Origin of the sequence: Hallerella sp. (genome assembly GCF_022776125.1) — a bacterium.
In the GTDB taxonomy this organism is placed as follows: domain Bacteria; phylum Fibrobacterota; class Fibrobacteria; order Fibrobacterales; family Fibrobacteraceae; genus Hallerella; species Hallerella succinigenes.
The window spans coordinates 1-57,328 of the sequence record NZ_JALFIA010000001.1 but is presented as its reverse complement, the minus strand read 5'-3'; the positions used below and the strand labels follow the sequence as shown (position 1 = coordinate 57,328).

The 57,328-nt window shown below is 49.9% G+C and carries 49 protein-coding genes, 2 tRNA genes and 2 other RNA genes; 18 read left to right on the top strand and 35 right to left on the bottom strand.

Translation table 11 applies throughout. The features are described from left to right. Positions 1-410 (top strand): hypothetical protein (locus tag MR847_RS00265; protein ID WP_287722521.1); only part of this gene is annotated, 410 nt, incomplete at its 5' end. Between the two features lie 184 nt (positions 411-594). On the opposite strand, the gene MR847_RS00260 is transcribed toward MR847_RS00265, so the two are convergent. The 8 genes from MR847_RS00260 to groES form a co-directional block, all read right to left on the bottom strand. Then, complete coding sequence (locus tag MR847_RS00260; protein WP_287722520.1) at positions 595-1,827, bottom strand: glutamate-cysteine ligase family protein; 1,233 nt, start codon at positions 1,825-1,827, stop codon at positions 595-597. Continuing rightward, complete coding sequence (locus tag MR847_RS00255; protein ID WP_100426472.1) at positions 1,824-3,332, bottom strand: RimK family ATP-grasp domain-containing protein; 1,509 nt, start codon at positions 3,330-3,332, stop codon at positions 1,824-1,826. The genes MR847_RS00260 and MR847_RS00255 overlap by 4 nt, the downstream gene beginning before the upstream one ends. Further along, positions 3,329-4,030: a C39 family peptidase gene (locus tag MR847_RS00250; protein WP_100426473.1), complete on the bottom strand. Its 702-nt coding sequence runs from the start codon at positions 4,028-4,030 to the stop codon at positions 3,329-3,331. Before MR847_RS00250 ends, MR847_RS00255 begins: the two co-directional genes overlap by 4 nt. Before the next feature lie 26 nt (positions 4,031-4,056). Next, complete coding sequence (gene dnaJ, locus MR847_RS00245; protein ID WP_100426474.1) at positions 4,057-5,196, bottom strand: molecular chaperone DnaJ; 1,140 nt, start codon at positions 5,194-5,196, stop codon at positions 4,057-4,059. Positions 5,197-5,315: 119 nt separating this feature from the next. Continuing rightward, positions 5,316-7,226 (bottom strand): molecular chaperone DnaK, encoded by a 1,911-nt coding sequence (dnaK, locus tag MR847_RS00240; protein ID WP_287722518.1) that lies wholly within the window; start codon positions 7,224-7,226, stop codon positions 5,316-5,318. Positions 7,227-7,339: 113 nt separating this feature from the next. Beyond that, positions 7,340-7,993 carry a nucleotide exchange factor GrpE gene (locus MR847_RS00235; RefSeq protein WP_100426476.1) on the bottom strand — a complete coding sequence of 218 codons (654 nt, stop codon included), beginning with the start codon at positions 7,991-7,993 and terminating at the stop codon, positions 7,340-7,342. Positions 7,994-8,174: 181 nt separating this feature from the next. After that, complete coding sequence (groL, locus tag MR847_RS00230; protein WP_100426477.1) at positions 8,175-9,803, bottom strand: chaperonin GroEL; 1,629 nt, start codon at positions 9,801-9,803, stop codon at positions 8,175-8,177. Positions 9,804-9,850: 47 nt separating this feature from the next. Beyond that, complete coding sequence (gene groES / locus MR847_RS00225; RefSeq protein ID WP_100426478.1) at positions 9,851-10,132, bottom strand: co-chaperone GroES; 282 nt, start codon at positions 10,130-10,132, stop codon at positions 9,851-9,853. A 230-nt stretch (positions 10,133-10,362) separates the two neighbouring features. Here groES and MR847_RS00220 point away from each other — a divergent pair, with 230 nt between their 5' ends. Continuing rightward, a complete protein-coding gene (locus MR847_RS00220; protein ID WP_277003689.1) occupies positions 10,363-11,097 on the top strand; it encodes an IMP cyclohydrolase in 735 nt (244 codons plus the stop codon). Between the two features lie 78 nt (positions 11,098-11,175). Next, entirely contained in the window at positions 11,176-11,619 is a 444-nt protein-coding gene (locus tag MR847_RS00215; protein ID WP_287722513.1) for an acetolactate decarboxylase, read from the top strand. Here the strand turns inward: MR847_RS00215 and MR847_RS00210 are convergent. Together MR847_RS00210 and MR847_RS00205 are read right to left on the bottom strand one after the other, a co-directional pair. After that, positions 11,589-12,335: an amino acid ABC transporter ATP-binding protein gene (locus tag MR847_RS00210; protein ID WP_100426481.1), complete on the bottom strand. Its 747-nt coding sequence runs from the start codon at positions 12,333-12,335 to the stop codon at positions 11,589-11,591. The genes MR847_RS00215 and MR847_RS00210 overlap by 31 nt on opposite strands. Then, entirely contained in the window at positions 12,325-13,818 is a 1,494-nt protein-coding gene (locus MR847_RS00205) for an ABC transporter substrate-binding protein/permease (protein ID WP_100426482.1), read from the bottom strand. Before MR847_RS00205 ends, MR847_RS00210 begins: the two co-directional genes overlap by 11 nt. A 131-nt stretch (positions 13,819-13,949) precedes the next feature. Between MR847_RS00205 and MR847_RS00200 the strand changes: the two genes are divergently transcribed. The 3 genes from MR847_RS00200 (at position 13,950) to ssrA (ending at position 17,113) form a co-directional block, all read left to right on the top strand. Then, positions 13,950-14,240 (top strand): hypothetical protein, encoded by a 291-nt coding sequence (locus MR847_RS00200; protein WP_287722509.1) that lies wholly within the window; start codon positions 13,950-13,952, stop codon positions 14,238-14,240. Positions 14,241-14,392: 152 nt separating this feature from the next. After that, positions 14,393-16,666: a DUF6055 domain-containing protein gene (locus MR847_RS00195; RefSeq protein WP_287722507.1), complete on the top strand. Its 2,274-nt coding sequence runs from the start codon at positions 14,393-14,395 to the stop codon at positions 16,664-16,666. A gap of 90 nt (positions 16,667-16,756) precedes the next feature. After that, positions 16,757-17,113, top strand: a transfer-messenger RNA (tmRNA) gene (ssrA, locus tag MR847_RS00190). A gap of 59 nt (positions 17,114-17,172) precedes the next feature. Here ssrA and trpF read toward each other — a convergent pair. The 5 genes from trpF to ligA all read right to left on the bottom strand — a co-directional run bounded on the left by trpF (position 17,173) and on the right by ligA (position 22,936). Continuing rightward, on the bottom strand, positions 17,173-18,648 hold the full coding sequence (gene trpF, locus MR847_RS00185; protein ID WP_287722505.1) for a bifunctional indole-3-glycerol phosphate synthase/phosphoribosylanthranilate isomerase: 1,476 nt from the start codon (positions 18,646-18,648) through the stop codon (positions 17,173-17,175). Positions 18,649-18,715: 67 nt separating this feature from the next. Then, positions 18,716-19,039 (bottom strand): hypothetical protein, encoded by a 324-nt coding sequence (locus MR847_RS00180; RefSeq protein WP_287722503.1) that lies wholly within the window; start codon positions 19,037-19,039, stop codon positions 18,716-18,718. Positions 19,040-19,062: 23 nt separating this feature from the next. Continuing rightward, positions 19,063-19,147: transfer RNA gene (locus tag MR847_RS00175), tRNA-Ser, on the bottom strand. A 97-nt stretch (positions 19,148-19,244) separates the two neighbouring features. After that, a complete protein-coding gene (locus tag MR847_RS00170; RefSeq protein WP_287722502.1) occupies positions 19,245-20,942 on the bottom strand; it encodes a M3 family oligoendopeptidase in 1,698 nt (565 codons plus the stop codon). Then, the gene (gene ligA, locus MR847_RS00165) at positions 20,939-22,936 is read right to left on the bottom strand and encodes an NAD-dependent DNA ligase LigA (protein ID WP_287722500.1); all 1,998 of its coding nucleotides are present in this window, start codon (positions 22,934-22,936) and stop codon (positions 20,939-20,941) included. The genes MR847_RS00170 and ligA overlap by 4 nt, the downstream gene beginning before the upstream one ends. Before the next feature lie 46 nt (positions 22,937-22,982). On the opposite strand from ligA, the gene MR847_RS00160 reads away from it, so the two are divergent. From MR847_RS00160 to MR847_RS00150, 3 genes are read left to right on the top strand one after another with little or no spacing between them, the layout of a single operon-like run. Beyond that, positions 22,983-23,840 (top strand): hypothetical protein, encoded by an 858-nt coding sequence (locus MR847_RS00160; protein ID WP_287722499.1) that lies wholly within the window; start codon positions 22,983-22,985, stop codon positions 23,838-23,840. A gap of 2 nt (positions 23,841-23,842) precedes the next feature. Then, on the top strand, positions 23,843-25,198 hold the full coding sequence (locus MR847_RS00155) for an aldehyde dehydrogenase family protein (protein WP_287722498.1): 1,356 nt from the start codon (positions 23,843-23,845) through the stop codon (positions 25,196-25,198). A 4-nt stretch (positions 25,199-25,202) separates the two neighbouring features. Next, the gene (locus MR847_RS00150) at positions 25,203-26,462 is read left to right on the top strand and encodes a DUF763 domain-containing protein (RefSeq protein WP_106519462.1); all 1,260 of its coding nucleotides are present in this window, start codon (positions 25,203-25,205) and stop codon (positions 26,460-26,462) included. On the opposite strand, the gene rdgB is transcribed toward MR847_RS00150, so the two are convergent. Both rdgB and rnpB read right to left on the bottom strand, forming a co-directional pair. Continuing rightward, the gene (gene rdgB, locus MR847_RS00145) at positions 26,459-27,082 is read right to left on the bottom strand and encodes an RdgB/HAM1 family non-canonical purine NTP pyrophosphatase (protein WP_287722496.1); all 624 of its coding nucleotides are present in this window, start codon (positions 27,080-27,082) and stop codon (positions 26,459-26,461) included. The two genes, MR847_RS00150 and rdgB, sit on opposite strands and share 4 nt — an antisense overlap. Before the next feature lie 85 nt (positions 27,083-27,167). Beyond that, positions 27,168-27,537: RNase P RNA component class A (rnpB, locus tag MR847_RS00140), an RNA gene on the bottom strand. Positions 27,538-27,571: 34 nt separating this feature from the next. Here rnpB and MR847_RS00135 point away from each other — a divergent pair. From MR847_RS00135 to MR847_RS00125, 3 genes are read left to right on the top strand one after another with little or no spacing between them, the layout of a single operon-like run. After that, positions 27,572-29,839, top strand: coding sequence for a DUF748 domain-containing protein (locus tag MR847_RS00135; RefSeq protein ID WP_287722494.1), 2,268 nt, complete (start codon positions 27,572-27,574; stop codon positions 29,837-29,839). Continuing rightward, a complete protein-coding gene (locus MR847_RS00130) occupies positions 29,836-31,590 on the top strand; it encodes a BamA/TamA family outer membrane protein (protein ID WP_287722492.1) in 1,755 nt (584 codons plus the stop codon). Before MR847_RS00135 ends, MR847_RS00130 begins: the two co-directional genes overlap by 4 nt. A gap of 9 nt (positions 31,591-31,599) precedes the next feature. Further along, positions 31,600-31,881 (top strand): hypothetical protein, encoded by a 282-nt coding sequence (locus MR847_RS00125; protein WP_100426494.1) that lies wholly within the window; start codon positions 31,600-31,602, stop codon positions 31,879-31,881. Here the strand turns inward: MR847_RS00125 and MR847_RS00120 are convergent. Beyond that, positions 31,878-32,243, bottom strand: a complete 366-nt coding sequence (locus MR847_RS00120) for a ricin-type beta-trefoil lectin domain protein (RefSeq protein WP_100426495.1) — start codon at positions 32,241-32,243, stop codon at positions 31,878-31,880. The genes MR847_RS00125 and MR847_RS00120 overlap by 4 nt on opposite strands. Before the next feature lie 65 nt (positions 32,244-32,308). Here MR847_RS00120 and MR847_RS00115 point away from each other — a divergent pair, with 65 nt between their 5' ends. Further along, the gene (locus MR847_RS00115; RefSeq protein ID WP_100426496.1) at positions 32,309-32,731 is read left to right on the top strand and encodes a hypothetical protein; all 423 of its coding nucleotides are present in this window, start codon (positions 32,309-32,311) and stop codon (positions 32,729-32,731) included. Here MR847_RS00115 and MR847_RS00110 read toward each other — a convergent pair whose 3' ends face one another. The 7 genes from MR847_RS00110 to MR847_RS00080 are packed head-to-tail and all read right to left on the bottom strand — an operon-like array spanning position 32,732 to position 40,585. Further along, the gene (locus MR847_RS00110; protein WP_106519467.1) at positions 32,732-33,961 is read right to left on the bottom strand and encodes a formylglycine-generating enzyme family protein; all 1,230 of its coding nucleotides are present in this window, start codon (positions 33,959-33,961) and stop codon (positions 32,732-32,734) included. A 10-nt stretch (positions 33,962-33,971) separates the two neighbouring features. Beyond that, positions 33,972-34,781, bottom strand: coding sequence for a diadenylate cyclase CdaA (gene cdaA / locus MR847_RS00105; RefSeq protein WP_100426498.1), 810 nt, complete (start codon positions 34,779-34,781; stop codon positions 33,972-33,974). Then, positions 34,778-35,653, bottom strand: a complete 876-nt coding sequence (gene folP, locus MR847_RS00100) for a dihydropteroate synthase (protein ID WP_106519468.1) — start codon at positions 35,651-35,653, stop codon at positions 34,778-34,780. The genes cdaA and folP overlap by 4 nt, the downstream gene beginning before the upstream one ends. A gap of 3 nt (positions 35,654-35,656) precedes the next feature. Next, positions 35,657-37,756, bottom strand: a complete 2,100-nt coding sequence (gene ftsH, locus MR847_RS00095) for an ATP-dependent zinc metalloprotease FtsH (protein ID WP_287722488.1) — start codon at positions 37,754-37,756, stop codon at positions 35,657-35,659. Continuing rightward, positions 37,749-38,972 carry a tRNA lysidine(34) synthetase TilS gene (tilS, locus tag MR847_RS00090; RefSeq protein ID WP_158256942.1) on the bottom strand — a complete coding sequence of 408 codons (1,224 nt, stop codon included), beginning with the start codon at positions 38,970-38,972 and terminating at the stop codon, positions 37,749-37,751. The genes ftsH and tilS overlap by 8 nt, the downstream gene beginning before the upstream one ends. Next, a complete protein-coding gene (hisI, locus tag MR847_RS00085) occupies positions 38,960-39,310 on the bottom strand; it encodes a phosphoribosyl-AMP cyclohydrolase (RefSeq protein ID WP_100426501.1) in 351 nt (116 codons plus the stop codon). Before hisI ends, tilS begins: the two co-directional genes overlap by 13 nt. Positions 39,311-39,319: 9 nt before the next feature. Then, entirely contained in the window at positions 39,320-40,585 is a 1,266-nt protein-coding gene (locus MR847_RS00080; protein ID WP_106519470.1) for a glutamate-5-semialdehyde dehydrogenase, read from the bottom strand. Positions 40,586-40,726: 141 nt separating this feature from the next. Here MR847_RS00080 and MR847_RS00075 point away from each other — a divergent pair, with 141 nt between their 5' ends. Then, a complete protein-coding gene (locus MR847_RS00075) occupies positions 40,727-41,140 on the top strand; it encodes a hypothetical protein (RefSeq protein ID WP_100426503.1) in 414 nt (137 codons plus the stop codon). On the opposite strand, the gene MR847_RS00070 is transcribed toward MR847_RS00075, so the two are convergent. From MR847_RS00070 to MR847_RS00055, 4 genes are read right to left on the bottom strand one after another with little or no spacing between them, the layout of a single operon-like run. Then, positions 41,130-42,551, bottom strand: coding sequence for a capsule assembly Wzi family protein (locus MR847_RS00070; protein ID WP_287722482.1), 1,422 nt, complete (start codon positions 42,549-42,551; stop codon positions 41,130-41,132). The two genes, MR847_RS00075 and MR847_RS00070, sit on opposite strands and share 11 nt — an antisense overlap. After that, entirely contained in the window at positions 42,548-43,474 is a 927-nt protein-coding gene (locus tag MR847_RS00065; protein ID WP_287722480.1) for a glycosyltransferase family 2 protein, read from the bottom strand. Before MR847_RS00065 ends, MR847_RS00070 begins: the two co-directional genes overlap by 4 nt. Further along, the gene (locus tag MR847_RS00060; protein ID WP_287722479.1) at positions 43,471-44,571 is read right to left on the bottom strand and encodes a glycosyltransferase family 4 protein; all 1,101 of its coding nucleotides are present in this window, start codon (positions 44,569-44,571) and stop codon (positions 43,471-43,473) included. Before MR847_RS00060 ends, MR847_RS00065 begins: the two co-directional genes overlap by 4 nt. Continuing rightward, positions 44,571-45,521 (bottom strand): glycosyltransferase, encoded by a 951-nt coding sequence (locus tag MR847_RS00055; protein ID WP_287722478.1) that lies wholly within the window; start codon positions 45,519-45,521, stop codon positions 44,571-44,573. The genes MR847_RS00060 and MR847_RS00055 overlap by 1 nt, the downstream gene beginning before the upstream one ends. A 33-nt stretch (positions 45,522-45,554) precedes the next feature. Here MR847_RS00055 and MR847_RS00050 point away from each other — a divergent pair, with 33 nt between their 5' ends. Then, positions 45,555-46,700: a glycosyltransferase gene (locus MR847_RS00050; protein ID WP_100426508.1), complete on the top strand. Its 1,146-nt coding sequence runs from the start codon at positions 45,555-45,557 to the stop codon at positions 46,698-46,700. Between the two features lie 3 nt (positions 46,701-46,703). Here the strand turns inward: MR847_RS00050 and MR847_RS00045 are convergent, their stop codons facing one another. Beyond that, positions 46,704-47,432, bottom strand: a complete 729-nt coding sequence (locus tag MR847_RS00045) for a hypothetical protein (protein ID WP_287722477.1) — start codon at positions 47,430-47,432, stop codon at positions 46,704-46,706. Next, positions 47,432-48,442 carry a PorV/PorQ family protein gene (locus tag MR847_RS00040; protein ID WP_100426510.1) on the bottom strand — a complete coding sequence of 337 codons (1,011 nt, stop codon included), beginning with the start codon at positions 48,440-48,442 and terminating at the stop codon, positions 47,432-47,434. Before MR847_RS00040 ends, MR847_RS00045 begins: the two co-directional genes overlap by 1 nt. A 46-nt stretch (positions 48,443-48,488) precedes the next feature. On the opposite strand from MR847_RS00040, the gene MR847_RS00035 reads away from it, so the two are divergent. Beyond that, a tRNA-Lys gene (locus MR847_RS00035) sits at positions 48,489-48,561 on the top strand. A gap of 108 nt (positions 48,562-48,669) precedes the next feature. Here the strand turns inward: MR847_RS00035 and mqnE are convergent. Next, the gene (gene mqnE / locus MR847_RS00030; RefSeq protein WP_287722475.1) at positions 48,670-49,716 is read right to left on the bottom strand and encodes an aminofutalosine synthase MqnE; all 1,047 of its coding nucleotides are present in this window, start codon (positions 49,714-49,716) and stop codon (positions 48,670-48,672) included. Between the two features lie 294 nt (positions 49,717-50,010). Here mqnE and MR847_RS00025 point away from each other — a divergent pair, with 294 nt between their 5' ends. Beyond that, a complete protein-coding gene (locus MR847_RS00025; RefSeq protein ID WP_287722473.1) occupies positions 50,011-51,837 on the top strand; it encodes an EAL domain-containing protein in 1,827 nt (608 codons plus the stop codon). Between the two features lie 69 nt (positions 51,838-51,906). On the opposite strand, the gene metK is transcribed toward MR847_RS00025, so the two are convergent. Next, a complete protein-coding gene (gene metK, locus MR847_RS00020; RefSeq protein WP_100426513.1) occupies positions 51,907-53,097 on the bottom strand; it encodes a methionine adenosyltransferase in 1,191 nt (396 codons plus the stop codon). A 135-nt stretch (positions 53,098-53,232) separates the two neighbouring features. Between metK and MR847_RS00015 the strand changes: the two genes are divergently transcribed. Continuing rightward, positions 53,233-53,994, top strand: a complete 762-nt coding sequence (locus tag MR847_RS00015; RefSeq protein ID WP_287722472.1) for a Nif3-like dinuclear metal center hexameric protein — start codon at positions 53,233-53,235, stop codon at positions 53,992-53,994. A 7-nt stretch (positions 53,995-54,001) separates the two neighbouring features. Here MR847_RS00015 and MR847_RS00010 read toward each other — a convergent pair whose 3' ends face one another. Both MR847_RS00010 and MR847_RS00005 read right to left on the bottom strand, forming a co-directional pair. Beyond that, positions 54,002-54,577, bottom strand: coding sequence for a hypothetical protein (locus MR847_RS00010; protein WP_100426515.1), 576 nt, complete (start codon positions 54,575-54,577; stop codon positions 54,002-54,004). Between the two features lie 59 nt (positions 54,578-54,636). Next, the coding region (locus MR847_RS00005; RefSeq protein ID WP_502798484.1) for a TIGR02171 family lipoprotein at positions 54,637-57,328 on the bottom strand (2,692 nt) is incomplete at its 5' end.

Sequence of the window (57,328 nt, the reverse complement as noted above, 5' to 3'; positions counted from 1 at the left end):
TAATCTTTGAAAATATTATTTTACATAGTATGCTTGGGCAACCTTTCAAAAAAATAGCGATAGTTCTTTTTGCTCTGTTTAGTGCGCTTTTTATTACCGTTACGCGCTATTTCGTTCTGGGCGACGACAACCTGCTCTACTATGCTATCATCGAATACGGCGGACAGCTCATAAAGCCGGATTCTACGCAGGTCGAACATAACGAACTTTATATAAACGTCGCATTCGACAAGGAACTTGTTCCTGTGCTTGACGAATTTGGAATGCCTAAGGGCGTTTCCGATATTACCGACCGAGGCAAGTTGCTCCAGTTGCTGACGATGCTCAAGGAGACGAACCAGTACAATTATGGGGAAGCTTACAATTATGGGGAAGCTTACAACGTAAAGGATGTGAAGCGGGAAAAGTGAGGATGTCGAAAAATGAATTCTACTTATTAGATGTGTTGTAATGTAGAGTTTTCTTTTTCATTGATCTCTTGTGTCGGAAAGTCAAAAATTCTGAAAATAAAAAAGGGAATTGTCTGAAAATGCTAAAGCAGCCGACCCGGAGGTGGCTGCTCGAGAACTCAAGGCTGCGTTCCTTGCGCTGTAATTACATGTAAAGCGTATTTGTCGCAAGCGAGTGGGCGAGTTTCGCATACTCCTGCACAAAGGCTTTTTGGCTCGGCTTTTCGCCGAGCTTTTTCACGAGCACAGTCGCGAGCGTTCCGCGATTCAGAATCTTTTCAAGGACCGTCTGGGATTCTGCGGAAATATCCGAATGCACTTTTTGAAGGATGGCTTTTAAAAGGTCCTTCGCTTGCATTTCGGAAGTTTCCATTCCAAAGATTTTCAGATAATCGGCATCCTGAATCAGAGCTTCTTCCGCATCCTTGACGGTCGCAAAAAGAATCTTGACGAGCTTGTCCGTGTCGAATGCTTTTTGCACTTCGAGAGAGGCAAACGTTCCCTTCGCAAATCCCTTGAGAATAGCCATTTCAAATTCCGCAAGGGCGACGTCCGCCTTGGGGCATTCCTGAATGTCCACCAGTCGAATTTCCACCGTTCCACGGTCAAAGCGTGCAATGGCTCCGCGGCTGTTCAAGAAGAAATGATTCAGCAGATGATCCGTATCGTACGGCGCAATATCACGTTTGACGACTTCAAAGATTTTTTCGTTGTAATCCGCTTCGGTAAAGATCGCTTCCGGAATCACCTTGCCGGTAATGCTAGGAATTTTTTCCTGATTGTGACGGTACGTTTCAATGCGAGCATCCTTGTAGCCTGTGTAACGGCTATCGAGATAAGGACTCGACGCGGCAAATGCCGGAATCAGCGGCAAGAGCAGTCGAATCGCCGCGTGAAGCTTTCCGAATTCTTCATCGCCGCAGAACGAAATATTCAAATGCGTGGACTGCAAATTGGCCCAGCCGTGACCGCGGCAGTCAAAGATGCGATTGTACGCTTCGTAGATCTCGTTGCAGTCATACGGCCAAAGCGTTGTTTCTGTCATCGGATCCATAAACGGATGCGCTGCGGTCGGCAAAAGCTCTGCGTCGATCTTTGAAAGCGTTTCGTTCGCCGCAAGGATTTCCTGGTGGAATCGATCGCTCCAACCGGCAAAACTGTTCGCCGGTTCTGCACACTTGAATTCAAGAACGTGGGAAACGAGTTCGTTCGAAAGCCCGACGTCACCGTGTTGCAAGTCCGAACGGTTTTCACCGTTTTCGTCTTTGCCGAGAACCGCATCGACGCGGGGCAGAACTTTGCCGGTTTCTTTAGAAACGATCATATATTCGAGTTCAAGCCCGAACCGATCGAAGAGATGCCAAGGAGAATTGCTCATAAGATGTAAGAATCGATTCCGTGATGTTGCAGCAAACGTTGCTGTGCCGAGTTCATGCGTTCTTCGATGCGGCGGCGCAGGGAGTGCATGATCGTGAGATAGACCTTTTCTCCGCCGATTTGGTCTTCGATGTTGTCATCGATGCTCGGGTTGTCATTGACTTCAATCACCATCGGTTTGCCGTTGACTTCTTTGAGGTCGACACCATACAGACCGTTGCCAATGAGGGAGGCAACGCGAAGGGCCGCCTTGATGATGCCGTGGGGAACTTCGTCAAGAGGCACGCAGTCAAAGAGGCCGCAGATGTCGTCTTCGTTTTTGGAGTTCCAGTTGTAAATCTGCCAATGGTCCTTGGCCATGTAATAACGGCAAGCGTAGAACGGTCTGCCGTCGAGAATGCCGATTCTCCAGTCGAATTTCGTCGGGGTGAATTCCTGGGCAATGATCAGGTCGCTGCTTTCGAACATCTTGTCGAGATTCGCCTGTAGTTCCTTTTCATCCTTGACTTTGACGACGCCCATGGAGAAACTCGAATCCGGAGCTTTCAAAATCATCGGAAAACCGATTTGCTTGGAAAGCTCGTGGCGGTTTTCGGAATGGGCGATAATCGTATGTGGCGCGGGAATCTTTCCGACCGTCATCAGTTCCTGCAGGTAAACCTTGTTCGAACAGCGGAGAATGCTGTCCGGGTCGTCGATTACGGCGATTCCCTGGGACTGTGCACGGCGTGCGAATGCGTACGTGTGATGGTTCACATTGGTCGTTTCGCGGATAAAGAGTGCATCGAATTCGCCGACGCGGTGGTAATCTTTTTTGGTGATGAGCTCGACGCGGAAACCCGTTTTTTCGGCGGCGGCGATAAACTTTTGAATCGCCTTCGCATTGGACGGAGGTTCCTTTTCTTCCGGGTTGACGAGGATTGCGAGGTCGTAGAGATAGTCGTCCGTGTGAGCCGATGAAAAGCGGTTCTTGTCGAAGTATTCCTTAGCGAACTGGTCCACCATTTCCAAATGGGAATCCGGAATTTCGTTCACGCAGATCGGGCGGATACTCTGAATAAACCATTTCTGTTTAAACACAAAGTGCGCACGCAGAAGCGGAGCCTGGAACTGTCGGTAAAGCTCCTGTGAAAGTTCTAGATATTGCGGGCTCACGTTCTGACCGAAGTAAATCGACAGGGTGAATTCCGAGCCGGTAAGCTTGTGCAGACTCTTCTGGATCAAGTCGTCGATTTCTTCTGAGATGTTCTTGACAACAGCAGGTGCTTTGAAATCACGAATGCTTTTGACGTTCGGAATGACTTTGTGACCACGGGCTTCGGCGAGCAGGGATACGTAGTAGCCTTTGCTTTGGTAGCTGTAGTCTTTGCACAGGTTGAAGACGCGCACGTTTCGCATCTTCGTGAATTCTGTATTTGTCAAGTAATCCTTGGCAGATACGACCTGCACTTCAGAAACGTGAAACTTCCAGTTCTTCGGATTGTTGACAACGATGAGTTTTTTCATTTCTTTTTTGGTTGTACGGCAAGTATTAAGCTGTCGTAAGTGAGAATACCTAAGAGAATACTATGTACGAGTCGATTGCGTTCAACTGCGTAATAGTGATCATGGGCAATTGGATTTGTACAGTCCGGATCAGCAATTAAGAATTTCTTCTCTTCGTTTTCACCGTAGACGACAACAAAGTGACCCATCGGGTCGCCGTGGATATCATCAAAAACGGACATGTTGTCCGAGTTCGTATATTCCCGTTTGCTCTGATACAGAAAAGTAGTAGAAACGCCCGCAATCAGGGGAACGTTCTTTTTGAAATAGCGGTCGAAAAGCCCCGGTTTGAAGTCTTTGAGGCTTACGATTCCGCCCAATTCAATAAATCGGAGATACGCCTTGATGGCGACGCGGAGCTTGGCACGATGCTTGGCCGCATATTCCTGCCGCAGCTTGTCGGCAAGCGCTTCCATAGATAAATTAACCCACGTGGGATCAAAGATCTCTAGGTTGACAGAATGGATGGTTGCATCGAATCCGCGCTTTAAGGCGTCGAGGCCGAGAAAGACTCCCAGGGTTCCGCCTCCTTCGAGCATCTCAATCTCGCTGATCAGCCGATGGAGGGAAATCTGGTAACCGTAGTGATGGTAGATCGCGTGCAGGCTTGTAGGCCCGCACGTCACGTCATCCGGTTGTGGAAGAATCTTGACATTCATGATTCACCCGGATTTTGAGTTATTTTTTACGAGAAGAAACCTTTGATCTTTTCAATCAGGCTTTCGTCCTTCGCATTGTCCTTGTCTTTGCGAAGTTCCGCTAGCTGCTTGTAAAGGTCCTTTTCCTTCGAAGAAAGATCGGTCGGAATGGCCGCATTCACTTCGACGAAGAGGTTTCCACGCGCGCCACGTCCGTTCAGCGGAGGAAGTCCCTGTTCCTTCAGACGGAACACGGCTCCCGGCTGCGTACCGGCTGAAACCTTGATCGAAACTTCGCCACCGTCGAGAGTCGGAATGCGAAGGTTTCCGCCCAAGACGAGCTTGTAAACAGGAACGTCGATGGTGCAGTGCAGGTCATCGCCTTCACGCGTGTAAAAGTCGTTCTTCTTTTCGGCGATGACGACGAGCAAATCGCCCGCAGCGCCGCCGCGAGGACCGCAATGGCCTTCGCCGCGCAAGTTCAAATACTGGCCTTCCGAAACGCCGACCGGAATCTTGATCGAAATCGTTTCTTCTTCGAGAACGCGACCTTCGCCGTGGCAAATAGAACACGGCTTGCCGATCACTTCGCCGAGACCGTTACAGTCCGGGCAAGTCGTTTCGCTCACCATTTGGAAGAACGAACGCGTCACGCGGCGTACACGGCCTGTACCGTGGCAAGTAGGGCATTCCTTCACATTAGAACCGCCCTTGCCGTTACATTCCGTACAAGGCGCATAACGCTTTAGGCGGACCTTCTTCGTCGTACCGGTGAGAATTTCTTTATACGAGAGAGCGATCTTGATTTGCAGATCCTGTCCACGCGGAGGACCTTGACGACCACGGGAAGACGAATGGAATCCGCCGAAGCCACCGCCGAAGATGTCGCCGAACTGGCTGAAGATATCTTCGAAGTTGCTGAAACCGCCGCTGAAGCCGCCTGCGCCTGGACCGCCTGCGCCCGGCATGTTAAAGCCGAACTGGTCGTATTGGGCGCGCTTCTTTGAATCGGAGAGCACTTCGTAAGCTTCAGCAGCTTCCTTGAACTTTTCTTCTGCTTCCTTGTTGCCCGGGTTCTTGTCCGGGTGATATTTAATGGCGAGTTTTTTGTACGCGTGCTTGATGTCGTCGGCGCTTGCATCTTTGGAAACGCCTAGGACTTCGTAGTAATCTCTTTTCTCTGCCATGATCCAAATCTCTCTTAAAAAGTCAGATTAAAATTTCGTGTTCAAAATTACAAAAAAAAGGATTCCCCCCCCGAGGAGGGGAAAATCCTATAGGTTATCTAACCAAGGAGAATACCGGATTACTTCTTGTCGTCGTCGACTACGGTGTAGTCAGCGTCGATTGGACCGTCCTTGCCGTTGTCCTTTTTCGGTTCGGCGTGCGGTTCTGCAGAAGCACCAGCGTTCGGAGCGCCCTGGGCAGCACCAGCCATGGAGCTGATCATGCTCTGGAGCTTGTTCACGGCGGCGTCAATTTCTTCCTTCGAGCCGTTGTCCTTCTTGGACTTGATTTCGTCGATGGCGGCCTGGAGCTGGCTCTTCGTGTCAGCCGGAATCTTGTCGCCATTATCCTTCATCATCTTTTCGGCCTGATAGACAACCTGTTCAGCCTTGTTCTTGGCTTCTTCGCGTTCGCGGTCAGCCTTATCCTTTTCTGCGTTTGCTTCGGCGTCCTTCTTCATACGTTCGATTTCGTCTTCGGAAAGGCCACTGGAGGTCGTAATCTTGATGGACTGTTCCTTGCCGGTTTCCTTGTCCTTAGCGCTCACGTGCACAATGCCGTTTGCGTCGATGTCGAAGGTGACTTCGATCTGTGGCACGCCACGCGGCTTCGGGCTGATACCCGTCAAGTCGAAGTGGCCGAGGGTGCGGTTGTCGCGAGCGTAAGTACGTTCACCCTGAAGAACGTGAATCGTCACAGCGGACTGGTTGTCTTCTGCGGTCGAGAACACCTGGCTCTTCTTGGTCGGAATCGTCGTGTTGCGGTCGATGAGCTTCGTCATCACGCCACCGAGGGTTTCGATACCGAGGGAAAGCGGGGTCACGTCGAGGAGAAGGACGTCCTTCACGGAAGAGTCACCGGAAAGAACTGCACCTTGGACAGCTGCGCCGATCGCGACAACTTCGTCCGGGTTCACGCCCTTGTTCGGTTCCTTGCCGAAGAATTCCTTTACCTTCGCCTGGACTGCCGGGATACGGGTAGAACCGCCGACGAGGAGAACTTCGTCGATGTCGGAAAGGCTAAGGCCAGAGTCTGCCAAGCATTTCTTGCACGGTTCAATCGTACGTTCGACAAGTTCAGCGGTGAGCTGGTCGAACTTGGCGCGGCTGAGGGTCAGGTCCAAATGCTTCGGACCGGTAGCGTCTGCCGTAATGAACGGAAGGTTAATGTTCGTGGAAGTGGTGGCGGAAAGGTCGATCTTCGCCTTTTCTGCCGCATCCTTCAAACGTTGGAGAGCCATCTTGTCGCTCTTCAGGTCGATGGAGGGATTTTCCTTCTTGAATTCGTCGTTGATCCAGTCGATGATGACTTCGTCGAAGTTGTCACCGCCGAGCATGGTATCACCGTTCGTAGCCTTCACGGAGAACATACCGTCGTCGATTTCGAGGATCGAGATATCGAATGTACCACCGCCGAGATCATACACAGCAACCTTTTCGCTCTTCTTGGAGTCAAGGCCGTAGGCGAGGGCAGCAGCCGTCGGTTCGTTCACAATGCGGAGAACGTCGAGACCGGCGATCTTGCCTGCATCCTTCGTTGCCTGACGCTGGGAGTCGCTGAAGTAAGCCGGAACCGTAATCACAGCCTGTGTCACCGGCTGGCCGAGGTAATCTTCAGCGGTCTTTTTCATGGACTGAAGAACCATGGCGGAAATTTCCGGAGGTGCGAATTCCTTGTCGCCGATCTTCACGCGGACAAGATCGTTGCCCGAACCGATGAGTTTGTACGGCATGTGCTTTTCTGCATCGGAGCATTCGCCGGCATGACGGCCCATGAAACGCTTGATGGAGTAAATCGTGTTTTCAGGATTGGTAATTGCTTGGCGCTTTGCGACGTGGCCGACGAGGCGTTCGCCGTTTTTGCCGAATGCAACGATAGACGGGGTGGTGCGGAAACCTTCCGGGTTTGCGATCACGACCGGCTTACCGCCTTCCATCACGGCGACGCAACTGTTCGTTGTACCGAGGTCAATACCGATAATCTTGCTCATAACTGTAATCTCCTTAAACTTTTTTATTTCCGACCTAGTTTTAGCAAAATGCGTGCCAAACTCGTCAGATGCTTAAATTTGTTGAATTTCGCGGGCTTCTCACACCCTGTGTTTCATTTTGAAGCAGAACCGGACGAAACGATTACCTTGGCGGTCTTCAAAAGCTTGTTCTTGAGCTTGTAACCTTTCTGGAAAACCTGCACCACGTGGGATTCCGGAACGGTATCCGATGGCTGGTTCATCAGGGCTTCTTGTTCGTTCGGGTCAAATTCCTGGCCGACCGGGTCGATTTGCACGAGGCCAGCGTCCGTGAGGATTTTATAGAACTGGTCGTGGATCATCTGGATGCCTTTGGAGAAGGCGTCAAAGTCTTTCTGTTGGTTGTTTTCCGGAGCCGCGGCGCGTTCGAAGTTGTCGAGTACTTCGGAAAGCTTTTCGAGGAGTTTTCCGTTTGCGGTTTCGATCAAATCGAGCTGTTCCTTGGCGGTGCGGCGGCGGAAATTGTCGAATTCCGCCATCAAACGGACGAACTTATCTGCTGCAGCATTTGCCTGTTCCTTCAGCGCGGCATTTTCTGCCTGGAGCTTCTGAAGTTCTGCGTCCTTTGGATCGATTGGCTGAGCTTCTTCTGCCTTTGCTTCTTCGGCGGCTTTTTCTTCAGCTGCCGGAGCTTCTTCCGGCTTAATGCCGGCAATCTCTTCTGCCTGCTTCAGAATGTCGTCGTTTGCTGCGGATTCCTGTGGGTTCTTTTCCTGTTCTTCTGCCATGATTTTATTTAAGCCTTTATGTTAAAAATCGTTTTGTAAAAGTTCGCATTTCTAAATGCAAAATCCATGCCAAAGCGAAAAATGGGGGATTTGAAGCGTTTTGAATCTTTAGGTGTTTCGTTTTGAAACGAAAAAGACCGTGCGTTCGCACGGTCTTTCAAAGTCTTGAGCTTTGGAACGATTACATCATGCCGCCCATGCCTGCACCCATCTGCGGTGCGGCAATCGGCTTGTCTTCCTTCTTTTCCACGATCACGCAGTCCGTAGAGAGGAGCATGGAAGCGATGGAAGAAGCGTTCTTCAAAGCGGTCTTCGTGACCTTCGCCGGGTCAATGACGCCAGCCTTGATCAGGTCCTCGTAAGCGTCGGTCTTGGCGTTGTAGCCGTAGCCGTCCTTGCCTTCCTTGACCTTGTTCACGATCACGGAGTCTTCGAGACCAGCGTTCTTCACAATCTGACGGAGCGGTTCTTCGATAGCGCGACGGATAATCTTTGCGCCAGTTGCTTCGTCTGTGTTTTCGAACTTGAGTTCGTCGATAGCGCTTGCAGCGCGAATGAAGGCAACGCCGCCACCCGGAACAATGCCTTCTTCGACAGCAGCACGGGTTGCGTGCATAGCGTCGTCGACTCGGTCCTTCTTTTCCTTCATTTCAACTTCGGTAGCAGCACCGACCTTGATCACAGCCACGCCGCCAGCGAGCTTTGCCAAGCGTTCCTGGAGTTTTTCACGGTCGTAGTCGCTCGTCGTCGTTTCGATCTGTTTCTTAATCTGGTTCACGCGAGCCTTGATAGCGTCGGCGTTGCCAGCACCTTCGACGATCGTCGTGTTGTCCTTCGTAATGGTGACAGACTTTGCACGGCCGAGGACGGTAATCGGAGCATCTTCAAGCTTTGCACCGGTTTCTTCGGAAACGAGTGCGCCGCCGGTGAGGATTGCGATATCCTGGAGCATTGCCTTACGACGGTCACCGAAACCCGGAGCCTTCACGGCAGCGACCTTCAAGGTGCCACGGATCTTGTTCACAACGAGGGTTGCGAGAGCTTCGCCATCGACGTCTTCGGCGACGATGAGGAGAGCCTTGCCCTGCTTAGCGACCTGTTCAAGGATCGGGAGCAAGTCTTTCATGGAGCTGATCTTCTTGTCGTAGAGCAAGATGAACGGATCTTCGAGGTTGACTTCCATCGTGTCCGTGTTCGTTGCGAAGTACGGAGAGAGGTAGCCGCGGTCGAACTGCATACCTTCGACGACGTCGAGGGTGGTTTCGGCGGTCTTGGATTCTTCGAGAGTAATCACGCCGTCCTTGCCGACCTTTTCCATCGCGTTAGCGAGGAGTTCGCCGATTTCTGCGTCGTTGTTAGCGGAAATCGTAGCGACCTGGGCGATGTGTTCCTTGCCGTTGATCTTCACAGCCATCTTGGCGAGCTTTTCGATCACAGCGTCAACTGCCTTGTCCATGCCGCGCTTGATGTCCATCGGGTTTGCGCCGGCTGCGACGTTCTTGAGGCCTTCACGGGTGATAGCCTGGGCGAGAACGGTTGCGGTGGTCGTACCGTCACCAGCGGCGTCGTTCGTCTTGCTGGCGACTTCCTTCGCCATCTGAGCGCCGAGGTTTTCAAACGCGTCTTCGAGTTCGATTTCCTTGGCGACGGAAACGCCGTCCTTCGTCACGGTCGGAGCGCCGTATGCCTTGCCGACCATCACATTGCGACCCTTGGGGCCGAGAGTGACCTTCACAGCATTTGCGAGCTGGTCTACGCCCTTCATCAACTTTTCACGTGCTGCAACATCAAACTTCAATTGCTTAGCCATTTTGTAAATCTCCTAATTCTTGAAATATTTTGAGGTCTGTCCGTGTATTAGAGGATTGCGAAAATATCGCTTTCACGAACGATCAGATATTCTTTGCCATCGACGGTCACTTCCGTACCGCTGTACTTGCCATAAAGGACCTTATCGCCGACCTTGACGTCCATGGCGATAGCCTTGCCATTTTCGTCCTTCTTGCCCGGACCAGCGGCGATAACGGTGCCCTGCATCGGCTTTTCTTTAGCGTTATCAGGAATGTAAAGTCCGCTGACGGTCTTATCTTCTGCCGGAGCCGGTTCAATGAGAACTCTGTCTGCAAGTGGCTTAATCATAGTGGGTGTACCTCTTTGTTGAAATGTTTCTCAGCTTTCGCTGCCTTTGTTCAGTCAAGGACTATGCAAGAATCGTGCCAAAGCATAAAACGGGATTTTTTAAGGCTTTTTGGGGATATTTTGGGAAAAGTGTTTCACAGAACGTTTCAAAATGAAACAAAAAGCAAAATGGCGAAAAATGAAACGAAAACGGCGTTCCTTTTCTATATTTGCCGCAAAACAACGAGGTCATGATGAGCTATCAGTCTAAAGCAGAAGAAAATTTCCAGAATCTTTCCAAGAATCCGTATCCGGGTCGCGGAATCGTTCTCGGCACGTCTCCGGATGGAAAGTCCTTTGTTCAGGTCTACTGGATCATGGGCCGCAGCGTCAATAGCCGCAACCGTGTTTTCGAACTGGAAGATACGGGCTTTGTGAAGACCAAAGCTTTTGATGAAAGCAAGCTTACCGACCCGCATCTCATCATTTACTATCCGGCTCGCCACCTGCCGAATTCCCACATCATCACGAACGGCGACCAGACGGACACGATTTTTGACGGCATCCGCTTGGGCGGTTCTTTCGAAAGCGCTCTCGCCACCCGTGAATACGAAGATGATGCTCCGAACTTCACCCCGCGCATTTCCGGCATCACGTACCGTTCCGCAAGTCCGTATGTGTACCAGCTTTCGGTCCTCAAGTCCGAAGACAATTCCGAAGATGCAGGCTGCATTCGCGAAACGTTCAGCTATGAAAAGGCTCTTCCGGGCCTTGGCCACTTCGTCTCGACCTATGTGACGAATGGCAGCCCGATTCCGTCTTTCGCAGGCGTTCCGCAGTGGATGCCGATTTTTGACACCGCAGAAAAGACTCTCGATGCTTATTGGAAGGCTCTCGACGCAGACAATAAGGTTTCTTTGCTTGTGAAGTGGATTGACCGCGACACGTTCGCCGCGAAGACTTTGATTGTGAACAAGCTAGGCTAAGCCTTTTAGTGAACACGGCTAAACGCGCCTTTTGAAGATGCCCGAAAGTTGGTGACGACTTTCGGGTTTTCTATTTGAATGAAAAACAAAGACTTTAGGGGAGAACGCGTGTATCAGATTTCCACGTTGAACGCATTACCGCTGGGTTATACCCGAAAGGTCGTTACCATTGCGGACCTTTTGGCGCATGGCGATACGGGCCTTGGTACTTTTGAAAATCTGGATGGGGAAATGATCGTTTCGACGGGAGTGCCTTTTGCATCGGTTGGATGGTTGAAAGGCTTTGGTCTGAACAGCATGCACATTGTGCGAATCGACGGTTTCTTTGAAAAGGTGGATGCCCGTTCGGAAAACGGTCTAAGAACCCAGCACGTGGAACTGAAAGAGCTGCTCGGGATGAATCAAAAAGCCTTTACTTTTGAAAGATACTTACTCCCTGAACAAGGCGTCCTAGAAGGACATCAAGCAGGTGGAGCAGGGAAAGGGTTAATTTACTTTTTTAACGCTGAAAGAAATTCCTGAAGGCGGGCATCCTTGGGGTGGTCGAAAATTTCTTCCGGAGAACCGTCTTCCTTGATGATTCCGTCCGAGAAGAAGAGTACGCGATTGGCGACTTCTTTGGCGAAATTCATTTCGTGGGTTACGACGAGCATGGTCATGCCGGATAGGGCGAGTTCCTTCATGATTTTGAGAACTTCTCCGACCATTTCCGGATCGAGCGCGCTTGTGGGCTCGTCGAACAGGAGCACTTCTGGATTCATGGCAAGAGCGCGTGCGATTGCGATGCGCTGCTGCTGTCCACCGGAAAGTTGTGCCGGATAATGATCGGCCCTGTCGGAAAGTCCTACGCGCGCTAAAAGTTCGCGAGCTTTTGTTTCGGCTTCGGCTTTGGAGAGGAGACCGAGCTTTGCCGGGGCAAACTGGATGTTTTTGAGGGCGGTCATGTTCTTGAACAGGTTGAACTGTTGGAAGACCATTCCTACGCGCTTTCGGATGTCCGGCTTAGAAGTCTTTTTTTGAAGAATGCTTTCTCCGTCAAGGAGAATGTCGCCACTTGTCGGATTTTCGAGAAGATTCAGCTGGCGTAAAAAAGTGGATTTTCCACAACCTGAAGGCCCGATGATTGCAATGACATCGCCTTTGTGAACATCCAAGGAGACGTTCTTGAGAATCTGCTTTTCGCCATAAGCTTTGCAGAGATTCTTGACCTGAATCAAAATTTCACTATTAGCGTTCATTTTTCTTCATCCTCTTTTCAAGCTTAGAGACGACGGTAGAAAGGCCCGCAACGAGTACAAAATAAATTGCGGCGACGGCAAGAAGCGGGAGCATGGCTTCGTATGTCATGCTGCGGATAATGTCTCCGCCACGGGTCAGGTCGGTGAGACCGATGTAGCCGACAATCGAAGTTTCCTTGATGAGGGAAACGAATTCGTTTGTCAGGGCGGGCATGGAATTTTTAAAGGCTTGCGGATAGACGATGTAGAAGAGGACTGTGCGGAAGCGGAGACCGAGGCTGCGACCCGCTTCGATTTGCCCAGGATCCACACCTTTGATGCCGCTGCGGATAATTTCGGAAACGTAGGCTCCGGAATTCAAGCCGAATGCGATGATGGCGACAAGAATCTTGTTGATGTTGACGGATGAAAATACGACATAGTAAATGATCAAAAGTTGGACCATCATCGGGGTTCCGCGAATGACGGCGAGATAAACTTTGCCGATGGCGTTAGGAATTTTGTAACGTCCGTTGTATTCGTTGTTCACGCGGAACATGGCGATGAGGAAGCCGATGACAATGCCAAGAAGGGCTGCGAAGAAGGAAATGAGGAGCGTGTTTCCGAGGCCTTGGACGATAAATTTCCAACGGGCATCCTTGATGAAATTCTTGTAAAAGTGTTCGGAGAAACTTTCTTCAAGCTCGTCGTTTTTTTCTCCGCGGACGATGACGACGATTTTGGAAAGCGTGTAATTGTCTGTAAAATGGATGGACTTTTTGCGTTCTTCGGTCACGGAGAATCCGGCAAAACCCATGTCGGCCTTGCCTGAGGAAACGGCGTTGATGATCGCGTCGAATTCAATATCCTGGATTTCAAGGGTGCGCCCGAGGAAATCGGCGATATAATAGCAGATGTCGATGTCTAAACCGATGATTTGGTTGCCTGCGTGATATTCGTATGGAGGAAATTGCGCGTTGGTCGCGAGAACGAGCTTCGGACCGTTCTGGACTTTTGGCGTGTAACGGAATTCGCTTGTGCGGTTGATGTATCGGTTGAATAGGGAATCGTAAATTCCGTTCGCCTTCATTTCTCGGATGGCGAGGTTGACGCTGTCGAGAAGGCTTTTATTTTCCTTGGCGATGACTCCGGCGTAGAATTCTTCGACAAAAACTTCGTCGAGGATGCGAAGCGATGGGTTTTGCTTGACAAAAGCCTTTGCCGGTTCGTCGTCACTCATAACGGCATCGATTTTTCCTTGACGGAGAGCCTGGATCGCATCGGCGAGTTTGGTATAGCGTTCCACATCGATTTTGGCAGTGTCTCCTCCGAAGTCCGATGCATAGATGTCGGCGGTGTTGCCGATCTGGACGCCTACTTTTTTGTGGCCTAGGTCTTGGATGGAAAAAACGCGGTTCTGGAGGGCGTTTTGGGAATTTTCGCAGGCGGTGATGGCGAGCGAGATAAACAAACTTGTAAGGAATAGAAGTGTGTTCCGGATCATCTGTTTCGATTTGTTTAATGGGTTCTGCTCTAAATTTAGTTTATATTTAACAGAGATTTTTTGAAAAAGTGGGTTTATGAAGGAAATGAGCGTTATTCTAAGCGTGTAATTCAAAATCCTGTGAGGCGAAAATGAAATTGCGCAAAATTCTTTTGGGTATCTCGGTTCTTCTTGCGATGGGAAGTGTGAGCTATGCGGCAACGGCAAGCGAAACCGTTGACAAGGCTGCCGCCGGCACCGAAAAAGGCATTAAAAAGGGTGCTGCCGGAACTGCAAAAGGTGTCAAGAAAGGTGCCGCCGGTGCTGAAAAAGGTGTCAAAAAGGGTGCTGCCGGAGCCGAAAAGGGAATCACGAAGGCGGCAGAAGGCACCGAAAAAGGTTTGACCAAGGCTGCGAACGCGGTTTCAAATTTCTTCAAGTAATCAAGCTTATTCGTATTCTAAAAGTCCAGAGGGAATCCTTTGGGCTTTTTGGAACTTTTCTCTTTTTAACACGACTTTAACACGTTTTTTGCCCATAAAAAGGCTTTCTTTTTCCATCTCAGAATATTTTAATTCTAAAAAGGAGATGGGCTGTGAAAAAGGTCTTGATTTCTACGGCGATGGTCGTGTTTGGATTCGGTTCTGCGTTTTCGCAAACTTGGAGTCCGGTTTGTGAAGCGAAAGGGCATACGCTGATCGCTTCGTCGGATCATTTTGAAATTTGCAAAAAGGCGACTTTTGACGACGGGTCTGCGAACAATGTAAGCGTATCATTAAGCGATGCAGAGACCGCCTTGAAAACGCTTGAATATATTTTTTCCGTTTACCATGATTCCTTAAAATGGATGCTTCCGCAGCCAAGCTCTGCCAATCTGAAGTGCAAGAGCGTTGCTTATATTTTTGAAAATTCAAAAATGGGGGCTTTATATGGTGGGTCGAATTCGGAAGCCTGCCTGAATGGAGAATGCTCCCCGGGGCTTTGGCTTGGAAACGGCGCCTTATCGGATACCTGGGGGCTTGCGCATGAATATGCGCATGGCATGCAGGGCGTGGCAGGATGGATGGGGAATAATTCCCACACGGGCTGGATTGCGGAATCCCATGCAAACTGGATGGCGCATCAGGTTTACCCGACAGATGCGCATTACTGTTCCGAGGCTCTGATCAATTTTCCGTACCTGTATTACGGTTCTACCCGAGACCGCTACTGCAACTGGCAATTTATGGAGCATTTGAAGGAAGAATTCGGGGGCGGCTATGCTGGCGCCATGGAATTCAATCGGATCTGGATGGAATCGGTGGGGGACGACGGAACGGAAGCGCGTATGTTGCAGACTCCGTTCACCGCCATGATGATGGTGTATGGCTGGAGCCTCGATTCTCTAAACAAACAGTTTGGAAAGTTTGCCATGAAAAATGCGACCCTTGAATATGCGCCGGCAAAGAAGGCTCTTTATCAAAAAACTTGGGGCGATTATGAATTCGAAACACGCCGGGCGACAGGTTGGGGGGACATTTATCGCAGACATCCCCGTGTGACCATGATGAATCGCTTGGATTCGGCAAATAATCGCTATATCTCCCCAAGTTATTGGGCTCCGCAGCGTTTGGGATACAATTTGGTGCGCATTTATCCGGATTCAACAGGAAAGGTGACGGTAAAATTCCGTGGCATTGTACAGCATGAAAAAGTGGTCAGCGGCTATACCTGCTTTGGCGATAATACGGATTACTACGACAAAGTTTATCATTGGTGCAATTATTCGCCGGATACGATTCCCGAAGCGGCGAGCCAGTGGGCTTTTGGACTGGTTGCCGAAGGCTCGGACGGATCGCCGCGTTACAGCGAAATGAAGCTCGATACGGCGGGAAATATTTCGATTGAGGTGCAGAATTCTGACAAGGCGCTTTGGCTTTCCGTAACCGCGGCTCCTTCGAAAATGCATACGATCCTTTGGGACCAGTTCTATTACAGCATTTATCGATACCCTTATATGATTGAAGTGGAAAACGGTAAACCGGAAGGATTCCAGGAGAACGCCTGGGTTCCGAGTAGTACTGCGAATTATTCCAGACATTCCAATGGAGGTGGCTGGGTTAGCAATAGCGCAAGCGTGGCTTCGACGGTTTATGTGGGCCCGAATGCCGTGGTAAACGGCGGAAATATCAGCGGCAATGTGCGGATAGAAGACTTTGCCGTGGTGAATGGTGGAACGATTAGCGGAAGTGCGGTCCTTCGTGGACGTGCTTTGGTTACCGGAGGAACGATTTCCGATAATGCGATCCTAGAAGATGACGCTTGGCTTGTCAGTGGAAAAATATCCGAAAATGCGAAAGTCGGCGCCTTGTCGATGATCGTCAACAGTACTATTGGAGGGAGTGCAGAAATCTACGGCGTGATGTGGGCTGTTGCCGATAAGACGGTGAACGGAACGGCTCAGCTTCGTGGTGATTTGGAAAATAATTTTACGTCGACGATTTCGAAAGGCGTGTTTTATGGCGTGGTCGATGATGGTATGCTGACCTTGGACAATTACGGAGCGAACCGTACGGAAGCGGTTCCCGAAGTGACGGCAAGTATTGAAAATGCGGCTTGGTATGAAATTGAAGACGACAAGACTTCGGTCAAGGATCGGACCCCTGTGGCAGAAAAGCTTTCGGCGGTGAAAATCGGAGAAACTCTAGTGGTGAAGCTCCCGACAGGCTCCAAGATGCTTTATGTAACGGATTTTCGCGGTAAAGTTCTGAAAAGCCAAAAGGTGGATTCTCGTTCGGTGAATGTGGAAATTCGAGATTTTGCGAAGGGAAATTACATCTTGATGGTGAAATCTTCCGAGGGACTCCAAAATGTCCGCTTTACAAGGTAAAAACGGGATTTTTCTGAAGTTCCATGTTGGAATAAGGGAGAGGACTTGAAGCCTTTCCGAAAATTTCGTAAATTGGAAATGTGATTCTGCGGGGGTGCTCTGGTTTCGACAGGGCTGCTGAAGCGTGAGTTGCGTGCCGAGGGTCTGGCTGGCCTCGTAAAAAAGCCGGAAAACAATAAGTGCTAACGAAGATTACGCACTCGCTGCTTAATTTATAGCAACGCTGGAACTGGATCCCCTCCCACGGGATTCAGACCTCCAGTCGCAATGTGGGATAGGATGGCGTCATGCTCTGGGGCGACTTCCAAAATTTACAGAGCTGGCTGGAACCTGCGCCGACCTTCTTGGGCGTAGAGACCGGTGAGACCTTAAATACGAAGGGAACGCACGTAGGAATGAACGGGGACGTGGTTTTGGACAGGAGTTCGACTCTCCTCACCTCCATCTTCGAAAAGCGGTCGCTCTAGGAGCGACCGCTTTTGCATTGTAAGGATTCTGTTTAATCTTTAACGGATTGCCTTAAAGAAGGCGCGGAGCTTGTCTGCATCCTTCTTTCCGTGGGTAGCTTCGAGGGATGTCGAAAGATCGACGAGTTCCGGTTCAAAGCGCTTAACGATTTCTGCGATGTTTTCCGGGGAAATGCCTCCGGCCATCCAGAGAGCTTCCTGGGCACGCACGGCGTCCACAAGGGCGTCATCGATGCGTTTTCCCGTTCCGCCGACAACATCGGGCACGTAAGCGTCGATCAGAGTACGCGGAAGGCTGTGCTTGGAAGCTGCAATCAGAGCTTCGACTTCGGACATGGACTGCAGACGGACTGTGGAGTAGTAGCCGATGTTTGCACTTTCTGCTTCTGCAGGAATCGCTACGCCGTGGAACTGGACCGCGTCCAAAACGCCTTCGGATGCAAGTGCAATCGCGGTCTTTTCTTCGGCGGTGCCGTGGTCTGCAACGACGCCCACGCAGAGAGGCGCCTGCCCTTTGAATTTTTCTTTCAGGCTTTGGACGATCTTTCGCGTGTCGGCTTCGTTTGTGTTGCGCGGGCTTTTGCTGTAGAACATAAAGCCGAGCATGTTAGCTCCGAGTTCCGCTGCGAGAAGCGCGTCTTCGACGTTCGTAATGCCGCAGATTTTAGCGAGAGGCTTGCCGGGGAAGTTCTTGCGGATTTCTTCACGCTTTTCGGCGTATGCCTTCCAAAATTTTCCGTAGCCGTTTGGTTCTGCGCCGAGGAAGGCGCTGACGAGATTCTTGGCGGAGTCTGGCGACTTTGCCGCTGCTTCTCCGATGAGAATGCCTTCAAAGCCCAGACGGCGGGCGAAAGCGGCATCGCTGGGTTCCTTGACACCGCTTTCGAAAACGGCGCGAGGTCCGAGTTCTTTGCGGAATGCGGCTGGGATCAGCGGATCGATGTGGAAGTTGCGCAGGTCGCGGGCGTTCACGCCGGCGACGCATTCACCGTCTTTTTGTACAAGCTTTAACTTGCGAAGATCGTCTTTGGTGCGGACTTCGACAAATGGAGTCATGCCGAGTTCTCGTGCGCGGTTCGCCATGGCGCACAAGGTAGAATCGTCGAGAATGCGGGCGATCAAAAGGACTGCATCAGCACCAAAGTCGTAGGCGACGTCGATTTCTTCCGGGGAAAGGAGAAAATCCTTGCGCAGAATGGCACAGTTCGGAGCCGCAGCGGCGACTTTCAAAATATCGGCGAGGGATCCGTTAAAGTAATTGCCTTCTGTGAGAACGGAAATCGCGCTGGTACCGGCTTCGGCATACTTGCGAGCGGTTTCGACCGGGTCGAGTCCCATGGCAATGTTTCCTTTGGACGGAGAGGAACGCTTGACTTCAAGAATGGTTCCCGGCTTTGCGATAAACGGGTGCAGTGGGCGAGTGCGTTTGGGACGTTCGAATCCAAAACAGATTCCCAGACGTTCGATATCCGCTTTGCGCTTGGCTACGATTTCTGCTAGAATGTCTCGACTCATAAGAACCTCTCAAACAAAAAGGCAACTCGAAAGAGTCGCCTTTTTTGATAAACTGAATTTTACAGGATTAGATGCCGAAAGCGTCGTTCGCTGCATCAAGAGTGCTTGCGCTGTCTTGAACCGGAGCTTTTGCATTTGCCTGCTGAATTTCGGCAACCTTAGCATTTTCGCGGGCTTCAGCTTCTTCCTTGGAAAGGATCGTAAGCTTATTGTCCTTGAATTTGTCCATTGCAATCGTCGTCGGCTTCATTTCAAGCGTCAAATAGCCAGATCTGGCCTGTTCGTTGATGAAGCGTGCTTCATGAGCCATCATGACAACAGCACGAAACGTGGAGCCTTTGCAAGCTTCGCTAGCGTAGATATCGTCAAGGTAAACGCGATGATTAGACATAAGCCACCTTGTTAGGTTTTTAGAAGAGGGAGAGGGATTCGAACCCTCGTTACAATTAAGTAAACACGCTTTCCAAGCGTGCGCCTTCAACCACTCGGCCATCCCTCCAAAGGATGCGTGCCAAATATAACTAAAATGGGCGCTTCGTCAAGACGAAATGCCCAAAAAAGTGAATTTTTTTTGAAAAATCCCAAAAAAAGTGAAATCAGTGTTCCAAACGGTGTAGTTCGTCGGAAAGATCGCGAATCAGCGGTTCAATCGTTGCTGCAGAGAAGTCAAAACGGATATTCGCCTTTGCAAAAAGTTCCGGGAGCGGACGGCTTGCACCGAGAGCTTCTGCCGCAAAAAGGTCTTCAAGACCCTTCTGCGGGTTCTTCTTGAAGTTTTCCCAGACCTGTAGGGCACCGAGCTGGGCTATTCCGTATTCGATATAGTAGAACGGGACTTCGAAGATGTGCAACTGCTTTTGCCACAGATAGGCGCGTTCGTCGTCGAGACCTGTGTAATCCACTCCTGCTTCGTAACGGTCCATCACCGAGAGCCACATTTCCTTTCGGTCTGCGGCGGTGTGGTTCGGGTGGGAATACATCAAATGCTGGAAGGAATCGATCGAAGCGACCCACGGGAAGAGCCAGATGATTTCTTCGAGTTCATCGGCACGGCTGCGGTTTGCGTCTTCGGGGTTCGGATAGAATGGGGAAAGATCTGTGGAACCGATGAGTTCCATGCTCATGCTTGAGACTTCGGCGAATTCCGAAGGCACATTGTGGTAAGCGGTAAGCGGAAGGCCCGAAACGCCAAACTGTTGGAATGAGTGACCACTTTCGTGGAGCAGTGTGTAAATATCTCCATCCGTTCCGGCTGCATTCATAAAGATGAACGGACGTTCGCTTTCTTCAAAGCCGATCTGGTATCCGCCCGGAGCCTTGCCCATACGGCAGTCCGGATCGATCAGGTGTTCGCGTTGCATGGTGCGGAACCAGGCGGAAGTTTTCGGGGAAAGTTTGTCAAAAATCTGACCGACTTTTTCGATGAGTTCGGCACCTGTCTTGAAAGGTTTGAGCGGCGGGCGAGAAAGCGCGTCGACCTTGGTATCCCATGGACGAAGCTTTTGAAGATTCATCTTTTGAGCCTTGGACTTGTAAATGTCCTTGAGGTACGGAAGGATGATCTTTTCGATGCTTTCGTGGAAGGTGCTGCAGTCTGCTGGAGAATAGTCGAAGCGGGACTTTGCCTTGAAAATGTAATCGAGGTAATCTTCGTATCCCGAGTTCTTGGCAATTTGGATGCGGAGCTTGAAGAGGTTGTCGAAGGCTTCATCCAAGCGTTCCTTGTCTTGCAGACGACGGCGGGCGATTTTTTTCCATGCGTCTTCACGGACAACGCGGTCTGTGGAAGTGAGGAACGTTGCCATCTGCTGGAGCGTTTTGGTTTCACCGTTGTGTTCGACGCTCATCGTGCTCGTGATCTTTTGGTAGTCCTGGATCGCGGTCGTTTCTTTTGTCGAAAGAGGAATGTTCTCTTTGCGGAAAAGTTCGAGGCTCGTGCGCACATCACGCAGGTACACGCCGAATTCGTGTTCGAGTTCTGGGACGCTTGGATGTTCGATCAGTTTGCGTTCGAGTTTGTTGTTGTAATCTTCACAGATCGGGTCGATGTTTTCGACAAAGTCCATGTAGGCTTTGGCGATGGCTTCGTCTTGCGTATGGGACGTCATGTCCACATAGCGACGGCAGCTGACTTCGGAAAGAACCGTGGTGAGTTCGTTCCACTTGAGAAGCCAGGCGCGAAGCGCTTCTGCATTTTCCGGGATCTTTTCGATCAGAAGCTTTTCGTAATATTCGGTAACTTGCTTGGTATTATCTGCCTTAAAATCAGCAGGAACAAAGGATCTTTTCATCATGCTTCCAAATTAGATAATTCTTGTAAGAGCCAGGCTTCGTCGTGGATAGGGATGCCGAGTTCCTGCGCTTTGGTGAGCTTGGAGCCCGCTTCTTCGCCGGCGAGCACCCAGGTTGTTTTTTTGCTGACCGAGCCGGAGACCTTTCCGCCATTGTCTTCGATCATTTTGCGGGCGGTGCTCCGGTCGAGAGTTGGAAGCGTTCCCGTGAGAACGGCGGTTTGACCGGCGAAATGGTCCTTGACTTCGCCTTTGAATTCTGTGGGAAGTCCAAGGGAGACAAGGGCGTCGATTTCCGCTTTAAAATTCGGGTCGCGGAAAAAGTCATAAACGCTTTGAGCGATGCGGGCGCCGATGTCCGGAATGTCGGTGAGCTCTTCGAGAGTTGCTGCTTCGAGCTTTTCGAGGGTGCGGAAGCGGCGGGCGAAAATGCGAGCCTTGGTGCGACCTACAAAGCGGATTCCGATGCCAAAGAGGAAGTTTTCAAGGCTTAGGGATTTGCTCTTTTGGATAGCGTCGATTACGTTCTGTGCGCTCTTTTCACCGACGCGTTCAAGGCTGACAAGGTCCTCTTTTTGAAGTCTGTAAAGATCGGAAATCTGGGAAATCTTTTTCGCTTCGATGAGTTCTGCGATGAGGGCTGGTCCGAGATTTTCGATATTCATCGCTTCGCGGGAAACGAAGTGTTCAAAAAGACATTGTTTAGTCGCGGGACAGTGCAGATTTTCACAATGCAAATCTACAAGGCCTTCTTTCTTTGCAATGGGCATTCCGCAGACCGGGCAGCACTCGGGCGGCTCGATCGGACTAGTGCCTTCAGGGCGTTTGGAAAGATCCACTTCAATGATTTTCGGAATGATATCGCCGCCCTTTTCAACGCCGACGGTATCGCCGACACGGATGCCCAAACGTTCGATTTCATCAAAGTTGTGGAGAGTCGCACGTTTGACCGTTGTACCGGCGAGCCAGACCGGGTCAAAATTTGCGACCGGCGTGATGCGTCCCGTGCGACCGACCTGGAAATCAATTGAACGGACAGGCGTGTAAGCGCGTTCCGCTTTGAATTTGTAAGCGAGCGCCCAACGCGGACTTTTGGCGGTGGAACCGAGTTCCTGCTGCAGATCGAGGTCGTTCTGTTTAATGACCATGCCGTCGATCGGGTAGGCGAGAGAATCTCTGCCGGCGAGAATCTGGTCTGAAATCTGCATGATTTCTTCGACGCTGTGAGCGATCCAAAAATCGTTCGTGTGGAAGCCGTAGTATTCGAGAAGCTTTAAGTTGTCGGAGTGCTTTTTGTTGCCGACGCTTTCGGGAATGTGGTAAGCGATAAAGCGGAGCTTGCGCTTGGCGCATTCCTTGGGGTCTTTGAGCTTGAGGGTTCCTGATGCGGTGTTGCGCGGGTTTTGGAAGCCTTTCTGACCGCGGGATTCGAGTTCGTCGTTCAAAAATTCGAAAGTCTTGAATTCCATGTAGACTTCGCCGCGGACTTCCAAGTCTCCATCGGGCGCGCCTAAGAGCTTATGCGGTACATCTTCAATGGTTTTGACGTTTGCGGTCACGTCATCGCCGATAGCACCGTTTCCACGGGTCGCTGCGCGGACAAGAATGCCGTTTCGATAGGTCAGGGCCATGCTGATGCCATCGATTTTTCGTTCACACACCCATTCCTTTGCGCTTGGAACACGGTCCATCGCCTGGCGGACGAAGTCTGCGACTTCTTCCTTGCTGTAGGCGTTCGAAATCGAGAGCATGGGAATTGCATGGGTGACTTTGGCGAAGTCGTTGAGAAGGTCGCTGCCGACTTTGCTTGTGAGCGAATCCGGATTTTTCCATTCCGGGTGGGCAATTTCCAAAGCTTCGAGCTCTTTGATGCCAAAGTCGAAGTCCTGGTCGCTCATCGGGGAGTAACCGTTTTTGTAATAGGCGTCGCTCGCTTCTTTTAATTGTTTTTGAAGTTCACGATACCGGGAAAAATCTGCGGAATTTTCTTGTGCCATGCTCAAAAAATAACATTTCGAGATTTCCTTTTCTATTTTATGCAAGATGAATTTCCGTAAAAACATTTTGCTTTCTTTTAGGATTTTGGCTGTTGCCGTTCTCGTTCCTGCTTGGGCAGCTAAACCGGTGGAATTTGCCTCTTCGAAAGCTTTTTCGTCGGAGGCGCTGTTTGGAAAACTCGACTCCATTGGAAAAGGCGCGACCTGGATGGAATGGGATACGGACGGAATTCTCGACCCCGAAATTCAGGCCTTGGTGGCCGACAAGAAGGGAAATATCCGTGCCGATGTGGAACACGGCTGGTACCTGAACGTTCCGGGCAATTCCAAATTCGCTGTGCTCCGCAAAAAAAGCGAAGGCGAATCTCTGACGTTCTACGACGTGGCAAAGTTCACCACGAAAAAGGTTCCGCTCGAAATCTCCGAACCGCTTGACCCGAAGAAGGTATTCCGCGATTACCGCGAAACGATCCGCGGGCATTTCGTCCACCTGGACGATACGAATTTACAGGTGACCGTCCGCGACAACGAAATTCAATTTTCGTACTTGAAACCCGACAACCAGGCGCTGTCGACGGTCTATAATTTTACAACTCTTCCGGAACATCAGAAGCAGGCGGAAATCCAGAGTCGCCGCGCTTTTTACGCCTACGAATATTCCCTGATGATTCAAGCGTTTATCGCGAGCACTCGTGGACTTTTCAACTGGCAGATTTGGCATTGGTACAACTCGGATTGGACGGAACATTCTCAAATTTCGGACAGGGAAATCGCTTTGATTCTCGCTTCGCCGGATCAGGGAAAATTTGTTCGAATCTTCTTTGATAAACTCGCGGACGGCGATACGGTTGAAATGCTCTCGAACGCCCATGGCTCCTTTATTCTTACCATTCGCCGGCGTTAAAAATGACTCCTTTTTTGGAAAAGGCTTTGGCGGTTTTTGAATCGGGAAAACTTCTCGATGTCGAATATCGCATTCAGAATTTGAAAGCGCTTTACGCTTGGATTCAAGAACAGGAATCGGAAATAGAAAAAGCTCTTTTTGCCGATCTTGCAAAGTCGAATCACGAAGCGTTCATGACGGAAATAGGGATAGCCCTTTCGGAAATTTCCTATGTGAAAAAACATTTGAAAAAGTGGGTTCGACAACAGCCTGTGAAAACGCCGCTTTCGCTTTTTCCGGCGAAGAGTTACAAGCTTTATAGGCCTTACGGTCCGGTGCTCATTCTTTCGCCGTGGAATTATCCATTTTTACTCGCTGTGGAACCTTTGATATCGGCGATTTCGGCAGGGAATTCGGCGGTCGTAAAACCTTCTCTTAAAACGCCTCATGTGTCGAATTTGCTTTTGAAGCTTGCGGAAGAAGTGTTTCCGAACGGGGATGTGCAAGTTGCTTTGGGAAATCATGCGCTAGCCGATACGCTTTTGTCGGAACCTTTCCGGTTGATTTTCTTTACGGGAAGTCCAAATGTGGGACGCCACGTGATGGAACTCGCTTCTCGGAATTTGACTCCGGTCGTGTTGGAACTGGGTGGCAAAAGTCCTTGCGTTGTCGATGAATCGGCAAATCTTGAACTCGCCGCTCAAAGAATTACTTTTGGAAAACTCACGAATGCAGGGCAAACCTGCATTGCTCCGGATTTTCTTTATGTGCAAAAATCGGTGAAGCAAAAGTTGGAAGCTCTGCTCGTGAAAGCCTTCAAAGCGTTTGCCCCGCAAGGCGCGAACACGGAAACGCTTGCCAATATAATCGACTTTCCGCATTTACAGCGTTTGCAAAATTTAGTGCAGAATGAAAAGGTGCTCCTCGGCGGAAAAGCTTCCGGTAAAAAGTTCGCCCCGACCCTTCTTTCGGATGTCGCCTGGGATTCTCCGGTGATGCAACAGGAAATTTTTGGTCCGATACTCCCGATCCTTTCTTTTGAATCCGAAGCGGAAATGCTTGCGAAACTCCAAACGCTTCCGCATCCGCTGGCGTTTTACGTTTTCACGTCGAATAAAAAGCGCGTTCAAAACATTCAACGGGAATTGCACTTTGGCGGTATGTGCGTGAACGATACGCTGATGCAAATCGGTTCTCCGGAACTTCCTTTTGGCGGAGTCGGGAACAGTGGAATGGGGCGTTACCATGGGGAAGCGGGATTTAAAACCTTTTCGCACGAGGAAAGTGTTCTAGAACGGGGGACCTGGCTGGATTTGGATTTCCGCTATCCGCCGTTTACGGATGCGAAAAAGAAACTGGTCCATTTCTTTTTGAAGTAGAAAGATGCCGAGAAGAACGGGTGTTGCGGATTTGCCTTTGCATTCGGGGACAGTTCCCCGGTGGCTTGCCGATCGCATGCGTGACATGGGGCGGTTGATCGCAGAATCAATCGTTGAAAATTACGGGAAAAAAGAATTCTTGGTACGCTTAAGCGATCCGCTGTGGTTTCAGTCGTTTGGCGCTGTCCTTGGCATGGACTGGCATTCGTCGGGAATTACGACAAGTGTGATGTATGCGCTCAAGAGAGGCTTGAATCCGATAGCAAAGGAACTCGGTATTCGCGTTTGCGGTGGCCGTGGCAAGTATTCTCGGGAAACGCCGCAAGAACTTTGGGAAGTCGCAAACGCCACAGGCCTAGACGGGTACGCTTTGGAACGCACGAGTAAACTTTGTGCCAAAGTGGACAATACCGCCGTCCAGGACGGCTTTCAACTTTACCAGCATCACTTCATCGTAACCGATGAAGGAGACTGGGCGGTAGTGCAGCAGGGCATGAACTCCGGAGCGAAATCTGCCAGACGTTACCACTGGTGTTCTTCAAATTTAAGATCCTTTGTAGAGGATCCGCATACCGCCGTGATTGGCGAAAATCGCGGACAAATTTTGAATTTGACGGCAGAGAAGGCTCGGCGCACCCGGTCTTCGATTTTAGATTTTTCCCACGAAGATCCCGGGCGTATGATGCGCGAAATAGTGCAGATTGTACAGCCGAACGCATCCATCATCGTTCCGGCTCAGACCGACCTGTTCTTACCTACACCCGATCCGATTATCGTGAGCACGAACCGTGACTGCCGAATGCCTGCACACCATGAGGTTCGCCCGGAAGATGTGGACTTAAAACGCTTGGGCGGTGTCCTTGCGACTGCTTACGAATCTGAACCGAAGGACTTTGAAAGTTTACTGCTCACGCCGGGTCTTGGACCGCGTACCTTACAGTCGCTGACGCTTGTGAGCGAAGTAATCAACGGCACTCCTTCCCGCTTTCATGACCCGGCCAGGTTCTCCTTTGCGCACGGCGGAAAAGACGGTCATCCGTTCCCCGTACCGACCCGGGTTTACGACGAATCGATCCGCGTTCTCGGGGATTCCATTGAAAAGGCAAAGTTGGGCGACCGCGATAAAATGGAATGTTTGAACCGTTTGTATCAAACACAGCTCGCTGTGGAAAGGAACTGTTCTCCTCTAGCCGATTTCGACAAGACGATTGCGCATGAAAAAGCCCACTCCGAAGAATGGGGTGGGCGAACGGTGGGCGATTAAGTTAAATCCGCCTGCAAGGCTCGAATCGCATTTCCGCGGTGGCTGATGGGCTTTTTTTCTGCGAGTTCCATCTGGGCGAATGTACGGGTTTCTCCATTTGGAACAAAGAGCGGATCGTATCCGAAACCCTTATCGCCGATCGGGGCGAAGTTGATTTGTCCACGGCATTCGCCTTCATAGATTTTAGGTTTGGAAATTTCGAATTTTCCATCTGCATTTTGCGAAACGGTCTGGTACGAAAGGACGCAGAAGTAACGGGCGCTGCGGTCGGTTACGCCTTCGAGCTTTTTCATAAGCTTGACGTTGTTCGCTGCGTCGTCATCATGGTGACCGCAGTAGCGAGCGCTGTAGATGCCCGGTTCTCCGTTCAGGGCAAAGACTTCTAAGCCGGAATCGTCGGCGAGGACGGTCGCTTCGATCCCTTTTTTCGCGAGCCATTCGGCTGTGGTATTGGATTTGATAATCGCGTTTGCGGCAAAGGAATCTCCGTTCTCGTCGATCTCTCCGTCAAAACCGATATCTTTTAAGGTTTTGAACTCGTTGTGTTCCGTTCCGAGAATGAAGGCGAAGTCGCGGATCTTGCCCGGATTGCCTGTGGCGATCACAAATAAGCGTTTCATTTTGTTTCGACCGTGTCTTGTTTGGGTTCGGGCGCAACGATAGCTTTTTTTAAGGCGAGAGCCTCTCCATTTCGAAGAGGCTCTCATAAAAGGGACGACTATAAGCCGGGTTTTGTGCCGGCCAAAGGTCGGCGATGACCATCTATCTGGATCCGCTATTACTAGCGGCCTCAAGCAACCTACCCGAATTCCAGCTGGAAAAGGCTACCCAGGCACTCCGAAGAGTACGGAACTCTGCTTGGTCTTGCACCGGATGGGGCTTGCCGTGCCGTTCCTGTCACCAGAAACGCGGTGAGCTCTTACCTCGCCTTTTCACCCTTACCTCTTGCGAGGCGGTATGTTTTCTGCTGCGCTATCCGTCGTATTTCTACGCCTGGACGTTATCCAGCATCCTGCCTTGCGGTGCCCGGACTTTCCTCCCTCGTTTTCACGAGAGCGGCCATCCGTCGTCCCACTTCAAATGTAGCATAATTTTCTATCCTTTTAAATATGAAAAAAGCGCTTCGTCTCGTCGGAATTGTGGCTGCGATCCTGGTTGTTTTAGTGATAGCGGCCTGTTTTACCGCTCCCAAGATCGCCAAGGGCTATATAGAGGACCACTCCAAGGAACTCGTAGGCCGTCGACTGCAGATCGGGGACATTTCTTTTAACCCGTTGCGCTTTACGATTTCCGTCGACGACTTTACGCTTTTCGAAAAGGACGATTCAGCAAAGTTCGTCGCCTTCAAACAGTTCTATGTGAACATCGACCCGTCTTGCCTCTTGATCGGGGACATCTGTCTTTCGGAAGTGAAGATCGATTCTCCTTATGCGAGAGTGATGAAAAATGGCGGAATCTTTAACTTTACCGATATTTTGAACAAGTTTGCCGCTTCGGCGGATTCTGCGAAGGCAGAGGCTGTCCCTGCCGTTCCGGTGGATACTCTTGCGGCAGATTCGGCAAAGGTGAATGTGGCGGAACAGGTGAATGCGCTACCGTTCGGCATTTCGATCCAGAAAATCGCAATCCTTTCGGGTGACGTGATCTTTATCGATCAGGAAGTGAATTCGAATATTTCGATTCGAGACTTCTCGGTCAAGATTCCTGAAGTTTATTTCTCGAATCAGAATACATCGGCAGGCGTGAACCTGGAATTTGTAAGCGGCGGATCGCTCGGTGTGAATGCAGACTTGAATATGGAGAAGGGCGACTTTGCGGTGAACGTAAAGCTGAACCAGTTTGCCATCGGAACGGTCAAGCCTTATCTTGAAAGTGTCTTGAACTTTAAGGATCTTTCGGGTGTCGTCTGTGCGGATATTTCCGTTGCAGGCAATCTCTCCAATGTAATGGCTTCGACGGCGAAGGGTACGGTCGTCGTGGACGATGTCGTGCTGACTGAAAATTCAGGCAAGACGATCGGTGTTGCGCATATGGGCGTGGGAATCGCCGAGGCGAATCTGAACGAAAACCGTTTTGTCATCGACTCGGTCATGGTGAAAGGCGCATACGCCCACTTTGACCTGAATCAAAATTCGAACAACATCAAAGTGCTGCTCTCCGCAAAGGCGAAGACCCCGTCGAAGGATTCTGCCGCCGTTGCCGATTCGGTTTTGATGGCTCTTCCGGATACGGTTCAGACCGCCGTTTCTGCAAAAGAAGATTCTGCGGATGCTCCGGCGAAAAAGCTCGATGCTCTGCTGAAACTTCTTTCCGTTTCGGACACCAAGTTTACGTTCAACGATAACACGATCAAGGGAGGCTTTAGCTACACGGTTTCGGGCATTTCTGTGAACGCTTCGAATGTGGCATTCGACAGGCAGGCGAGCGTGAATGTAAGCGCCACCCTTCCGCATGGAGGTTCTGCAAAAGTTTCGGCAAAGCTCATGCCGGCAGACCAGACTTCTTTGAAAGCAAACATCGCCGTGAAGAATGTGAACATGGTGGATTTCTCCAAGTATTCCGAACATTATACAGGTTATCCGCTGACCGCAGGATCCTTTGGCTTTGCGTCGGATAACGTCATTCAGAATTACAATATCGACAGCAAGAACATGATCGATATCTACAATTTGACGGTGGGCGATAAGCCTTCGGATGCAGAGCCGGAATACATGGTTCCGATGAAGATAGGCCTTTACATTTTGAAGGATAAAGATGGAAAAATTTCGTTCGACGTTCCGGTGAAGGGGAACTTGCAGGATCCAGAATTCTCTTACGGTAAAATTATTTGGCAGACCGTGATGAATTTGATGATTAAGGTGGCTCTTTCCCCGGCGAAGCTTCTTTTAGGATCTTCCGTTCCGAGTGATTTTGCCTTTGACATCGCTGCAGACGATTTTACAAGTGAACAGTACGGTGTAGCTTCGGAATGGACAAAGGTCTTGTCGAAAAAGCCGGGAGCCAAGCTGACGGTTCTTCAGGTTTACAATCCGAAGAAACAGATCGAAGCCTTTGCGCTTGGCCAGCAGAAGATAGCCTATTACAAGTCTCATACAGGCAAAACGAGTTTGACCCCGGTCGATATGAAGGCCGCACTTGAATCCGCAGAAGATGAAGGTTTTAAACAGTTTGCCGCTACATGGAAGCGCCCCAGTGATGAAGCTTTGATGGCTCAGTTGAACGCCCTTGCCGAAGAACGCAACGCAACGCTTTTGAAGGCGCTGAGCGCACAGCCCGGTGTGACCGCTAAGAATTTGAAGGTGCGTTTGGCAACGCCAGCTGAACGAGGCTCGATTGGTAAAAAATCTGAATTCCGTATGTCGGTGGAACTTCCGTGATCCTTTTCTTTGTCTTGTTTCTTGCCGCATTTGCTGTTGCGGATATTTTGCCCGAACCGGCGTTTACCCGTCCGAGTGCGGACTCTCTCAAATATTTTAGTGTGGATTCCATTGTGGTCATCAACGGGGATGCCTTTGACGATTCCAAGGCTTACTCGTGGGCTGACCGCACGCTTTACGATATCGGAAATACGATTCACATTGAAACGCGCAAGTCCGTGGTGAAAAAGCTCTTGCTCTTTGACAAGGGCGACAAGGTGAATTTGTATGAACTTATCGAAAGCGAAAAGAACTTGCGAAGCCAAGCGTATATCGCCGATGCGCATATTCATCGCAAGGTGACGCCCGACGGCAAGAATATTCTTTATGTGCAAACGAGCGATAACTGGACTTTGTCTCCTGCCGCCTCTTTAGACCGTCCTGATGATGGCGGTTTTAGTTACGGCATCGGCATCTGGGAAAACAACTTCCTTGGATTCGGTCAAACGATCGGTGTTTATTATTCGCACGACCCGTTCCGTGACAAGTTCATGGGCCTGTACAACAACAGCAACTTCCTCTTCCGCAACAACCGTTTTGAATTTTCCATTTCGGAAAATACGGATGGCTACACCCACTACGCGACGATGTACCTCCCGTATCTTTCCCGCAAAAAGAATGAATGGGCTTATACCATTGCGGGCTTTGTAGATAAGCAGGATACGAAGTACTATTGGACAGGGGAGCTTCCGTCGAAAAGACTTTCTCTGTCTGTTGCGGACTCGGTCAAGGATCAGCTTCCGATTTATAACCGCGAGCACGGCAATGCGGTCTTGCGTGTGAACGAAATGGAAGAGGATTCTGCTTCGTTTCGACTCGGACATTCTTTTGGCGGAGAAGAATTTAAAATTTACCTCGGCGCAAGCTATGACTACCATCGCCTGGGACGCTCTTACAAGTCTGTGTCGCGATACCGCTTTATCGATGAAGACGACGATCGGGTTTACGCCTTGGATTCCGCGGCTGTAGAAGATTGGGTTCCGGAACAGCTCGATTCCCGCTTGGGATTGAACATCACCCTTTCGCGCATTCGCTACGACCGTTTAACGAACTTTAAGCATGCGAAGTGGACAGAAGACATAGAAAAGGGTTATAGCCTTAAAGTGGGCATTTCCAAGAACTGGAAAGCGTTCGGAGCGATGAACAACGACGCTCGTTTAGATTATAAGATTTATCTCGCTTTGGGATCGCGTATGCATCATTTGATGTTGAACGCCAAGTCGTATTTTTACTTTAACTCGGACACACGCAGGGACATTTACGAATTCGCTTCGCTCGAATACATCTGGCGTTCGAATGAATGGTTTTCGACGCAGCTCGCCGGGTACATGGATACTTACAAGCGTGCCGCTTACGGTCGACAGCTTTCGCTCGGCGGTTTAGCGGGGCAGGAATTCTACGGTTTTCCGACTTACCTCTACACGGGCCAGGCCCGTTTCTACGGTCAGCTAGAGGAGCGCTTCTTTCCGCACTTTGAACTCGGTACGGTCGCGCCTGTCTTTGCCGTATTCTTTAAAGCGGGGGAAACTTCCGCTAGCATACATGAATTTGAACCGAGAGACTTGACTTATATCGCAGGCTTTGGCGTCAGATTCGTCATGACGAAATCCGTTTCGGGTCTCGTGAATCATATCAATCTCAGCTGGCCTTTGAATGGACCGTTGGTCAGTAAAACTCCTAGGTTCAGCCTTGTCGCACTACTTTCCCTTTAGAGAGGATCTATGCATCAGAAACGTTACCTTGTGGAAATTGCAATCGGCTTCATTGCCATGATTCTCGGGACGTGGATCAGCATTCTCGTGTGGCTAGAAGGCTATTATCTCGGAGCGTTGATGCTCGTGGTGACGGGGATGATTACAGTTGTGCTCGGCATCAAGGAGTATACAGGAAAAAAAGGACCCCTGCTTCAGGAATCCTTTTTAAAGATCTTGCGTCGAACGATGCTGTTTCTGAACTTGATGCTTTCGGTCGTCGTTGCAGGAACTTTGGTTTCGATGCTTTAATTATTGGGTACAGCCGGCTGAAGCTTCTTGTAAATGCTTTCGTAAGTGCTCGCGTTGATTCTCTTGTACTTAGAAATAATTGTACCGAACTGGTAGAAGGCGGAGTCGCCTTTGACGCGCATATAGAAAGGCATGTCGAGGGAATTCTTGCCCGTGAGAACGGAATCGCCTTCGATGCTTGCAAAGAGATCGCCGTTGATGTTGCGGATCGTATAATTGTTTTCGCCAGCCTTCGTTTGGAAAACTTCAAAAATCATATCGTCTTCGCCCTGCCAATGTCCGGTAAAAACCGGCTTTTCTTTGGAGCAGGAAGAGAGAGTTGCAAGAGCCGCAAGGGCGCCAATCCAAAAAAGTTTTTTCATAAGGTTCTCCATGACTTTCTTTAAAATAATAAAAAGTCGTGCAAAAAAAATTATCTTTTGCGTGTATGCGAAAGACTCTTCTCTTTCTGCTCTCTCTTTGCACTTTTGCTTGTGCGGAATGGGGGCCGAAAGATGTTCACCGTCTGCTCATCCAACGGACGAATCAGAAACCTGGGGTTTATACTGGAAAGCTCGAATCGGTGATGGACACCGCTGGATTAATTGTCGTGGCGGAATTTCATAAGGTGATGGGAGATCATTACCGACCTACGATCACCAGTGCGAACGATTTCAGCTGGCACGCCCGATTTTCCAAGCATTATCTGAATCTCGCTCTGGATTTTCGCATTTCCGATGTTCCCAAGCACAAACGTTCGGGATTGGTTTCCGCTATCAAAAAAGCGCTGGAGAAGCGCTTTTTCGTCTTGTGGGAAGATGTGGGTCGTTCAAATGAACACTTGCATGTAGAGTTTCTCGGTGAACCCTAATTACGGCTTTGCGTCGGCGCAGCAACGGAATCCGACGAAGTTGTACTGGTTCTGCGGATAGAAGCTGTACTTGGTATCTGTGCACTTACTCTGATTCTGCGTATCCCAAGCGCCACCGGCGACGAGGTAACGGTTTGCTGCCCCTTCGGCCGGAGAATCTGTCCATTCCCAGAGGTTTCCGTTCATGTCGTACATGCCGTACCAGCTGCGGCATTGTTCCTTGCGACCGGCTCGGCGAGCCTTGGAAGAATTCGTATTGCACTTGGCAGGCTTGTAAGAAGATCCGTAAGAGTAGCGTAAATTGTCCTTGCCCTTGCAGGCGGCAGACCATTCGTCGAATTGACAAAGGCGCTTTCCGGCATTTGCGCAAAGGGTCTTTGCCTGTTCATGGGAAACCATGTCTTTAACAACAGCGTCAGGTTGGTTCGGATATTCATAAGCGTCCACGCAAACGGTCTTGCCGTTGACGGGAACTGGATAGGCGTTCTTGCCGCAGACGTTATCGCTTGCCATATCGTAATGGACTTTTTGCCATGCGGTTCGGTTGCCTGCAGAGTCTTCTGCAAGATAATAGACGTCACCCGTTTTGTTGTATTCCACAGCCTTCGTGAGTTCCTGGATGTGGTTCGTGTCGCCGATCGAGTAATAGGTTTTGCACTTGTATTCGTCGCACTTGACCTTCAGCTGAATCGGGTCGTAGTAACGGCCTTCCGGCGGGACGATCGTCGCTTCTGGCGGAATCGAGTCGCGGTTCGCGTAGGCGATGCTGTCGGCTTTGCGGATGCTGTCTGCACGGGCTATGCTATCGGCAACGGCTGCACGTGCCTGCTTGAGGCTGTCTTCCAATGCCTTCTTTTCGCGTTCGAGGCTGTCGCGGATTTCTTTGCGACGCTTGGCGATGCTGTCCTGGTGCGCTTTTTCTTCTGGTGAAAGTTCCTTGGGCTGTTGGATTGCAAGGCTATCGTTGTAACGCGCGATGCTGTCTGCACGGGCTGCTTCAAGGCTGTCGTTGTAACGCTTTAAGCTGTCCAAACGGAGATTGTCATAAGTCGAGATGCTGTCGAGCATGGCTTCTCGTTCGGCGAGCATGTCGGATTGCATTTTGGAAAGCTCGCACTGCACCACAAAGAGCGTTAACAAAAGCAGAACCATCAAAATCAAGATGGTCAAATGGTATCGGCGTTTTCTTTGACGGATGCGATCGGATACTTTCTTTTCGTTTTCGGTCATGATGTCTCACTTACTTTTTACTGGAATCGCCTTCAAAAAGGTCGTGCCAATGGCGCTTGATTTCTTCTTCGACTTCCTTGACGCTGAGCTTTCGGCGAAGGGAAGCTCGATATGCAATCGAGATGTAACCGGTTTCTTCGGAAACGACAATCACCATGGCGTCGCATTCGGCGGCAAGGGCTTTTGCTGCGCGGTGACGCATGCCGTAGCCGGAATCCTGCTCCGAGGTAATCGCCGGGAGCGGAAGAATACAACCTGCCGCCACAATGCTATGGCTGTTCAAAATCACGGCGCCATCGTGCAAAGCGGAATTCGGAAAGAACAGCGCACGCAAAAGGCGCGAACTGATGCGGGCGTTCAAAAGTTCACCGGTATCCGCATAATTGCGAAGACCCACACGGTTTTCCAAAACGATCAGCGCACCGAATTGGTTCTTCGCCAAGTCCTGCACAGCCGCGCCGATTTCTTCTGCGATCAGTTCAAGACCGCTCTGGTGAAAGAAAAGATTCTTCAGGTTCATCTTTCCCACCGATTGACCGATACGCGTCAAGGCTCCGCGGATTTCCGGCTGGAAAAGAATCACGATCGCGATAATGCCGAGGGTTGCAAGATTGCTCAACAGCCAAACGACCGTATGCAGATCCCACCACTGCGCAAGGATCCAGCCGATCAGCAGCAGGCCACCGCCGACAAACATCTGCACGGCGCGTGTTCCGCGGAAGAGCAAAAACACGTAATAGGCGACAATCGACACAAGGAAAATGTCGAGAATGTCGGCAAAACGGACATCGATGACTCCAAACAGCTTAAACAGATTCATTTGCGGAATGCCTTTAAGAGTTGAAGGGATTCCACAGCTTCCTTGACATCGTGAACGCGGATAACCGTGGCACCGCTCAGGGCCGTGAAAATTCCAGAGATGACTGTCGGAATCAGACGGTCGCTTTTTTCAAGCCCCGAGATTTTTCCGATATAGGATTTGCGGGACATCCCGTAGAGAACGGGGAAGCCCGTTTGTACAAACGTTTCCACGCCTGCGATCAAATCGAGATTGTTCTGCAGGTCTTTTCCAAAACCGATGCCCGGATCGAGGCAGATTGTTTTTTCATCGACGCCCAGGTCGATTAATTTCTGAGCGGCAAAAAGAAGTTCACGTTCCACGTCGGCGACAACATCCTGATACGGAGCATAGTCCTGCTGCATCGTTCCAAAGTTGCCGCGCATGTGGTTGAGCACGCTTGCGGCTTCGGTATCCGCAATGGTCTTTGCCATGTTTGGATCGTGCGAAAGGGCGCTGATGTCGTTGATGATGTGCGCACCTGCCTTCATGCTTTCCAAGGCGACTTCGGATTTAATCGTGTCGATCGAAATCCAGAATTTTCGGGTGGAAAGGAGCGGAACGAGTTTTTTCACCAGTGGAACGACGCGGTCGATTTCTTCTTCAGCTGAAACCGCAGCGGCTCCGGGGCGAGAACTTTCGCCTCCGATGTCCAAGATTTCGGCGCCTTCGTCGAGGAGCTTTAAGGCGTGTTCGTAAGCGGCGTCGAGCGTGTTGTGCTTTCCGCCGTCAAAAAAACTGTCCGGTGTTACGTTGACAATGCCCATGACCGCCGCGACAGGCGATCCTGCAATGATAGAGTCTTTTACCGTCCACGGATTCGCGTGGGATTTTGCCAAGTAATCGCGGAACATACTTTACGCCTTTTCTCCTTCGGCCTTATTAGCGACGGGAGTTTCTGGAACCACTTGTGTCGGAACAGGAGTCGGACGGCCCGGATCAGGAGGCGGCTCTTCTGCCTTCTTTTCTTCTTCGCGCTTCTTTGCCATCATTTCTTGGAACAGGTAAGTACGGCTCTTTTTAGTGCTTTCGAGCTTTTCGCCGGCGATGACTCGGTCGATTTCTTCGCGGTCGAGCACTTCGTTTTCGAAAAGCGCTGTGCCGAGAAGGTCGAGCTTTTCGCGGTTTTCGATCAAGAGCGCCTTTGCCTTTTCGGAAAGACTTTTGACCAAGCTGTTGATGGCTCCATCAATCGCTTCTGCCATCTTTTCGGACATTTCCTTCGGTTTGCTGATTTCACGACCGAGGAAGATTTCGCCGTCGTTACGCGTGTAGCAGAGTGGTCCAATCGTTTCGTCGAAGCCCCATTCGGTAACCATGCGACGGGCGAGTTCCGTGGCACGGGCAATATCGTTCGAGGCTCCCGTGCTCAGATGGTTGAAGCAAATGAGTTCGGCAAGACGGCCCGACATCAAAATCATGATGTTTTCTTCCGCTGCTTCCTTGGACATGGAAACGCGGTCCATTTCCGGGAGCGACATGGTCACACCGAGGGCGCGGCCACGCGGAATAATCGTAATCTTGTGGAGCGGATCTGCGTGCTTGCAAAGAAGGGTCATCAAAGCGTGACCGGCTTCGTGGAAGGCGGTGTGACGCTTTTCTTCGTCGGACATGAGAAGTGTACGTCGTTCTGCACCCATGGCGAGCTTGTCGCGTGCTTCTTCAAAGTCTTCCTTCGTCACCTTCTTGTTGTCGAAACGAGCAGCGAGGAGGGCAGCTTCGTTGATCAGGTTTTCGAGGTCTGCACCGGCAAGTCCTGGAGTTCCACGGGCGATGTCCTTTACGTTCACGTCGTCTGCGAGAGGAACCTTGCGCTTCTTCAAATGCACGCGGAGAATTTCTTCACGGCCCTTCAAGTCCGGAAGACCCACGGTGATCTGACGGTCAAAACGTCCCGGACGGAGCAAAGCCTTGTCGAGAACGTCCGGACGGTTTGTCGCCGCAATCAAAATGACGCCTTCGTTTGCATTGAAGCCGTCCATTTCGACGAGCAGCTGGTTCAAAGTCTGTTCGCGTTCATCATGACCGCCACCGAGACCTGCACCACGCTGACGACCGACTGCATCGATTTCATCGATGAACAAAATGCAAGGTGCGTTCTTCTTGCCCATTTCGAACAAGTCGCGGACACGAGCCGCACCGACACCGACGAACATTTCCACAAAGTCCGAACCGGACATGCTGAAGAACGGAACGCCTGCTTCACCTGCAACCGCACGGGCGAGAAGGGTTTTACCTGTACCCGGAGGACCGACGAGCAAAGCGCCCTTCGGAATGCGTCCACCGAGATTCGAGAACTTCTTGGGATCCTTCAAGAACTGGACGATTTCTTCAAGATCAGCTTTTGCTTCATCGCAACCGGCGACATCCTTGAAGGTGGTCTTCGTCTTTCCGCTTTCGTTCAGCTGGCGAGCCTTGCTCTTGCCAAACGAGAACATTCCCATTCCGCCCTTGCTTCCGCCGGTCTGACGCGCCATCATATACCAGAAGAAGGCGATTAAAAGGATGGCCGGGAGGAAGGCGAAAATGCGGTCAATCCAGCTGGTGGTTTCGTGCTGCACACGGACTTTGATGCCCTTGTTCTGTTCCCACGCGTCGATCTGATCGCTGGTAAGGTCCAGAACATGGCTTGTGAAGGCGACCGTATGGTTCGAATTTGTCGATCTGCGGGCGAGCTTCGAAAGCAGACCTTGCTGCTGTGCTTCTTCCGCCATTTCTTCGGCATTCATTGCACGGGTGCCTTCGACCATAATGCCGTCGAGGGTGCGCTGGAGTTTTAAACTCTTGATCTCCGTCGAGGAGTCGTTCATCATGGCGAAGAAATCCGTTCTTGTCAAATCCAAGGACGTATCGTCGTTATAAAGGCGCATAAAGAAAAGCACCATTAGGAGCATCGTCGCAATCAGGAAAAAGTTCCTGTTGTGGAATGCCGATGGAGCTTTAGGCTTATTACTCATAGGTTTCCTTTATTCGAGGTGGAATTCCGTAAATTTGCAGGATTTGCTTTCCGTCGGAAAAAACGGGGAAGCAATCTCTGACAAAAGCCGGAACTCCATTGTCTTCGAACCATTTTTTGAGCGATTTGGATCTTCCGCTCGGAGGTGTATAAACATCTCCATCTAAACGAAAGCGCCATTCGCCCAAAGGGGCTCGTTTTTTTTCAAAAAGATACAAATTGTGGGCTTTGGAATCCTGCAAGGATCTGCAAAACCAAAGGATATGGCGCGATTTTTCAAAAATCAGGGATTTATTCCGATTTGCAAAATTTGATTTGAAATCGACTGTATTGGGATACTCGAATCCGAGGTTCTGTAGCCAGATTCTTAAAAGTTCTGCGGCGCCCTTTTCGCTTTTTTGACTCAAGGCGTCCCAAGCGGAATCGTGCAGCGCTAAAATGTGCTCGTAAGGCGCAATTTCTTCGGGGAAAGGCCAAAGGGAAGGGGGAACGATTTGCGGTTCGAACTCTTGCTCGATTTGGCAAAGGATTTTCTCGTAGATGCGAGAGCCGACTTGGGCGATCCGGCACAGCTGTTTTACCGCTTGTACATTTTCTGCTTCGATCCGAGGCAGGATTGCGTGGCGGATAAAGTTGCGTTCAAAGGCTTTGTCCGCATTGGTTTCGTCTTCACACCAGCTTAAATGATTCTTGACTGCGTACGCTTCGATTTCGGATCGAGGAATGTTTAAGAATGGGCGGTAAACGCCGTCGTTACGAATAAATTGAATTCCGCGAAGCCCTTTGAGGCTCGTGCCGCGGCGAAGGCGCATGAGAAGCGTTTCTGCTTGATCGTTTGCATGGTGCGCGGTCAGAATAGCGTCTGCACGGCAGTTTGAACGTGCGGCGATTTCGAAGAATGCCTTGTAACGGGCTTTCCGCGCATTTTCTTCAACAGAGCCGGATGCTTTTAAGGATTCACCGTCTAAATGGTGAATAAAAAGCGGAACGTTCAGTTGTCGGGCGAGTTCCTTGACGAAGGCTTCGTCCCGGTCTGCGGTTTCTTTGCGAAGCCCGTGGTGAACGTGGGCAAATGCAATCCAGTCGAGCCCCAAATCCTTTTGATTTTGTACAAAGTAATGGGCAAGGCAGACGGAATCGACTCCTCCGGAAACGGCAAGAAGCAGTCGTTTCCAGCCACGCCTTTGAAGTTGTCTGAGAATGCTTACTTGTCGCACTTTTTGAAGAAGCAGGAGCGGGCGCCGGTATGGCAAGCGACCTGTGGCCCTTGCATGCGGACTTCAAAAAGGAGTGCATCACTATCGCAGTCCGCGTACCAGTTCACGACGGTCATCACGTTGCCGCTCGTATCTCCTTTATGCCAGTATTCCTTTCGGCTACGGCTCCAAAAAACCATTTCGCCGCATTCATTTGTACGTCGAAGCGCTTCTTCGTCCATCCAAGCCATCATCAGCACGTCGTGCTTGTCGGCATCCTGAACGATTGCCGGGGCAAGTTTCTTATCGCCGAATTCCACTTCAAACTTGACGTCTTTCATTAAATCTTCAAACTTCATGCAAATTCCTTAGGAACGGATCTGACCTTCGCCAATCAAAACCCATTTGTAAGTGCAAAGGCTTTCGACGCCCATCGGGCCGCGGGCGTGAATCTTGTCTGTCGAAATGCCGACTTCCGCTCCGAGACCGTAAACGCCACCGTCTGCAAGACGGGTGCTGGCGTTCACCATTACGCTCGAAGAATCGACGTGCGCAAGGAAGTATTCCTGCACCGCCTTGTCTTCGGCAATCACGGATTCCGTGTGACGGCTCGAATTCTTTTCGATGTGGTCGCAGGCTTCTTCCACATTCTTCACAAAGCGAATGCTGAGCTTGAAGGCGAGATATTCGTGATGGTAACCGTCTTCTTCTTCAAAGTCCTTGACGTCGGAAAGACGAGTCTGAGTTTCCTTGTCGCCAAAGAATTCCACATTCTTTGCGCGAAGCGGATCGAGAATTTTCTTGACATCGGCGTCGGAAAGGGCGCTGTCCAAAAGAAGGGTTTCCATGGTGTTGCAAGTACCGCAACGCTGAGTCTTCGCGTTTTCGACGATCTTTGCAGCCATGTCGATGTTTGCGGATTTGTCCACGTAAATGTGGCAAATGCCGTTAAAGTGCTTGATCACCGGAATAGAACTCTGATTGGTCACAGCGCGAATCAGGTTTTCACCTCCGCGAGGAATGACGAGGTCCAGGTAGTCGTGCATTTTGAGAAGCATACCGACGATGGAGTGGTCCGCATATTCTACGAGCTGAACCGCATCTGGATCGACGCCGAACTTTTGCAGAGCGTCACGGAAAATATTTGCCAAAATCTTCGAAGAGTAAAGCGATTCCTTACCGCCACGGAGAATGACCGCATTGCCAGCCTTAAAGCAGAGCGCGGCACCGTCAATCGTCACATTTGGACGGCTTTCGTAAATGAAGAAAACGCATCCCAGCGGAACACTTACACGGGAAATGTCCACGCCGTTATCAAGCTTGCGCTGTTCCAAAACCTTACCAAGCGGATCGGCAAAAGTGGCGATCTGCTCCACGCCTGCCGCGATTCCTTCGAGACGTTCATGGTTGAGTGTCAGACGGTCATACTTGGCCGGGGAAATCTTGTCTTTGAAAGCTGCGAGATCCTTTGCGTTTTCTTTGAGAATGAGTTTCTCGTTTTCACGCAAAGACTTGGCCACTTCGAGAAGGACCTGGTTACGGACATCCGCACGGACAGTGCGGATACGGGCAGATGCGGATCTTGCCTTTTTAGCAAGTCCGAGAGCGTATTCATGAATTTCTTCTGAAGTCATATCGTCAAATTAGCAATTTTTAAGCACCGCGTTTTTATTCAAAAAAGAATGTCCTGTTTTTCGGACGACAATTGGAAAGTGTATGTGTTTTTTTTATAATTCGCCGAAAAATTGAAAATTGCAATCCATCGTGGAGGAAATATGAAAAAAATGATGTTGCTCGCAGCTTCTCTTGGTGCTTTTGCTTTGACAAGCTGTTCCAATTATTCGCGTAGACCCTATACGGAAATCCCTCTCGCCGAAGGGGAAGAAGAGGTCGCTCCGAACGAATTCTGCGCTTTCGAAGATTTCCCGAAAGATGTCCCGTTCAAATATGTCCACGTCGTTAAAGCTTCGAAGATGCTTTATGCCGATCCGAAATCCTTGCGCCCAGCGATTGAAAAAATGGTGCGTAAGAGAGGAGGAAACGCCGTCGCCAATTACCATGAAAATATTCGCTTCGGCGCCTTCTCGCTTACCATAGTGCGCCCGGTTGCTAGCGGGGATGCCATCACCATTTTGAATACGCGAGGCAAGACTTGCGAAGAAATGGGCGGCCAATCTTTTACCAAGTAACGCCGAGATTTCCGCTCATGCGGTATCCCTCGTAATCGCCGAGGTAAAAGCTTTGGCTGTAATTCGCCCAGAGCCATTCAAGCGGGGTGAATTTGATGCCGAAGCCGAGTTCGCGGTAGTGGAGGGTCGTTTTGTCGGCGAGGTAGGTTCTGTCGGTCGGATCGTACGGCGTATGGATGTCGTAAAGGTTTCCACCGAATGCGGTATCCTTTGCGACGTTTGACGCAAAGAGCTTCATTTCCAGATCCTTGTACGCGGCGCGGACTTCCGTGTAGAATTCGCGAGAGTTCGGTCCAAGATTCGATCCAAAGCTTTGTCCGTAATGCGTGTATGTGTATCCGGCTCCCTTGTGATGCGTATAGACCCAAGGCTCTATCCAGGTAAATTCAGAGTAGTACGAAAGCAGGATCGGTCCGATTTGGCGGTTGTCCGTTCCAAGGCCTAGACTTGCCGCCCATTTGTTGCCCCACCAGGAATCGTTGAACATGCTGGTGGGCGTTTTCATGTCGTCCCACAAAAGTTCGCCGTAGATTTCCCAGTTCGGAATCGTTTTGACGCTTACATCAAACGAAATGCTCGTATTTTCCAAGTCCCCGGTGTAATGTTCGCAGAAGAGGTACGGAATAAACGGAGCCGCATAGATCCATTCAAAGCCTCGGTTCGTACTGTCGGCATCTTCGTTCGGATTGGAATCTTTGGCTTCCACGGTGGAACCGTAAACGATTGTTTCGCTTAAGCCGAAATCAATGTTCCAGGGGAGTTCCAAGTTCAAACGGTGCGCATGGAAATATTTTCCCTTGTGCTTGTCGTGGTAAAGCTTGCCTGCGTACTGCGTGTATGTCACCGGTCCAATTTCGAATTCATAGCCAAAGTAAGGCGTTGGAGCAGGAATCGCAATACGGTCGGTGGAATCCATCCACGGACGGTAATTGTGGTCTGCGCCACGGAGCGTTAATTTGTTACGACGCGCCGGTCCCCAGGAAAGATAATCGACGCCACCCATCATGCGGATATTTTCGTTAAAGCGGTATTCGCTTGCTGCAGTAAAGGTGTCCCAGGTTCTGGAACTGGGGCTTTGTACGTTGTAAGGAATGCCGTTGTATGGATTGTAAGCCTTGTCTTCGTAAGTGCGCGTGGTGCGGTCGCTCATCACGCTCGCACTGGCGTGGAAGGTAAAATTCTGGGTGATCGCTCCGTTGATGTACAAATTCACAAACAGGCTGTTTTCCACATGCTTGTCGTCTTGATCGGTATTTGTAAAACGCGAAACGGAAACGGAATCGCCGAGAGTACCGCGAATTCTGAAGTAGGCGGAGGAATCTCCAAAACCGATATGTCCCGGTTCCACGGCAAAAGCTGAAAGCGCACAAATGGCAAAACTCAAAAAAGCAAATAAGAATGAACGTTTCATTTTAAAATTCCTTTCCCATTCAAAGAAAAGAGAAGAAGTTTCCAATGGATTCTGGCGTTATCCCGAGCCGATTTCTTGAAAAGTGCAAAAGGAACGAGCATTCCCAGACGCAAAAGGCTGCGGACAAATCGGAAGGTACGCGAGAGAACCGCTCCACCATACCCAAAATGCTTGCGGTAAAAGTATAGCTGGGAAGAGTCGTGTTGCAGACTTCGCGAAAGCACGTTCTTTGCTGAACCACCGCCCAAGTGAACAATCGGAGCTTCCGCATTCAAAAGAAAGCGGTAACCGAGCTTGCGCGCTCGATATGCAAAATCCTGATCCTCGTAATACATGAAAATTTTTTCATCAAACATGCCCACGTCGAAAAACGTTTGAACGGGCATCATCCAGCAGACGGCATTGATCCAATCATTCGAAAGAAAATGCGTTTCTGCTACAGCCTTCAATTCGCCGTGAAGCCTTTTGTCTGCGCCACGGACCGTGCGGAAGGCGTTCAAAAAAAACTCTGCGTGCGAAAGAAAACGGTAATCCGTCCGTTGTAGGCTTCCGTCCCGATTTTTGACGAGAGGAGCAAAAATCGTTTTGCCAGAATCTTTTTCGGCGTCTTCCCGAAGCTTTTCCATCGCTTCGACGGTCACAATTGTATCGTTGTTCAAAAAACAGACGAAGTCAAAGTTTTCATTTTTAAGACTTCTGCAAAGTGCTTCGTTGTTTGCAAACCCAAAGCCTTTGTTCGTGGAAAGCGCGTAGACTTTTGCTTGAGGAAAATCGACTGCGATTTTTTGTGGCGACCCATCGGAACTCGCATTGTCTGCAATCGCAATTCTCCAGTGCTCGGACGGGAGCTTGGAAAGAACCGATAGGCAGTCCTTTGTCATCGCGTATCCGTTGTAAGTCACAAGGACGATCAGCGTTTTCATTTGGCCTCCGCGTGGAGCTTTTCGAAAATCGCTTTCAATTTTTTTGCGGCGTGTTCCCAGGAATATCGCTTGATGACAGACAGACGCTTTTTATTTTCCTTTTCGGAATAGGAAACTTTTTCGGGATGCGCGTAAAGGTCTTCAATCGCCTGGGCAATGCTTTCGGGATTGTTCGGTTCAAAATAGATGCCGAGCGTCCCTAAAAATTCTTGCATCGGCGAATCCTTGGAAACGAGAACGCGGGCTCCGTTTTGCAAAGCTTCGAGGGCAGGAAGTCCAAAGCCTTCGTAAAGCGTGGGGAAGACAAAGCCTTTGCAGGTCCTGTACAGTTTCTGCAATTCTTCAGAGCTGACAAAACCGAGAATCTCAATGGAATCTTGAACGGGAGAATTCTCTAGCAAATCGTGGAACGCCTTGTTGTGCCAGCCTGCGGGACCTGCGATTTTAAGCTTGGGCGAAACTCCCTTGGCGTGTAGAATTTCAAGCGCTTGGATTAAGCGGGGGAGATTCTTACGCGGTTCCATGCTGCCCGTGAAGAACAAGAAGTCTTCTTTAGGAAGGGGTTCCTGGATCGTGTTTTGGCTGGAAATGCCGTTCGGAATAATGCGGAGCTTTTGCTTCGGGATCGACGGGTAGAATTTTTTGAGTTCCCGTGCAGTGAAGTTCGAAATGCAGAGAAGAATGTCGGATTTGGAAAGCGAACGTGTGCCGTAGTACTGTGTAATCGTTCGTACACTGCGTTCCATCGTTTTCGGGAATCGGCGATAGACAAAATCGTGAACGGTCAGAATTTTGCAAATGCCTTTCGGTCTGCGCAAAAAAAGCGTCTGTTCCGGTCCCCAGCAAACATCGATCTTATGTTCTTTGGCAAGGCTCGGCAGTTCGAACTGTTGCCACAGGATTCCCGGCAATTTCGTCTTGGAAATATGGTACGAAAAGTTCGTCGCAAAAAGACGGTAAGCGACCGGCGACGGAGAAAACAGAATGTATTCGTTCGTGTAATCGATCTTCTGCAATTCGTCGAGCAGGCTTTCCAAATAGACTTTGAGCCCTGCGGAATTCGAACGTAACAATTTAACGTCAATACCGATGCGCATCAGGATTTCCCCAACAGGTGCTTACAAATCGGATATCCGAGCGAGGCTCCCAAAATCTTTTTCACTCGCTTCCAAGGTGTACAACCCGGATACAGCGCTTCTTGATTTTTCCAGAGCCAGGGAATAGCGGAAAAGTTCGGAGAATGTTCGAGGCTTGTCTTCAAAAATTCTCGGTAGCGTTCCACAAAAAGGATTTCTTGCGTCGAAAGATCCAAACGGTCTGCTACAGCCAGAAAACCTTCTGCAACAGCCTGATTGATCTTTAACGATTCCGACATGGAAATTTTAGGAGCGATTCCGACGGAATTTTGATCGTGGATTCGGTAATTTAAAACCGCTTCCGGAATCGCTTGGACGCTTCCGTTTTTAGCGGCGCAAAGGGTAATCCATTCGTCGTAAACCGGAATCCATTCCGGGATCGGCAAAATCCGGGAAAGAAGGGAAGCCTTAAAAAGCGAAAGGCAACCGTTTGCGTTGTTCGTTCCCGAAAGTCGTGCGCAGATAGGAATCTCTAAAGGAATGCCCGCCAAGTCTCTCCAGGATTGCGCGATTTGCTTCCCTTCGGCATTGATCACGTGGGCGTCGCCAAAAACAAAGATCGGTGCGTCTTTCAAAAGAAAGGCTTTTTCCAAAACTTCAAATTTATGCGGAAGCCAAATATCGTCCTGGTCAGCGATGGCGACGAGGTCGTTTTTTTCAGCGACTTTTTGGATTTCTTTCAGCGCATCCGAAAAAGCTTGCCGATGCCCGCCGTTTTTTGGGCGTACAAGAATTTGCATGGGAAGTTTCGAAGCGTATTCCTGGAGGATCGAAAGGGTGTTGTCATTCGAGGCGTCGTCGACAGCAACGATACGGTCGGCTTGGCGATTCTGCGTCAGCAGAGAATCGAGCATCGGAGCAAGGAACCGTTCTCCGTTATAAGTGGCGAGTGCGACGAAAATTTTAGACATAATTTTTAATAAAATAGTATAAATTAGGGCTATATGGTACCAAAGAAGAAAGTCGTTATTGTCTGTGACAAGAACTCGAGAACCAGTTTCGGGCGTTTAACGCTCGATTTGGAACATACGCTATTCGCGGATTTTGATGTTTCGATTCTTTGGTTGAAGACTCCCAAGTATTTTCCGGACGACGACAAGGCGCTCCCGGAAGAACGCGGAACCAAGAGCTCTTCGATTTGGGCAAAGTCTTTGCACATGGGTTTTTACAAATTTCGCGAACCGTTTGTGGAATATTTGCAAAAGCTTGACCCGACGATTGTCTTTTTCATTCGCCCGGAACTCGGCTTTTTGGTGCCAGTCGCCAAAAAGGTTTGCCCGAAGTCGAAAACGGTCGTGCTGATCCATGACACCTTTGCGGAAACGCTTTATCCGTTCAGCGTCAAGTTCAAACTGATTTCCATGTTCTATGCGAAACCGACTGCCAAGGCGGACGGCTTTGTGTACAACTCCCGTTATTCCAAAAGGGAAGCGGAAAAATATTACGGTATCGCCGGCCGCCCGAATGCGGTGACGGGACTTCCGCTGAATTCGCTTTACTACAATCAGAATTCCGACCGGATGCTCTACCGCTCCATGCGCAAATCTTTCCGTGAAGATTTGGGCATCAAATCTTTTAAGGCGATGGTCTTGAACGTGAGCCTGCCCGAAAAGCGCAAGAATATCGCGACCTTCTTTGACATGGCAAAGGCTCGTCCGGATGTCGCTTTTGTGCGTATTGGAAAGGTGAACCGTTACGTTCAAATGCTTTTGGAAGAACGTCACTTGAAAAACGTATTCCATTTCACAAGTCTTTCAGTGACAAACCTGCGAGAATTCTATCGCCATGCAGACCTGTTTGTGCAGCCGTCCTTTCAGGAAGGTTTCGGCCTGCCTCCGCTTGAAGCGATTGCCTGTGGAACTCCTGTTGTTTGCGCGAGGACGACCGCCTTGGCCGAAATCTTTTCGGACGTATGCCCGACCGTTTCTCCGGCGACGGATGTGCAGGGTTACTTGGACGTGTTGCAGTCGGTGATGGACGGCAAGTATGAATATAATGCTGAAAAGGTCTCTGAGCTGCTTGCGCGTTACAGCATCAAGACGATTGCAGATAAATTAAGCGCCTTCTTCTATTCGATTCTCGACCGCTGAGTTTTAACGCGTCGAAACCTTTTCAAACATTTCTTTTGAAAAACGAGAAAGCTCGGTTACCGCTAAGGATTTTGCATTGAGCTGTTTTCGATTTTTAAACAGGGCGTTCAGCGCTGCGGGATGGCGCAGGGCGAACTTCAAATACTGGATGATGTCCAGGTCTTTGTAATAGACGCGTCCGAGTTCGCGGATGCGGTCCGGCTTGGAATATTGCTTGGCGGCGACGGATTCGATTTCGATGCGCGGTGAGGCAAAGAGGTTCGCTCCCAAATGCAAAGCGCGAAGTCCCAGATCAAAAAAACGGATGTCGGTTTTGAACTCGGGGTCAAAGCCGTGTAACGCGTGGAGAAGGCGTGTAGAATAAATGCCGCATTCCGGAGAAACGCTTGCAATCGGACGGATTTCTCGGTCTCTGTTACTGCGGAATTCTTCTTCGAGTCCGCGCTTTTGATCGATTAAAAATCCTGACGAAAATACCTGGTGCGATTCAGCATGAAGGACGCGCGGAGCAAAGGCGTCTGCGTAAGGAAACTCCACGCAGATGTCGGCGACCGCATTCAGAAAATCGCGCGTCATGCGAATGCCTGGGGAAACGAGGATCGTCCATTCCGCATCCAGTTCCGGTAGAACTTCCGAAAAATTTTCGGCAAAAAACCATCCAAGAGCACGGTCCTCGATTGAAGGACAGAGCCTTTCCTTGGAAAGAACGATGATATCAAACTGTTTTTGCATTAGAAACGAAGTCCAAGCCCTACGCGATGTTCCATACCGAGATTCTGTGGCAGGTAAGAGAAGGCGTAGTCAACGGAGAAGCTCGAGCCCGCATAGCCGAGACCGAGGCTGAAAAGACGGGCGTTGTTCGTTTCATTAGGACGGTCTGCAGAAGAGAAAAGTTCTTTAAAGTCGCGAGAAAGATCGAGCCACGTCCGGGAGAAGCCCGCTCTTACAAAAAGGTTCGATCCGATGACGTATTCCGCACCGAGTGCGACTGCCGGTTCTGCATAACGGGGGAATGTCAGCTCCGAATAAAGCGAAAGGCGCGGGAGAGCTCCTGGAATGTAAAAGCCCGAAAGCGCAAAAACTTCTTCAAGACCGTAATCGGTATCGCCTTTGTCCACGTAAGCGCGGATCATCTTACCGAAGTTGCGGGCAGCAAAACCAAGACCGTATTTGCGGGACGAGGACTGCCAAAGAACGCCCCAGTCAAAAGCGAGAGCCATGGCTGTTTGGTCTGTTCCGTCGTTTGCCAAAAGGTCGGTTGCAAACTTGATTGTGGAACCGAATTGGAAATGGGGAAACGGAAGGGAAAGGGATAGAGCGGTGACAGAACTCTGCGGACTGTAGGTTTTGCCGGTCTCGTTACCCAGGTCGTCGTAACCGTCGACATCTCCATAGCGAATCCAACCGTAGCTCAGCTCCGCGACCATCGCGCCGACTCGCCTTGCGTAAGCGATGTATCCTTGGTTTTCGGCGAGTTCACTCGTTTGCCAAGAAAAGGAAACCGCATTTTTTTGATTGGAGTCTAAAACGATTGCTGCAGGATTCTGTAAAACGGATCCTGGGTTCGAGGACGGCTTCGCGGCATTCGCATTTTCCATGGCTGCACTGCGTGCGCTGTAGAAGGACCCGAGGAACGCAAAAGCTTCTTCACCGGTATCGTTTTTTTTGAAGTACGCCTGTGAAGCGGTTATGGTGAAGAGAACCGTTAGAACGAAAATGAAATTTTTTTTCAAAAAAAACATGCTTATAATTTACAAAAAAGAGAATCTTTACTAAATTATGTCCGTCGGGCTAATAGCTCAGTTGGTAGAGCAACGCCCTTTTAAGGCGTGGGTCGAAGGTTCGAGCCCTTCTTAGCTCACGAAAACCGACCGTGTTACATGTAATGCGGTCGGTTTTTCGTTTTTAAAGCAAAAAAACGCCTCGATATCGAAACGTTTTCAAATTTTTGGGGTAAACTAGGGCGAATTTACGGGGAAACGGAGATGACGTCGTATAGGGCGTCGCGTTCCACGGGAATGAGTCCTTCGTTCTGGATGAGTCCGCGCATTTTTTCGGGGCTCATGCCGACCCAGGTGTCGGCTCCTGCGGCATGGGTAATCTTCTCTTCCATAATCGTACCGTCGAGGTCCGAAGCACCGGCATGGATCGCTTTCAGCGCTGTCGGAATGCCTGTCTGGATCCAGTAGGCTTTGATATGGGGGAAGTTGTCCATAAACAAGCGGGACACGGCAATTGTGCGCAGAACGTCTTCTTCGGAGGCCTTATGCCCGACTTTGTGACCGAGCGGATTGTTTTCCGGATGGAAAACGAGCGGAATGAAGGCAAAGAATCCCGGCGCCTCATCCTGCAATTTTCGTAAAAGCGACATGTGCTCGATGCGGTCTTCGATCTTTTCGATATGGCCAAAAAGCATGGTCGCATTGGTCGGAATGCCCATCAGGTGCGCTTCCTTGTGCACTTCGAGCCATTCTGCGCCGGTTTCCTTTTTACCGCAGATCTTGTGGCGGATTTCTTCGCCGAGAAGTTCCGCGCCTCCGCCCGGCAAAGCGTCGAGACCAGCGTTTTTTAAGTCTTGAAGAACGTCACGCACGTGACGCCCGGCGAGCTTTGCAAAGTGGCAGATTTCGACTGCGGTAAAGGCTTTGAGGTTTACCCCGGTGAACATCTTGCGGAGCGTGGCGAGCATGTTCAGGTAATATTCAAAAGGATGGTCGGGATGCAGACCGCCGACGATATGGAGTTCCTTCGCACCGCTTTGGACTGCGGCCCTTGCCTTGGCGATGATTTCTTCTAAAGTCCAGTCGTAGGCGTTGGAATCCGTTTTTTTGATTTTGGAAAAGGAACAGAAGGAACATTTGAGAACGCAGACGTTTGTGTAATTGATCTGCCGATTATTGACCCAAAAAACATTCTTGCCGTGACGCGCTTCTTTTTTTGCATTTGCCATGGCGCAGAGTTCATCCAATGGAGTTTTGAGGAATAGGTCCAAAGCTTCCTGTTCGGAAATTCTCATGTCGGCATTCCTTGCTTGTAGTTCACTTTTGCCCAAAAATATAAAATTTGGGCCTTTTTTCATATTAAAGAGGCTAAAATAGTTGATGAATGTAAATATTTTATTAGTATTGCTGTAGATGGGGAGATTAAACCCTGGATCGCTATTTTATTTGGTGGTTATTTATTTATGAGATTTTTGTTGACAGACTCGTGCTTTTATATCTGTTCATTGCTGATCATGCTGAGCTGTAGCATCTATTACTATAGCCATAAAACTCCGCAGAAAGATCGTAGCAAGGTTTTTGAACTCATCATGTTCAATATACTTTTCACGTCGATTGCCTCTTTGATCGCTACGTCGATGGAGCCGCTGGTGACGACTGACATGAATTTTTACAATTATGTGCAACAGTTTGCAGAGACCATCTATTTCGCCCTCCATGTGCTACTCGCTCCGCTTTTTGCCCTATATGTCGTTTTTGTGAATAATTGGGGGGATAATCATTCTACAAAAAGCATCTTTTTATTCCTTTCTCCGGCACTCCTTCTTGAACTCTTTGTGCTGACGAATCCGCTGACGGGTTTGATCTTCTATTATCAGGACAATGTTCTTTTTACCCGTGGTCCGATGGAACTTTTGATTTATGCGGAATCGGCGGGGTATTTGCTTTTTATGATTCAGCAGCTTTGGCTCTACCGTTCGATTCTTTTGAAGACAGCGGCTGTTGCCCTTTGGATTTTTATCGGGTGCGGTCTTTTCGGCATGGTGGTGCAGCTCCTGTTTCCGTGGTTAAAACTTGAACTTTTCTGCGAAGCGATTTCCCTGATGGGCGTAATGCTCTTGATCGAAATGGACGATTTCCATACTGATTCGATGACAGGGGTTTACAACCGCCACATGTTCATCGCGGACAACGATCGCTATATCCGTTCCAATCGCAAGTACATGGTAATGGTGATTACGCTTTTGAACTACAATAGCTTTCTGCGTATGCTCAAGAACGAAGACTTGGAAGAGATGGTAAGAAACATCATCCATTGGGTCATCAAGAATTCGCGTGGCACCGTTTATCGCATCGCGCGCAATAAGATCGGTATCATCACGAATCAGGGTCGCATGGAATGTAACCAATTTGCCATGTTCTTCAAGGAATGCACGCACAGCAGCGATGTGCATCTGAACATGCTCAACAATGTCTCGCTTTCGCTGTCCGCTTCTATCGACATCGTATGCGTTCCAGATGAAATTTCCAAGCCTGAACTTTTGATAGAACTCAGCGAAGAACTGCATGATGCAATCAAGCCGGGCTTGATCGTTCACTGCGAAGAAGATGTTGAAAAAGTCAAGCGTCGCGTGGAACTGGAACAGATTCTGAAGAAGGCGATCCAGGAAAAAAGCTTTGAAGTGAATTACCAGCCGATTTGGAACGTGGAAACTTCTTCATTTGACTGTGCAGAAGCACTGGTGCGCTTGCACGATCCGGTCTTTGGAAGTATTCCTCCGATGGAATTCATTCCGATTGCGGAACAGAACGGCATGATCAATGACATCGGACGCATCGTCTTTGAAAAGGTTTGCCTGTTCTTACACGACAATGAGCCGAATCGCTATGGTTTAAAAGAAATCGAAGTGAACTTGAGCATTTTCCAGCTGTATGTGGAAAATACGGATGTGATGTTCCGCAACATCATGGAAAAGTACGGGGTGACTTCGAAACAGATCAATTTGGAAATCACGGAATCGTCGGCTTTGAACGAAAATGGCATCGTCAAGGAACACTATGAAAAGTTGCGCCGCCTCGGATTTACATTCTCCCTGGACGACTTCGGTACGGGCTACTCGAATTTGATCCAGGTGATTAGCAACGATTTCAAGAACATCAAGCAGGACAAGGGTCTCCTTTGGGATACCAAGAATCCGAACTCGCACAAGTTCCTGGTGGAATCCATCAACATGATTCGCAAATTCCGCTTGGACGTGATCCAGGAAGGCGTCGAAACCAAGGAACAGCTCGAACTTGTTCTGAATGCAGGCGCAAACAAGATTCAGGGTTACTACTTCTCAAAGCCGTTGGACGCGCCGTCCTTCTTGGACTTTATCCGTTCTAGAAACGCTTCGACAAATCCGGTACATGCTTAAAATTGGATGAACTAAAAAGAAAACCCGTCAGAAGCCTGACGGGTTTTCTCGTAAAAAGTTTGATTTGAATTAGACCTTGAGAGTCTTCTTGAGAGCAGCAACCTTGTCGGTCTTTTCCCAGGTGAAGCGTGCGCCGGTGCGACCGAAGTGACCGAGAGCGGCAGTTGCCTGGTAGCCCGGCTTCTTCAGGTCGAGCATCTTCACGATGCCGGCCGGGGAGAGGTCGAACGTCTTGGAAACGACTTCTTCGATCTTGCGATCGTCCACCTTCCCGGTGCCGAAGGTGTTCACGAGAATGGAAACCGGCTTCGAGTAACCGATGGCATAAGCGAGTTGCACTTCGCAACGGTGTGCGAGGCCTGCTGCCACGATGTTCTTTGCCACGTAGCGGGCTGCGTAAGCGGCACTGCGGTCGACCTTGCTCGGGTCCTTGCCGCTGAATGCGCCGCCTCCATGACGGCCCATGCCACCATAGGTGTCTACGATGATTTTACGACCGGTAAGGCCGCAGTCGCCGTGCGGACCGCCGACGACAAACTTGCCGGTCGGATTCACAAGGTAACGGGTCTTTTTGTCGAGGAGCTTCGCCGGGATCACCTTCTTGATGAGCTTTTCGACGATTTCCTTTTCGATCTGGGAATGCTTCAGTTCCTTGCCCTTCACGAATTCGTCGTGCTGGGTGCTAATGACGATCGTGTCAACGCGGACCGGATTGTCGTTTTCGTCATATTCGACGGTGACCTGCGACTTGGCGTCCGGACGAAGCCACTTGATCTTGCCCGATTCGCGAAGGTTCTGGATTTCTTCCATAAGCTTGTGGGCAAGAGAAATCGGGAGCGGCATCAATTCCTTGGTTTCGTTCACAGCGTAGCCGAACATCATGCCCTGGTCGCCGGCGCCCTGCTTGTCGTCTTCCTTGCCATCGGCTGCCTTGGCATCCACCCCCTGGGCGATGTCCGGAGACTGCTTGTCCATGGCGACGAGAACGGAGCAACCCTTGTAATCAAAGGCGAGTTCCGGATTCACATAGCCGATGCTCTTGATTGTTTTGCGGGCGATCTGCTGGTAGTCAATGACAGCCTTGGTGGTGATTTCGCCGGAAATGACGACGAGACCTGTATTGACGAGGGTTTCGCAAGCGACGCGGCTATTCGGGTCCTGAGCGAGGCAGGCGTCGAGGATTGCGTCCGAAATCTGGTCGCAAACTTTGTCTGGGTGTCCTTTGGACACGGATTCGGAAGTAAAAAGATAGTGGGCCATAAAGGTTCCTGTACAGGTGTGTTTTTGTTTATCTATGCGTAAATTTATAAAAACGCATAATATGTGGCAATGGATTTAGCGGTTTTTTTGGAGTATTTCGGTAGGGCTTTGTGACTTTTGACCTAAATTTAGGGTATGAAACTCAAAGATTTCTCAAATTGGCTGGATAAGTTACTCGACCCGAAATCCTTTAAGGATTATTGCGTGGACGGGCTCTGCATTGAAGCGAATGATCAGGTGACGAAGGTCGTGACAGGCGTGAGCTTTCGCGATCGCTTGATCGATGCTGCGATAGAAGAAAAAGCGGACTGCATTCTGGTGCATCATCCGAATGGATTTTGGAAAAACGAAGATCGTATTCCGGTGGGGCATTACGGCGAGCGTCTTCGCCGCATGTTCCAGAATGGCATTTCTCTTTACGGTTACCATTTGCCGTTGGACGGCCACATGGACATTGGCAACAATGCCCTGATCGCGAAAGCGATGGGCTTGAGCGTAGTGGACGGCTTTATGGTCGAAGGCGAAAAGCCCGTGGCCGTCATTGCGGAATTTGACACTTGTGTTTCGAAGGAAGAATTTCTTGCTTGTGCCGAAAAGGCTTTTGAGCATGGAGTCCAGAATGCTCTGTTGTACGGTTCAAGTCAAATTCACCGTGTTGCTATCTGCAGCGGCTCGGGCGCAAGCGGAATTGAAGAAGCTCTGGACTTGGGATGTGACGCTTTTATTACCGGTGAAATCAAGGAAGCGGTTCCCATCACCTGTGAAGAGCGCAAATTCAACCTGATCCACTGTGGACATCATCGCACGGAAATCTTTGGCGTGCGAGCCTTGGCGGATAAAATTCAAAACGAACTCCACATTCCGGCGAAGTTCGTTGATTTGGATAATCCGATTTAAGAGCTTATTACTTCAAAGAATTAAATTCTGCACACTGGAGTTCTTCGAGGCGGTTACCCATAGCCTGGTTACGGGTACGGGCGTTGCCGAATTTTTCCGGGATGCGGAAGCAGTATTCATATTCGTTGCCGGCATCGGTCGGAATCGTGAGCTTGAACGCGCGGACTCGGTTCTCGCGTTTTTTGCTTGTGCCGCGGTAACCTTCGTGGTACTCGTAGCGGTTGCGAATTTTCTTTAAGCGGGATTCCTGGTCAAAGCGCAATTCTTTGGTGATAGGTCCGGAAAGTTCGACGGGGAAGTTTCCCGGAATGCGAAGTTCTAGACGGTCTTCTGCCATGACGATTTTCGCGTCTTTCGGAGCAATCAGGTAGCGTTCTTTGGCAATGTTGCGGTAGGACCTAAAGCGGACGGTGCGGACACCGCAGAGTTCTTTCATGTCCGGCTGTTCGACGAAATCGATTTCGCGGCATACGGGTGGCATGTTGTCTGGCATTTCCAGGTTACTGCCATCGGATGTTCCTCCGCAGGCATTCAGCAGGCATAAGAACAAACAGCAAAATCCCAACGCAATTTTAAAATTCATAGTTTTAATATAATTCCAAGAGTTATAAAATGCTTGCAAAAATCTAAAAATGTTGAATTTTATTGGATTTTTAAAAGCAGAGAATCCAAACGGACGGTGAGCTTTTTTGCACCTGAAAGACCTAGATGGTCATCATTTGCAAAATCTTCGGATTCGTAATCGTTTTTGCCATTCTTGTATTCGTCCAAGATGTAGAAATTGTCTTTGACTTTTGCGATGGAATCGAGTGTGTTCAAAAGCATTTTGGCGTCCGAAAGCGAAGGTCCGTAACGTCCCCAGATGTTTTCCTTGGAAATGTAGAGCGGGTTTTGCGGGAAGACGATGCCGACAACGTTGACCCCATAGGTTCTAGCGACGTCGATAATTTCGAGCAATTTCTGAATATTGTACTCGGCGCTTGTTTTGTTGTATTTCGAAAAATTCACTTCGGGATTTTCGCTGTAGCCGGTGGAATGAGACTTGTAAAGTCCGCGGTTATAGGCGTAAGTCCCGTATTCATTTGGATCTGGGGAAATGTTGTCCACGACATATTTTCGCATAAAGGCAGGCACGCCGTCGCTCCAGAAATCATGATGGGCATCGTAGAGGTAACCTGGGACGCTATGATAGAGTTCTAAGAAATCTTCATCTGTAAAGATCCAGCGGTCGATATCCAGGGCAATCGCAATCGTTTTGATCTTTGGCTCGTGCGGCAGGTAATAATGGCTGATAAAGAATTCCGTGCCAGCCATGTCTTGTGCGGAATAAGAATGGTTGACCGCATAGCCCGCCGAAATCAGGGTGGGGTCGATGCCGGAGAAGGAACGGGAAGATCCGGTGATGATCACTTCCGCATAGGAGCGCGTTGTCCAAAACAGATCCATTTTGACTTTAAGAATGCGGCTTGCGAGATTGGACGTTTCGAGCATGTACACGCCAAGACTGTCGATAGAAAGGGTCGTATCAACAGGGAACATGTTTCTTCCTTGTTCGATCCAAAGGGCTGGATGCCAAAGCTCGTTTCCTTCAACGAGGGTCAGAACACTGGAATCACGGATATCGACGAGAACGATTTTGGAATGGCGGCCTTCGGAATCGGTCAGCGTGGCAAGGATCAGGTTCGGATTGGTGGTCCATTCGGTGTGGTCAAAGGCGTATCCGTCCGGGGAGGGGATTGCTTGGATCAGTTTGCCGAGACTGTCGGCGATGAGAATGCGTTCGTGGGCAGAATAATTTTCATCTGCGAACTTGCGACCGGTTTCGCTGCCAAAATCTAAGAAGAGAGTGCGCTTGGAAGAATCTTTGGAAAGCGATGCGTTGCAAGCCTGCTCGCCGTTGTACCAGATTGTGTCTGAGTCGTCCGAGTGAACGCGCAAAAGCTTGGATCCGGTGACGGCAAAATTCTTGTCGTAGGAAAGCCCTCCGTGATAAGAACCGTCAAAAAGCTGAGTCAAGCTGCCGAATTCTTTTTTGTTGAATTGAAGCTCATATGTTTTTTCTTGGAAGAAGGTTCCGTCGCTTTCATTGTTTCCGCCCGAAGTTCCAAAGATTAGGCTTGTGTCCGTGTAATTGGTGACATGCCAGCGGGGCTCTGCGGCAGAGACTTTCTTGTAGCGGAAAAAGGTCGTGTCTGCAGCGTTGAAGGCTTGAATGTAAAGAGTATCAAAGCCAGAAATACCTTCCGGTTGCGTCGAATAGGCGATCCATTGGCCGTTCGGTGAAATAGTGAGATGGTAAGGTTCTCCGCGTTTTTTCGGTTCGAAAACCGCATTGTTTCCACAGGCATATTCAATGACGATGATTTTTCCCAGGTCGTCGTCGCGGAAGGCGAGTCTCGCATGGGTCGTGCCAATCTTGGATTTTAGAGCCTGTGCGGAAGCGACCGGGATGATGGTTGAATTTGTCGTGCCTTCGCTGTTGAAATACTGGGCATTTGGAATGGCTCCGACGGCGAGGCGGAATCCGACGTAATTGGTTTTTGTGGAAGATGTGACCGTGTAAACATCACCGCGGGAATACACCTTCATGTTTTCTGGTTTGTTCTGGTAGCTTCCGCCTTTGAGAATCCGTTCTCCGAGGGGTCCTCCGTTGGGGGATCCGATGTAGTTCGCAATGGTCGTATCCTTGAAATTGCCGAGCCAATCATTGACCCATTCCATGGCGTTGCCCGCCATGTCGCAGAGAGTCGTGGAAGATTCCGTGGTGCAAACCGGGTGCAGGGAGTCGTTAGAATTTTTTGAATTCCAGGATCCGTCGGGGGTAAAGCCTCCGAATTCCGCGGCGTAGACCCATTCCGCTTCTGTCGGAAGTCGATAGCCTTTGGACGATGGGGAAAAGCTGAGCGCTTCGATACTTGTGCAGTTTCCGTCTACGAACGTCGCTTTGGAGTAAGAATAAGCGGTGTCGAGCTTTTCTTTTTTGCTGCGGGCGTTGGCGGCGAGAATCGCGTCGTAGTAGGTGATGTTTGTCATCGGCAGGGAATCTGCTTTTTCGATGTCCTTGCCGGTCCATTCCGCATATTCTTTGCGGGTGACCTCATGCTTTCCAATGGAAAAGGCGTAGTCGAAGGAAACCTGCATGGCTGGGGTTTCCGACGAGGAACCTGCCTCATTGGTTCCGAGTGTCGTCGAGTTGGATTTGGCGGGGATTGCAATCATGCCGACATGGAGTGTGTCTGCATTGGGATCTTCTTCATGGCTAGAGCTTCCGCTTGAAGAATCCGAACAGGCGCATATGAGAAGAAACAAAAGACTGATAAGAATTAAATGAGGC

Coding starts and splice junctions, on each gene's coding strand:
- MR847_RS00260 (WP_287722520.1), bottom strand. CDS start 1,827: ATGAGCAATTCTCCTTGGCATCTCTTCGATCGGTTCGGGCTTGAACTC.
- MR847_RS00255 (WP_100426472.1), bottom strand. CDS start 3,332: ATGAAAAAACTCATCGTTGTCAACAATCCGAAGAACTGGAAGTTTCAC.
- MR847_RS00250 (WP_100426473.1), bottom strand. CDS start 4,030: ATGAATGTCAAGATTCTTCCACAACCGGATGACGTGACGTGCGGGCCT.
- dnaJ (WP_100426474.1), bottom strand. CDS start 5,196: ATGGCAGAGAAAAGAGATTACTACGAAGTCCTAGGCGTTTCCAAAGAT.
- dnaK (WP_287722518.1), bottom strand. CDS start 7,226: ATGAGCAAGATTATCGGTATTGACCTCGGTACAACGAACAGTTGCGTC.
- MR847_RS00235 (WP_100426476.1), bottom strand. CDS start 7,993: ATGGCAGAAGAACAGGAAAAGAACCCACAGGAATCCGCAGCAAACGAC.
- groL (WP_100426477.1), bottom strand. CDS start 9,803: ATGGCTAAGCAATTGAAGTTTGATGTTGCAGCACGTGAAAAGTTGATG.
- groES (WP_100426478.1), bottom strand. CDS start 10,132: ATGATTAAGCCACTTGCAGACAGAGTTCTCATTGAACCGGCTCCGGCA.
- MR847_RS00220 (WP_277003689.1), top strand. CDS start 10,363: ATGATGAGCTATCAGTCTAAAGCAGAAGAAAATTTCCAGAATCTTTCC.
- MR847_RS00215 (WP_287722513.1), top strand. CDS start 11,176: ATGAAAAACAAAGACTTTAGGGGAGAACGCGTGTATCAGATTTCCACG.
- MR847_RS00210 (WP_100426481.1), bottom strand. CDS start 12,335: ATGAACGCTAATAGTGAAATTTTGATTCAGGTCAAGAATCTCTGCAAA.
- MR847_RS00205 (WP_100426482.1), bottom strand. CDS start 13,818: ATGATCCGGAACACACTTCTATTCCTTACAAGTTTGTTTATCTCGCTC.
- MR847_RS00200 (WP_287722509.1), top strand. CDS start 13,950: ATGAAATTGCGCAAAATTCTTTTGGGTATCTCGGTTCTTCTTGCGATG.
- trpF (WP_287722505.1), bottom strand. CDS start 18,648: ATGAGTCGAGACATTCTAGCAGAAATCGTAGCCAAGCGCAAAGCGGAT.
- MR847_RS00180 (WP_287722503.1), bottom strand. CDS start 19,039: ATGTCTAATCATCGCGTTTACCTTGACGATATCTACGCTAGCGAAGCT.
- MR847_RS00170 (WP_287722502.1), bottom strand. CDS start 20,942: ATGATGAAAAGATCCTTTGTTCCTGCTGATTTTAAGGCAGATAATACC.
- ligA (WP_287722500.1), bottom strand. CDS start 22,936: ATGGCACAAGAAAATTCCGCAGATTTTTCCCGGTATCGTGAACTTCAA.
- MR847_RS00160 (WP_287722499.1), top strand. CDS start 22,983: ATGAATTTCCGTAAAAACATTTTGCTTTCTTTTAGGATTTTGGCTGTT.
- MR847_RS00155 (WP_287722498.1), top strand. CDS start 23,843: ATGACTCCTTTTTTGGAAAAGGCTTTGGCGGTTTTTGAATCGGGAAAA.
- MR847_RS00150 (WP_106519462.1), top strand. CDS start 25,203: ATGCCGAGAAGAACGGGTGTTGCGGATTTGCCTTTGCATTCGGGGACA.
- rdgB (WP_287722496.1), bottom strand. CDS start 27,082: ATGAAACGCTTATTTGTGATCGCCACAGGCAATCCGGGCAAGATCCGC.
- MR847_RS00135 (WP_287722494.1), top strand. CDS start 27,572: ATGAAAAAAGCGCTTCGTCTCGTCGGAATTGTGGCTGCGATCCTGGTT.
- MR847_RS00125 (WP_100426494.1), top strand. CDS start 31,600: ATGCATCAGAAACGTTACCTTGTGGAAATTGCAATCGGCTTCATTGCC.
- MR847_RS00120 (WP_100426495.1), bottom strand. CDS start 32,243: ATGAAAAAACTTTTTTGGATTGGCGCCCTTGCGGCTCTTGCAACTCTC.
- MR847_RS00115 (WP_100426496.1), top strand. CDS start 32,309: ATGCGAAAGACTCTTCTCTTTCTGCTCTCTCTTTGCACTTTTGCTTGT.
- MR847_RS00110 (WP_106519467.1), bottom strand. CDS start 33,961: ATGACCGAAAACGAAAAGAAAGTATCCGATCGCATCCGTCAAAGAAAA.
- cdaA (WP_100426498.1), bottom strand. CDS start 34,781: ATGAATCTGTTTAAGCTGTTTGGAGTCATCGATGTCCGTTTTGCCGAC.
- folP (WP_106519468.1), bottom strand. CDS start 35,653: ATGTTCCGCGATTACTTGGCAAAATCCCACGCGAATCCGTGGACGGTA.
- ftsH (WP_287722488.1), bottom strand. CDS start 37,756: ATGAGTAATAAGCCTAAAGCTCCATCGGCATTCCACAACAGGAACTTT.
- hisI (WP_100426501.1), bottom strand. CDS start 39,310: ATGAAGTTTGAAGATTTAATGAAAGACGTCAAGTTTGAAGTGGAATTC.
- MR847_RS00080 (WP_106519470.1), bottom strand. CDS start 40,585: ATGACTTCAGAAGAAATTCATGAATACGCTCTCGGACTTGCTAAAAAG.
- MR847_RS00075 (WP_100426503.1), top strand. CDS start 40,727: ATGAAAAAAATGATGTTGCTCGCAGCTTCTCTTGGTGCTTTTGCTTTG.
- MR847_RS00070 (WP_287722482.1), bottom strand. CDS start 42,551: ATGAAACGTTCATTCTTATTTGCTTTTTTGAGTTTTGCCATTTGTGCG.
- MR847_RS00065 (WP_287722480.1), bottom strand. CDS start 43,474: ATGAAAACGCTGATCGTCCTTGTGACTTACAACGGATACGCGATGACA.
- MR847_RS00060 (WP_287722479.1), bottom strand. CDS start 44,571: ATGCGCATCGGTATTGACGTTAAATTGTTACGTTCGAATTCCGCAGGG.
- MR847_RS00055 (WP_287722478.1), bottom strand. CDS start 45,521: ATGTCTAAAATTTTCGTCGCACTCGCCACTTATAACGGAGAACGGTTC.
- MR847_RS00050 (WP_100426508.1), top strand. CDS start 45,555: ATGGTACCAAAGAAGAAAGTCGTTATTGTCTGTGACAAGAACTCGAGA.
- MR847_RS00045 (WP_287722477.1), bottom strand. CDS start 47,432: ATGCAAAAACAGTTTGATATCATCGTTCTTTCCAAGGAAAGGCTCTGT.
- MR847_RS00040 (WP_100426510.1), bottom strand. CDS start 48,442: ATGTTTTTTTTGAAAAAAAATTTCATTTTCGTTCTAACGGTTCTCTTC.
- mqnE (WP_287722475.1), bottom strand. CDS start 49,716: ATGAGAATTTCCGAACAGGAAGCTTTGGACCTATTCCTCAAAACTCCA.
- MR847_RS00025 (WP_287722473.1), top strand. CDS start 50,011: ATGTTCAATATACTTTTCACGTCGATTGCCTCTTTGATCGCTACGTCG.
- metK (WP_100426513.1), bottom strand. CDS start 53,097: ATGGCCCACTATCTTTTTACTTCCGAATCCGTGTCCAAAGGACACCCA.
- MR847_RS00015 (WP_287722472.1), top strand. CDS start 53,233: ATGAAACTCAAAGATTTCTCAAATTGGCTGGATAAGTTACTCGACCCG.
- MR847_RS00010 (WP_100426515.1), bottom strand. CDS start 54,577: ATGAATTTTAAAATTGCGTTGGGATTTTGCTGTTTGTTCTTATGCCTG.